General features: G+C 70.3%; 55 protein-coding genes and 1 rRNA gene (1 of these 56 running past the window's edge). 17 read left to right on the forward strand and 39 right to left on the reverse strand.

What is annotated here, in order from left to right; all coding sequences use genetic code 11:
• The 5 genes from MCHLDSM_RS18365 to MCHLDSM_RS39525 all read right to left on the reverse strand — a co-directional run.
• Nucleotides 1–94: ribosomal RNA gene (locus tag MCHLDSM_RS18365) — 16S ribosomal RNA — on the reverse strand; the annotation flags it as partial.
• A 491-nt stretch (nt 95–585) separates the two neighbouring features.
• The gene (gene tyrS, locus MCHLDSM_RS18370; RefSeq protein WP_174545956.1) at nt 586–1,881 is read right to left on the reverse strand and encodes a tyrosine--tRNA ligase; all 1,296 of its coding nucleotides are present in this window, start codon (nt 1,879–1,881) and stop codon (nt 586–588) included.
• Nucleotides 1,882–1,899: 18 nt separating this feature from the next.
• A complete protein-coding gene (locus MCHLDSM_RS18375) occupies nt 1,900–2,511 on the reverse strand; it encodes a DNA-3-methyladenine glycosylase (RefSeq protein WP_048471406.1) in 612 nt (203 codons plus the stop codon).
• Between the two features lies 1 nt (nt 2,512).
• Nucleotides 2,513–3,121: an alpha/beta hydrolase fold domain-containing protein gene (locus MCHLDSM_RS39520; protein ID WP_234714105.1), complete on the reverse strand. Its 609-nt coding sequence runs from the start codon at nt 3,119–3,121 to the stop codon at nt 2,513–2,515.
• Nucleotides 3,037–3,561, reverse strand: coding sequence for an alpha/beta hydrolase (locus MCHLDSM_RS39525; RefSeq protein ID WP_234714106.1), 525 nt, complete (start codon nt 3,559–3,561; stop codon nt 3,037–3,039). The genes MCHLDSM_RS39520 and MCHLDSM_RS39525 overlap by 85 nt, the downstream gene beginning before the upstream one ends.
• Before the next feature lie 56 nt (nt 3,562–3,617).
• Between MCHLDSM_RS39525 and MCHLDSM_RS18385 the strand changes: the two genes are divergently transcribed.
• Genes MCHLDSM_RS18385 through MCHLDSM_RS18395 form a run of 3 tightly spaced genes read left to right on the forward strand, consistent with a single transcriptional unit; the run spans nt 3,618 to nt 5,763 of the window.
• The gene (locus tag MCHLDSM_RS18385; protein ID WP_048471407.1) at nt 3,618–4,382 is read left to right on the forward strand and encodes an ABC transporter ATP-binding protein; all 765 of its coding nucleotides are present in this window, start codon (nt 3,618–3,620) and stop codon (nt 4,380–4,382) included.
• Complete coding sequence (locus MCHLDSM_RS18390; protein WP_048471408.1) at nt 4,316–5,143, forward strand: ABC transporter permease; 828 nt, start codon at nt 4,316–4,318, stop codon at nt 5,141–5,143. Before MCHLDSM_RS18385 ends, MCHLDSM_RS18390 begins: the two co-directional genes overlap by 67 nt.
• Nucleotides 5,144–5,148: 5 nt before the next feature.
• Complete coding sequence (locus MCHLDSM_RS18395) at nt 5,149–5,763, forward strand: TetR/AcrR family transcriptional regulator (RefSeq protein WP_048471409.1); 615 nt, start codon at nt 5,149–5,151, stop codon at nt 5,761–5,763.
• Here MCHLDSM_RS18395 and MCHLDSM_RS18400 read toward each other — a convergent pair.
• The 3 genes from MCHLDSM_RS18400 to MCHLDSM_RS18410 are packed head-to-tail and all read right to left on the reverse strand — an operon-like array spanning nt 5,760 to nt 9,571.
• Nucleotides 5,760–5,966 (reverse strand): Trm112 family protein, encoded by a 207-nt coding sequence (locus MCHLDSM_RS18400; RefSeq protein WP_048471410.1) that lies wholly within the window; start codon nt 5,964–5,966, stop codon nt 5,760–5,762. The two genes, MCHLDSM_RS18395 and MCHLDSM_RS18400, sit on opposite strands and share 4 nt — an antisense overlap.
• Entirely contained in the window at nt 5,963–6,490 is a 528-nt protein-coding gene (locus MCHLDSM_RS18405; protein WP_048471411.1) for a hypothetical protein, read from the reverse strand. The genes MCHLDSM_RS18400 and MCHLDSM_RS18405 overlap by 4 nt, the downstream gene beginning before the upstream one ends.
• 57 nt (nt 6,491–6,547) lie before the next feature.
• Entirely contained in the window at nt 6,548–9,571 is a 3,024-nt protein-coding gene (locus MCHLDSM_RS18410) for an acyl-CoA synthetase (RefSeq protein ID WP_234714107.1), read from the reverse strand.
• Between the two features lie 33 nt (nt 9,572–9,604).
• On the opposite strand from MCHLDSM_RS18410, the gene MCHLDSM_RS18415 reads away from it, so the two are divergent.
• Nucleotides 9,605–11,368 (forward strand): ABC-F family ATP-binding cassette domain-containing protein, encoded by a 1,764-nt coding sequence (locus MCHLDSM_RS18415; RefSeq protein ID WP_048471413.1) that lies wholly within the window; start codon nt 9,605–9,607, stop codon nt 11,366–11,368.
• Nucleotides 11,365–12,669: a hypothetical protein gene (locus MCHLDSM_RS18420; protein WP_048471414.1), complete on the forward strand. Its 1,305-nt coding sequence runs from the start codon at nt 11,365–11,367 to the stop codon at nt 12,667–12,669. Before MCHLDSM_RS18415 ends, MCHLDSM_RS18420 begins: the two co-directional genes overlap by 4 nt.
• On the opposite strand, the gene MCHLDSM_RS18425 is transcribed toward MCHLDSM_RS18420, so the two are convergent.
• From MCHLDSM_RS18425 to pheS, 14 genes are read right to left on the reverse strand one after another with little or no spacing between them, the layout of a single operon-like run.
• A complete protein-coding gene (locus MCHLDSM_RS18425) occupies nt 12,626–13,138 on the reverse strand; it encodes a hypothetical protein (protein ID WP_048471415.1) in 513 nt (170 codons plus the stop codon). The genes MCHLDSM_RS18420 and MCHLDSM_RS18425 overlap by 44 nt on opposite strands.
• Nucleotides 13,135–13,701, reverse strand: a complete 567-nt coding sequence (locus tag MCHLDSM_RS18430) for a hypothetical protein (RefSeq protein ID WP_048471416.1) — start codon at nt 13,699–13,701, stop codon at nt 13,135–13,137. Before MCHLDSM_RS18430 ends, MCHLDSM_RS18425 begins: the two co-directional genes overlap by 4 nt.
• Nucleotides 13,698–14,303, reverse strand: a complete 606-nt coding sequence (locus MCHLDSM_RS18435; RefSeq protein ID WP_048471417.1) for a hypothetical protein — start codon at nt 14,301–14,303, stop codon at nt 13,698–13,700. Before MCHLDSM_RS18435 ends, MCHLDSM_RS18430 begins: the two co-directional genes overlap by 4 nt.
• A gap of 11 nt (nt 14,304–14,314) precedes the next feature.
• Nucleotides 14,315–15,736, reverse strand: coding sequence for an argininosuccinate lyase (argH, locus tag MCHLDSM_RS18440; RefSeq protein ID WP_048471418.1), 1,422 nt, complete (start codon nt 15,734–15,736; stop codon nt 14,315–14,317).
• Nucleotides 15,733–16,935: an argininosuccinate synthase gene (locus tag MCHLDSM_RS18445; protein ID WP_048471419.1), complete on the reverse strand. Its 1,203-nt coding sequence runs from the start codon at nt 16,933–16,935 to the stop codon at nt 15,733–15,735. The genes argH and MCHLDSM_RS18445 overlap by 4 nt, the downstream gene beginning before the upstream one ends.
• A 27-nt stretch (nt 16,936–16,962) precedes the next feature.
• Entirely contained in the window at nt 16,963–17,448 is a 486-nt protein-coding gene (locus MCHLDSM_RS18450) for an arginine repressor (RefSeq protein ID WP_048416179.1), read from the reverse strand.
• Nucleotides 17,445–18,368: an ornithine carbamoyltransferase gene (gene argF / locus MCHLDSM_RS18455; protein WP_048471420.1), complete on the reverse strand. Its 924-nt coding sequence runs from the start codon at nt 18,366–18,368 to the stop codon at nt 17,445–17,447. Before argF ends, MCHLDSM_RS18450 begins: the two co-directional genes overlap by 4 nt.
• On the reverse strand, nt 18,365–19,540 hold the full coding sequence (locus MCHLDSM_RS18460; protein WP_048471421.1) for an acetylornithine transaminase: 1,176 nt from the start codon (nt 19,538–19,540) through the stop codon (nt 18,365–18,367). The genes argF and MCHLDSM_RS18460 overlap by 4 nt, the downstream gene beginning before the upstream one ends.
• Complete coding sequence (gene argB, locus MCHLDSM_RS18465; protein WP_048471422.1) at nt 19,537–20,409, reverse strand: acetylglutamate kinase; 873 nt, start codon at nt 20,407–20,409, stop codon at nt 19,537–19,539. Before argB ends, MCHLDSM_RS18460 begins: the two co-directional genes overlap by 4 nt.
• A complete protein-coding gene (gene argJ, locus MCHLDSM_RS18470; protein WP_407661954.1) occupies nt 20,406–21,662 on the reverse strand; it encodes a bifunctional glutamate N-acetyltransferase/amino-acid acetyltransferase ArgJ in 1,257 nt (418 codons plus the stop codon). The genes argB and argJ overlap by 4 nt, the downstream gene beginning before the upstream one ends.
• Entirely contained in the window at nt 21,617–22,651 is a 1,035-nt protein-coding gene (argC, locus tag MCHLDSM_RS18475) for an N-acetyl-gamma-glutamyl-phosphate reductase (protein WP_048471424.1), read from the reverse strand. Before argC ends, argJ begins: the two co-directional genes overlap by 46 nt.
• A 41-nt stretch (nt 22,652–22,692) precedes the next feature.
• Nucleotides 22,693–23,568, reverse strand: a complete 876-nt coding sequence (locus MCHLDSM_RS18480; RefSeq protein ID WP_131722655.1) for a hypothetical protein — start codon at nt 23,566–23,568, stop codon at nt 22,693–22,695.
• 28 nt (nt 23,569–23,596) lie between these two features.
• Nucleotides 23,597–26,083, reverse strand: coding sequence for a phenylalanine--tRNA ligase subunit beta (pheT, locus tag MCHLDSM_RS18485; protein WP_048471426.1), 2,487 nt, complete (start codon nt 26,081–26,083; stop codon nt 23,597–23,599).
• A complete protein-coding gene (gene pheS, locus MCHLDSM_RS18490; protein ID WP_048471427.1) occupies nt 26,083–27,126 on the reverse strand; it encodes a phenylalanine--tRNA ligase subunit alpha in 1,044 nt (347 codons plus the stop codon). The genes pheT and pheS overlap by 1 nt, the downstream gene beginning before the upstream one ends.
• A gap of 40 nt (nt 27,127–27,166) precedes the next feature.
• On the opposite strand from pheS, the gene MCHLDSM_RS18495 reads away from it, so the two are divergent.
• Entirely contained in the window at nt 27,167–28,747 is a 1,581-nt protein-coding gene (locus tag MCHLDSM_RS18495; protein ID WP_048471448.1) for an FMN-binding glutamate synthase family protein, read from the forward strand.
• A gap of 6 nt (nt 28,748–28,753) precedes the next feature.
• Here MCHLDSM_RS18495 and MCHLDSM_RS18500 read toward each other — a convergent pair whose 3' ends face one another.
• From MCHLDSM_RS18500 to MCHLDSM_RS18510, 3 genes are all read right to left on the reverse strand, one after another.
• Nucleotides 28,754–29,074, reverse strand: coding sequence for a hypothetical protein (locus MCHLDSM_RS18500; protein WP_131722656.1), 321 nt, complete (start codon nt 29,072–29,074; stop codon nt 28,754–28,756).
• A gap of 122 nt (nt 29,075–29,196) precedes the next feature.
• Nucleotides 29,197–29,973 carry a rhomboid-like protein gene (locus tag MCHLDSM_RS18505; protein WP_234714108.1) on the reverse strand — a complete coding sequence of 259 codons (777 nt, stop codon included), beginning with the start codon at nt 29,971–29,973 and terminating at the stop codon, nt 29,197–29,199.
• 8 nt (nt 29,974–29,981) lie between these two features.
• Complete coding sequence (locus tag MCHLDSM_RS18510) at nt 29,982–30,851, reverse strand: adenylate/guanylate cyclase domain-containing protein (protein ID WP_048471429.1); 870 nt, start codon at nt 30,849–30,851, stop codon at nt 29,982–29,984.
• 144 nt (nt 30,852–30,995) lie between these two features.
• On the opposite strand from MCHLDSM_RS18510, the gene MCHLDSM_RS18515 reads away from it, so the two are divergent.
• From MCHLDSM_RS18515 to MCHLDSM_RS18525, 3 genes are read left to right on the forward strand one after another with little or no spacing between them, the layout of a single operon-like run.
• A complete protein-coding gene (locus tag MCHLDSM_RS18515) occupies nt 30,996–32,033 on the forward strand; it encodes an oxygenase MpaB family protein (protein ID WP_048471430.1) in 1,038 nt (345 codons plus the stop codon).
• Between the two features lie 4 nt (nt 32,034–32,037).
• Entirely contained in the window at nt 32,038–33,276 is a 1,239-nt protein-coding gene (locus MCHLDSM_RS18520; RefSeq protein ID WP_048471431.1) for an acyl-CoA dehydrogenase family protein, read from the forward strand.
• Between the two features lie 29 nt (nt 33,277–33,305).
• Complete coding sequence (locus MCHLDSM_RS18525; protein WP_048471432.1) at nt 33,306–34,088, forward strand: SDR family NAD(P)-dependent oxidoreductase; 783 nt, start codon at nt 33,306–33,308, stop codon at nt 34,086–34,088.
• Here the strand turns inward: MCHLDSM_RS18525 and MCHLDSM_RS18530 are convergent.
• Genes MCHLDSM_RS18530 through infC form a run of 4 tightly spaced genes read right to left on the reverse strand, consistent with a single transcriptional unit; the run spans nt 34,085 to nt 36,134 of the window.
• Nucleotides 34,085–34,837: a TrmH family RNA methyltransferase gene (locus MCHLDSM_RS18530; RefSeq protein WP_048471433.1), complete on the reverse strand. Its 753-nt coding sequence runs from the start codon at nt 34,835–34,837 to the stop codon at nt 34,085–34,087. The genes MCHLDSM_RS18525 and MCHLDSM_RS18530 overlap by 4 nt on opposite strands.
• 23 nt (nt 34,838–34,860) lie before the next feature.
• Nucleotides 34,861–35,250 (reverse strand): 50S ribosomal protein L20, encoded by a 390-nt coding sequence (rplT, locus tag MCHLDSM_RS18535; protein WP_048421515.1) that lies wholly within the window; start codon nt 35,248–35,250, stop codon nt 34,861–34,863.
• A 56-nt stretch (nt 35,251–35,306) separates the two neighbouring features.
• The gene (rpmI, locus tag MCHLDSM_RS18540) at nt 35,307–35,501 is read right to left on the reverse strand and encodes a 50S ribosomal protein L35 (RefSeq protein WP_048421516.1); all 195 of its coding nucleotides are present in this window, start codon (nt 35,499–35,501) and stop codon (nt 35,307–35,309) included.
• A gap of 6 nt (nt 35,502–35,507) precedes the next feature.
• Nucleotides 35,508–36,134: a translation initiation factor IF-3 gene (gene infC / locus MCHLDSM_RS18545; RefSeq protein WP_109788878.1), complete on the reverse strand. Its 627-nt coding sequence runs from the start codon at nt 36,132–36,134 to the stop codon at nt 35,508–35,510.
• Between the two features lie 237 nt (nt 36,135–36,371).
• Here infC and MCHLDSM_RS18550 point away from each other — a divergent pair, with 237 nt between their 5' ends.
• From MCHLDSM_RS18550 to MCHLDSM_RS18565, 4 genes are all read left to right on the forward strand, one after another.
• On the forward strand, nt 36,372–36,734 hold the full coding sequence (locus tag MCHLDSM_RS18550) for a DUF1844 domain-containing protein (RefSeq protein ID WP_048471435.1): 363 nt from the start codon (nt 36,372–36,374) through the stop codon (nt 36,732–36,734).
• Nucleotides 36,735–36,772: 38 nt separating this feature from the next.
• Nucleotides 36,773–40,093: a bifunctional lysylphosphatidylglycerol synthetase/lysine--tRNA ligase LysX gene (gene lysX, locus MCHLDSM_RS18555; protein WP_048471436.1), complete on the forward strand. Its 3,321-nt coding sequence runs from the start codon at nt 36,773–36,775 to the stop codon at nt 40,091–40,093.
• Between the two features lie 110 nt (nt 40,094–40,203).
• Nucleotides 40,204–41,541 carry an alpha/beta hydrolase gene (locus MCHLDSM_RS18560; protein WP_048471450.1) on the forward strand — a complete coding sequence of 446 codons (1,338 nt, stop codon included), beginning with the start codon at nt 40,204–40,206 and terminating at the stop codon, nt 41,539–41,541.
• Between the two features lie 23 nt (nt 41,542–41,564).
• Nucleotides 41,565–41,810 (forward strand): hypothetical protein, encoded by a 246-nt coding sequence (locus MCHLDSM_RS18565; protein WP_048421520.1) that lies wholly within the window; start codon nt 41,565–41,567, stop codon nt 41,808–41,810.
• On the opposite strand, the gene MCHLDSM_RS18570 is transcribed toward MCHLDSM_RS18565, so the two are convergent.
• Both MCHLDSM_RS18570 and MCHLDSM_RS18575 read right to left on the reverse strand, forming a co-directional pair.
• Entirely contained in the window at nt 41,804–42,886 is a 1,083-nt protein-coding gene (locus MCHLDSM_RS18570) for a hypothetical protein (RefSeq protein WP_048471437.1), read from the reverse strand. The two genes, MCHLDSM_RS18565 and MCHLDSM_RS18570, sit on opposite strands and share 7 nt — an antisense overlap.
• The gene (locus MCHLDSM_RS18575) at nt 42,883–44,250 is read right to left on the reverse strand and encodes a hypothetical protein (protein WP_053083027.1); all 1,368 of its coding nucleotides are present in this window, start codon (nt 44,248–44,250) and stop codon (nt 42,883–42,885) included. The genes MCHLDSM_RS18570 and MCHLDSM_RS18575 overlap by 4 nt, the downstream gene beginning before the upstream one ends.
• A gap of 13 nt (nt 44,251–44,263) precedes the next feature.
• Here MCHLDSM_RS18575 and MCHLDSM_RS18580 point away from each other — a divergent pair, with 13 nt between their 5' ends.
• Nucleotides 44,264–44,584: a hypothetical protein gene (locus MCHLDSM_RS18580; protein ID WP_053083028.1), complete on the forward strand. Its 321-nt coding sequence runs from the start codon at nt 44,264–44,266 to the stop codon at nt 44,582–44,584.
• 3 nt (nt 44,585–44,587) lie between these two features.
• Here MCHLDSM_RS18580 and MCHLDSM_RS18585 read toward each other — a convergent pair whose 3' ends face one another.
• From MCHLDSM_RS18585 to MCHLDSM_RS18595, 3 genes are all read right to left on the reverse strand, one after another.
• Nucleotides 44,588–45,796 carry a CHAT domain-containing protein gene (locus MCHLDSM_RS18585; protein ID WP_048471438.1) on the reverse strand — a complete coding sequence of 403 codons (1,209 nt, stop codon included), beginning with the start codon at nt 45,794–45,796 and terminating at the stop codon, nt 44,588–44,590.
• On the reverse strand, nt 45,787–47,367 hold the full coding sequence (locus tag MCHLDSM_RS18590; protein WP_048471439.1) for an ATP-binding protein: 1,581 nt from the start codon (nt 47,365–47,367) through the stop codon (nt 45,787–45,789). Before MCHLDSM_RS18590 ends, MCHLDSM_RS18585 begins: the two co-directional genes overlap by 10 nt.
• Before the next feature lie 63 nt (nt 47,368–47,430).
• Nucleotides 47,431–47,925: a lipoprotein LpqH gene (locus MCHLDSM_RS18595; RefSeq protein ID WP_048471440.1), complete on the reverse strand. Its 495-nt coding sequence runs from the start codon at nt 47,923–47,925 to the stop codon at nt 47,431–47,433.
• A gap of 105 nt (nt 47,926–48,030) precedes the next feature.
• On the opposite strand from MCHLDSM_RS18595, the gene MCHLDSM_RS18600 reads away from it, so the two are divergent.
• On the forward strand, nt 48,031–49,197 hold the full coding sequence (locus MCHLDSM_RS18600; protein WP_048471441.1) for a winged helix DNA-binding domain-containing protein: 1,167 nt from the start codon (nt 48,031–48,033) through the stop codon (nt 49,195–49,197).
• A gap of 20 nt (nt 49,198–49,217) precedes the next feature.
• On the opposite strand, the gene MCHLDSM_RS18605 is transcribed toward MCHLDSM_RS18600, so the two are convergent.
• Together MCHLDSM_RS18605 and uvrA are read right to left on the reverse strand one after the other, a co-directional pair.
• On the reverse strand, nt 49,218–49,721 hold the full coding sequence (locus MCHLDSM_RS18605) for a GNAT family N-acetyltransferase (protein ID WP_109788876.1): 504 nt from the start codon (nt 49,719–49,721) through the stop codon (nt 49,218–49,220).
• 4 nt (nt 49,722–49,725) lie between these two features.
• Nucleotides 49,726–52,629 carry an excinuclease ABC subunit UvrA gene (uvrA, locus tag MCHLDSM_RS18610; protein ID WP_048471454.1) on the reverse strand — a complete coding sequence of 968 codons (2,904 nt, stop codon included), beginning with the start codon at nt 52,627–52,629 and terminating at the stop codon, nt 49,726–49,728.
• Between the two features lie 138 nt (nt 52,630–52,767).
• Here uvrA and MCHLDSM_RS18615 point away from each other — a divergent pair, with 138 nt between their 5' ends.
• Nucleotides 52,768–53,457, forward strand: coding sequence for an MBL fold metallo-hydrolase (locus tag MCHLDSM_RS18615; protein WP_048471442.1), 690 nt, complete (start codon nt 52,768–52,770; stop codon nt 53,455–53,457).
• Between the two features lie 34 nt (nt 53,458–53,491).
• Complete coding sequence (locus MCHLDSM_RS18620; protein WP_048471443.1) at nt 53,492–54,376, forward strand: fructose bisphosphate aldolase; 885 nt, start codon at nt 53,492–53,494, stop codon at nt 54,374–54,376.
• 66 nt (nt 54,377–54,442) lie between these two features.
• On the opposite strand, the gene MCHLDSM_RS18625 is transcribed toward MCHLDSM_RS18620, so the two are convergent.
• The 3 genes from MCHLDSM_RS18625 to MCHLDSM_RS18635 form a co-directional block, all read right to left on the reverse strand.
• A complete protein-coding gene (locus MCHLDSM_RS18625; protein WP_048421529.1) occupies nt 54,443–54,886 on the reverse strand; it encodes a universal stress protein in 444 nt (147 codons plus the stop codon).
• Between the two features lie 195 nt (nt 54,887–55,081).
• On the reverse strand, nt 55,082–55,984 hold the full coding sequence (locus tag MCHLDSM_RS37790; RefSeq protein ID WP_048471444.1) for a hypothetical protein: 903 nt from the start codon (nt 55,982–55,984) through the stop codon (nt 55,082–55,084).
• A 161-nt stretch (nt 55,985–56,145) separates the two neighbouring features.
• Nucleotides 56,146–56,291, reverse strand: the final stretch of a protein-coding gene (locus MCHLDSM_RS18635) for a cutinase family protein (protein WP_082168965.1). It continues 532 nt past the right edge of the window; only the last 146 of its 678 coding nucleotides appear in the window; its start codon lies beyond the right edge, outside the window; it ends in the stop codon at nt 56,146–56,148.

The following is a 56,291-nucleotide window of genomic DNA, read 5'->3' on the forward strand; positions in this document are numbered from 1 at the left end:
CACTCGAGTACCCCGAAGGGCCTTTCCGTTCGACTTGCATGTGTTAAGCACGCCGCCAGCGTTCGTCCTGAGCCAGGATCAAACTCTCCAAACAAAAACAGCCCAACCTGCAAGCAGGCAGACGGAATTCGAATCAGAAAAATCCGATCACAAACAAAAGACACCAAAACTGGCATCCAAAAAACGTTGCGCCCCCAAACGGGAAAATGCGGACACAACAAAAAACAACAAACAAAAACCACCAAACACACTATTGAGTTCTCAAACAACAGCCCCGAACTGACCGCGCACAGATCCCGCGGCGAAAAGCCGCGATCGCTGGTGCGGGCAGATGAGGACTCTCACCGAAGTGAGTGACCCTCAGGGAGTCGGCCGCGCTCTCCGGGCTGGGCCCGTGTCGCAGCGACTCCGATAAGTTACGTCAGGGATAACTCCGAGTCAAATGGCCTGCTAGGGCGTGTCTTTCGAACCATCCCAGCGCGCACCACAAGGGTGCGTTGACTCTCGAAATGCTCAACGAGCCGGCCCCCGGGTTTGTTCCCGAGCCGCGCACAACCCCGTGACCAGCGGGTTCAGCCCGACCCCTCATCCGACGCGCTGAACACCGGCGACGTTCCGCTTGCCGCGACGCAGCACCAGCCACCGGCCGTGGAGGAAGTCCGACGGCTGCGGAACCCACTCGTCTGTGGCGATCTTCACGTTGTTCACCGACACCCCGCCCTCGGCGATGGTCCGCCGGGCGGCGCCCTTACTCGCTACCAGACCGGTGGCGACCAGCAGCTCGGTGATCGAATCCGCAGCGCCCGGAGCGATTTCGGCGACTTCTCCGCTGCTCGCCTCCCGCAGCGCCGCCGCGAGAGTCGGCTCGTCGAGGTCGGCCAACTCGGCGCGGCCGAACAACGCCTGGCTCGCGTGTTCGACCGATGCGGTTGCCTCGTCACCGTGGACGAGGGTCGTCAGTTCGCGGGCCAGCCGCCGTTGAGCCGCGCGTTCGTGCGGTCGCTCGGCGGTGGCCGTCTCGAGTTCGGCGATCTCCTCGGCGGACAGGAAGGTGAACCACCGCAGATAGGGGACGACGTCCGCGTCGGCGGTGTTGATGAAGTACTGGTACCAGGCGTAGGGACTGGTCATCTCGGGGTCCAACCACAGGCTGCCGCCGCCGGTGGACTTCCCGAACTTCTTGCCCTCCGAGTCCGTGACCAGCGGTGTGGTCAGTGCATGCACGCCGGCACCGGTCTTCTGCCGCACCAACCGGACGCCGGCGATGATGTTGCCCCACTGATCGGATCCGCCGATCTGCAAGGTGCATCCGTGCCGCTGGTGCAGTTCGACGTAGTCGTTGGCCTGCAGCAGCATGTAACTGAACTCGGTGTAGGAGATGCCGTCCCCCTCGAGCCTGCGCCGTACGGTGTCGCGGTCGAGCATCACGTTGACCGAGAAGTGCTTCCCGATGTCGCGCAGGAACTCGATGGCCGACATCGGCCCGGTCCAGGACAAATTGTCGGCGATGACGGCACCGGTCTCTGAGGAGTCGAAGTCGACGAAGCGCTCCAGCTGACCGCGGATCCGGTCCGCCCATTCGGCGACCGTGTCGGCGGTGTGCAGCGTGCGTTCGCCGATGTCGCGCGGGTCCCCGATCATGCCGGTCGCGCCGCCGGCCAGGACGATCGGCCGGTGGCCGGCCTGCTGGAAGCGACGCAGCGTGAGCAGCGGGATCAGGTGCCCCGCGTGCAGGCTCGGCGCCGTGGGGTCGAATCCCGAGTACACGGTGACGGGGCCTGCCGCCAGAGCGTCGGCCAGTGCGTCGCGGTCGGTGGACTGGGCGATCAGTCCGCGCCAGTCCAGTTCGTCGAGGATGTTACCGAGGATGTCGCTGCCCACGGCATCGATCTTCCCGTACTAGTCACTGTGGCCCGGAGCGGGTGCCCGCGGGCTGCGCCGGTAGGGCGAGACCTCGGGCAGGCCCGGCACCCAGAAACGCCACGGCCGGTCGGCCGCCTTGCTCACCCCGGTCCGCGGACCGGCCGACGCGCTCCCGGGCGCCCTCGGTGAAAGCTGCACGGGGGCAACGGGATCGAACAGGTCGGTGCCGTTATCGGTCATCTCGATGCCCAGCGCCGCACACAGATTGCCCGGTCCGCGGGCCAGCGCCGACTCCTTGACGTGCTCTCCGCGCCTGGTCCACGCCACATCGGCGCCGTCGTCGATGACCGCGGCGCGCAGCAGCACAGCACCCGCGACGCCGTCGGTGGCGCACACCACGTTCGCGCACACGTGGATGCCGTGACTGCGGTAGGTGTACAGGTGGCCGGCCGGCCCGAACATCACCGTATTGCGTCCGCCCGGCCCGCGGAACGAGTGCGACGCGGCATCGGGCCACGGTCCGTCGGCCGGACCGCCGTACGCCTCCACCTCGACGATCACCGCACTCACCCCGCGGGCCGTCAGTCGCGCGCCCAGCAGCAGGCGGGCGGCGCTGACCGGGTCGACGGCCAGCTGTTCGGCGCTCACGTCAGCGTCCGAACACGTCGTGCAGTGCCTCGGCGACGACCCGGTAGGCGATGTCCTCCTCGGGGTGGACGCCGGGGAAGAAGTAGAACCCGTGTGGCATGCCCTCGGGGAAGTAGTCGACGGTGCGCCCGCCGTCCGCCCGGATCCGGTCGGCGAACGCTCGCGCGGAATCGACGATCGGATCGTGGGTGCCCGCGACGACGACGGTGAGCGGGTAGCCGGCGAGATCACCGTCGATGGGGCTGACCCACGGATGGTCCCACCGTTGCGCGCCGACGTACGCGCCGCGGATGAAGCCGGCGAAGGCCATGTCGTAGACGATGCCGCGCGGGGCCAGCGCGAGGAACGACGGCCACCGTTCGAACTGGAAGTCGGCGAAGGCGCCGAGCATCACCACGCCGTCGGGGACGCGCACCCCCTCGTCGCGGGCCCGCAGCGGGATCGCGGCCGCGAAGTTCGAGCCGGCGGAGTCGCCCGCGACGACCACCTGAGTCGGATCGCCGTCGAGCTCGGCGGCGTGTTCGCTCACCCAGCGGTAGACGTCGAAGGCGTCATCGAGCGGTACCGGGAACATGAACTCGGGCGCGGAGCGGAAGTTGGCCGAGACCACCAGCGCGTCGTGGTGTCGGCGAGCTTGCGTGCGAGGAAGTCGCAGTCCTCCGACGATCCGACGGTGAATCCGCCACCGTGGTAGTAGACGATCACCGGTAGCGGCGTCTCCCCCGACCCGATGGGCCGATAGAGCTGGCACCGCGCGACCCCGTCGCGTACCGGGAGGTAGACCTGGTCGACGGCGACGCCGGGCACGGCTTCGGCGCCGGACGCCGGGACCAGCGCGGGGTCGGGTTGCCGCCCGTCACCGATGTAGCCGGACCGCACCGGCGCGATCATCAGATCGCGCAACGCCACGGGACTGCGGTTGTTGGCGATGACCCGGTACATGGGCATTGCGGGGTCGCCGGGATCGACGTACGACAGGCCGTCGATGGTGACCGGCGCGGTGACGTCGACCGAGCCGGCAGGAACGACCCGCAGCGAATCTCGCACCACGGCGACATCCTAGGACGCTCTTGACACGCTCTCCCCCGCGGCGCACTATTCATCACATGATGAGTTCATCGCTTGATGAATTAGCGGAGATGCGCACCGACGCGGCGATCGAGATCGTCGACCTGCGTGTTCGCCGCGGCGGACGCACCGCACTGGACGGCGTGTCGCTGCGTGTGGCCCGGGGCGCCATCACCGGACTGCTCGGTCCGTCGGGGTGCGGCAAGACCACACTGATGCGCAGCATCGTCGGCACCCAGATCATCGATGCCGGCTCGGTGACGGTGCTCGGCCTGCCCGCGGGCTGCGCCGAGCTGCGGCATCGCGTCGGCTACGTCACCCAGAACCCGACGATCTATCCGGATCTGCGGGTCGTCGACAACGTCCGTTACTTCGCCGCGCTCTACGGCAGTGCGGCGCGGAACGTCGACGACGCGTTGGCGGCCGTCGGTCTCGACGACTTCCGCCGGTCCATGGCCGGCAACCTGTCCGGTGGCCAGCGGACCAGGGTGTCCCTGGCGTGCGCGCTGGTCGCGCAGCCCGAGGTGCTCGTCCTGGACGAGCCGACCGTCGGTCTCGACCCCGTGCTGCGGGCCGACCTGTGGGACCGGTTCGGCGCGCTCGCGCGACGCGGGACGACGCTGCTGATCTCCAGTCACGTGATGGACGAGGCCGACCGCTGCGAGGACCTCCTTCTCATGCGCGACGGCAGGCTCCTGGCCCACACCACACCGACCCGACTCCGAGAGGACACCGCATGTCAGTCATTGGACGAGGCGTTCCTGTCCATCATCCGGCGCGGCACCGCAGCCGCACCGGCCTGAGCGCGGCCGGCCCCCGCGCCTTCGTCGCGACGACGGTGCGCATCCTGCGCCAGCTCGCCGCCGATCACCGCAGCGTCGCGATGATCCTGTTCGTCCCCAGCCTGATCATCGCGCTGATGTACTTCATGTTCGACGACATCCCGACCCGACCGGGCATGCCGTCCCCGTTCGACAACGCCTGCCTGGTCATGCTCGGTGTCTTCCCTCTCATCGTGATGTTCCTGATCACCTCGATCACCATGCAGCGGGAACGCGTCTCCGGGACCCTCGAGCGGATCCTGACCACCCCGCTGCGCCGCCTCGATCTGCTGGCCGCCTACGGCACGGCGTTCTCCATCGCGGCGGCCGCGCAGGCGAGCCTGGCGTGTGTGGTGTCGTTCTGGCTGCTCGGCCTCGACACCGCGGGCAATCCGGCGTGGGTGTTCGTGATCGCGATCATCAACGCCGTGCTCGGCGTCGGGCTCGGCCTGCTGTGCAGCGCGTTCGCCCGCACCGAATTCCAGGCCGTGCAGTTCATGCCGCTGATCATCGCGCCCCAACTCCTGCTGTGCGGCATCATCGTGCCGCGCGAGCAGCTGCCCGACTGGCTCCAGTGGATCAGCAACGCGATGCCGGCCAGTTACGCTCTGGAGGCACTCCGGCAGGTCGGCGCCCACGCCGAGCTGACATCGCTGGCCGTGCGCGACGGGGCGATCGTCGCCGGCTTCGCGGTGGTGGCGCTCGGTCTGGCCGCGGCGACATTGAGACGAAGGACACCGTAGGCGACGTGACGACCGACCAGGACCGCAAACGCCCGGGGCGGCCACCCGGCACCTCGGACACCCGCGACCGCATCCTGGTCGCTGCGCGGGACCTGTTCGCGCGCAACGGCTTCGACAACACTTCGATTCGGGCCATCGGAGCCGCTGCCGACGTGGATCCCGCTCTGGTGCACCACTACTTCGGCACCAAGACGCAGTTGTTCGCCGACGCCATCCACATTCCCATCGATCCGATGACGGTCATCGGGCCGCTGCGCGAGGTCCCGGTCGACCAGATCGGGCACGTGCTGCCGTCGCTGCTGCTGCCGATCTGGGATTCCGAACTCGGCAAGGGCTTCATCGCCACGATGCGCTCGATGCTGGCCGGCAGCGACGTGTCGATGGTGAGATCGTTCCTGCAGGACGTCATCACCGCCGAAGTCGGTGCGCGCGTGGACGATCCGCCGGGCAGCGGCCCCGTCCGGGTGCAGTTCGTCGCGTCTCAGCTGGTCGGGATCGTGATGGCCCGCTACATCCTCGAACTGGAGCCGTTCAAGTCCCTGCCCGTCGACCAGATCGTCGAGACGATCGCGCCGAACCTGCAGCGGTACCTGACCGGTGACCTGCCCGGGCTTGTCTAGGCCTGGCCCGCCGCGCTCACCAGGCGCCGGTGCTCGTCGTCGTCGACGGTGACCGCCTCGTCGACCAGCAGCACCGGGATGTCGTCCTCGATGCGGTACTTGCGGTGCAGCCGCGGGTTGTACAGGCAGTCGTCGACGTAGAGCAGCGGTCCCCGATCCTCGGGACACACCAGCAGCGAGAGCAGGGCTCCGTCGAGCGTCATCCCGTCCGGCCGGGCATCGGGAAGATGTTGTCGTCGGGGTCCTTGATCATCGGGTTCCCCGGACCCCAGCCCGGACCCATCGGCGCCTGCACGATGCCGGGCGTGGCCGGCGGAGCGACCGCGGGCTGCTGGACCTGGTTGGCCGCCTGCATCTTCATCTTCTGCTGGGTGGCGAGCGTCGCCTGCAGTGCCGCGACAAGGGGTCCCTGGTTCGGGCGCTTGTCGAGCGCGTCCGCCAGCGCCATGGTGTTGGCGCGCGAGGGTCGGACGCCCTGCATGCGCAGTGTCATGACCTGGTCGATCAGTTTGGAGACCTGACCGCCACCCGAGCCGGTGTTGTACTGCTCGTTGATCATCATCAGGATCTGGTCGGGCGAGACCGGAGGCTTCTGATCGTCGGTGGACGGTGCGGCGACCGGATCAGCCAGCGCCGCCGGTGCCGACAGCCCCGCCGCGAGACCTCCGACCAGCGCGGCACCTGCCACGGCAGTCGCGGTGGCGCGGCGCCAGTTGCGTGGTGACATCAATCCTCCTAGGAGTCGCCAGCGCGAGCCTAACAGTGCGGCTCACGCCGGGCATCACTACCGATTTCCTGCGATCTCGCTGCGCACGGCAGTGGTCAACCGCTTGTACCGATGGGTATCGGCGTCCAGGTACCAGGCGTTACGGGACGCCTTCGGGATGCCCTCGGCCTGCAACGGGCCTGCCAGCGGACGGTAGGTGGCGGTCAGGGTCATCTCGTTGACCACGTGCACGATGTCGGGGGCGACGCCGACGGGAAGGTCGGCCAGCGCCTCCGACAGATCGGCCGACGGGACGCTGCCGCCCGGCCGCAGGGCCAGCGCGGTGACCGCGAGGGTCTCGGAGCCGGCGGGCACGGCGTAGGTGAGGGCCATGTCCACCGCGCCCAGCTGGCCGACCGCGTCGTTGACCGTGGCCGCGAACACCGGACCGCGGGCGGTGTGGATCACCGCGGCGCGGTTGTCGACGAGCCAGTAGTCGCCGTCCTCGTCCCGTCGGAACAGATACTCGGTGGACACCCAGGTGTCGGCGGGTGCGAACACTCCGCGTTTGACCGATGCCAGGGGGTCGACCGGCCCGCGCGGGTGGGCGAGCAGCACCCCGACCTCGTTGGTCTCGGCGCGGCGGACGAATCCGCGGTCGTCCTCGAGGATCAGGTTGTCCTCGGGATCGTAGGCGGCCAACGCGATCTCGCCGCCGCCCGGCAGCGGTCGGCCCTTGCTGCCCCTCTTCGCGCCGGCGACGTTGGCCAGCACCGCCTGCCCGTCGGTGGTGGCGAAGAACTCCACCACAGTGGCCGGCTCGAAGATCTCGACGACCCTCTTCCACAGCCCCACCGGCATGCCCGAACCGATGAACACGCGCACCGGGTGGCTGCCCGTCAGCGAGAAGGCGGGGTCGTCGATGACCTCCCGCAGCATCGCCCATGTGTAGGACACCACCGTCACGCCGTACTGCCGGATCTCCTGCAGGAAGCGGTCGGGCCGCAGCTCGCGGGACAGCGCGATGCGGGCACCGGCCACCACGGCCCCGCCCAGGCTGACGAGCAGACCCGACTGATGGTGCAGCGGGGTCAGGCAGTACACGGTGTCGTTGCGGCTCAGGTTCGCCGCCGACGCGGTGCCGAACGCCGACAGCGCCCATCGGTAGTTGGTGATCTGGCGCGCGACGAGTTCGCCGCTGATGGTGCTGAACGCGACGAACGCGACGTCCCGCGCCAGGCCGGGGTTCGGCCGGTACCAGCCGGGCAGGTCGACGCGGTCGGGGTCGATCTTCTCCATGTCGACCACGTCGGCGTCTTCGGGCAGATGCAGGTCGCGCGATTCGCCGCCGCCCAGCACCAGCACGCGCATGCTGAGCGTGCGCGCGGCCTCCAGACTGCCGGGGTCGGTGATGATCTCGGTGACCGCGCCCAGCCGCGCCGCCTCGGCGAGGTCGGAGTCCGGGGGCATCAGCACCGCGACGGCGCCCAGCCGCGACAGCGCCGCGATCGCGACGAGCGCGCTGGGCCGGGTCTCCATCAGCAGGCCCACCCGGGCCCCCTGCCGCACGCCGACGTCGATCAGCCCGCGCACGACGTTGTTGATCCGGCGGTCGACCGCCTCGTACGTGTGCACTCGGCCGTCGAACAGCAGCGCCTCACCCTGGGGGGCGTCGCGCGCCTGCTCACTCATGATGCGGCCCAACGAGATCCGGGTGTGATCGTTGACCTGGCCCAGACGCGCGAGCCGAGGTAGCGTGCGGGCGGTCTCGACGGCCAGGGTGCGCGCGGACCTGTTGGCCGACACCAGCGCGCCTGCCGCGGACCTGGCGAAACTGAACGCCATCTCGGTGGCCGCGGTCGCGCCGTGCGCCAGCCGCGATGTCAGGGACACGCCGCTCTCGCTCGGCTCGGCGGGCCGCAGCGGCATCGGCGTGACGCCCTCGGGCATCTGCCCGCCACCGTCGAGCCAGCGCACCCACTGCGCGACGGTCGGCCAGGTCTGGCTGGAGGCCTTCGAACCCACTACCAGACCGAAATGCCCTGCACGGATGAGGAATTCGTAGACATCCGCCTTCGGAGCGGCCCGCTTGATGCCGCGCACCGATGCCGGCTGTCCGATGTCGTCGACCTCGCCGATGACCGCGAGCACCGGGCAGTCGATGTCGGAGAGCGTCACCAGATCGCCGTGGACGGAGAAGCCACCGGTCATCATCCGGTTGTGGGCGACGAACTGTTTGAGCAGTTCGGAGATCGCCGGGCCCGACCACGCGATCCAGCCCTCGGACGCCAGGAACCGGCGCTGCTGCTCGCGTGGCAGCAACGCCTCCCGGTCGTGCAGCTGGCGCAGGAACTCCAGCCGCGACTGGGCGGTCTTGATCGGGTCGAGCATCTGGAAACCGGTGCGCGCCATCCAGCCCGGGATGTCGATCCGGTTGAAGACGTGGTCGGCCATGAAGTCGGCCGCGACCGGGGCCAGGCTCGCGGGCAGGTTCATCGGCAGCGCGGCGAGCGTGTCCACCGGCGACCCGAACGCGATGATGCTGGCGAGATCCTTCGACCGCCGGTACGCCGCGGACTGGTAGGCGAACATGCCGCCCTGCGAGTACCCGGCCAGGTGCACGTCCCGTCCCGTCACCGCCTTGACGGTGTCGACCGCCTCGCTGAGCGCGACGACGTGGTCGGCGAGGTTGCGCTGCATGCCGCCCTCGACCTTGTCGGGCGAGCCGAAGTCGATGACCCACGGGTCGACGCCGGCGCGGTGCAGGATGCCGACCGCGCCGTCCTGACGGGTGACGTCCCACATGTCGGCCGACATCATCATCGGGTGCACCATCAGCACGGGCGGACCCGCCGGCTTGGCGCCGGGCCGGGTGTCGGGCGGGAAGTAGCGACGCAGCCGGTACATCGGAACGCTCTCGATGATCTGGAACGGCGACGGCACCGAGCCGGTTTCCAGCCCGCCGTAGCGCAGCACCTCGAGACCGTTCTGAGCCGTGGCGACCAGCCGGCCCACCGGTCTGGTTATCGCCGACAGATCCACCAACGCGCGCTCCCCTATCGCTGACCCCGCATCGCCTCGTCCCCCGACTGCAGAGGTCATCATGGCACAGGACCCGCCTATCATCGGCGGCTGATGGCAAACCTGATCAACCTGGAAAAGGCGACCGTGGGCTACGGCACCCGCACGTTGCTCGACGGCGTCAGCCTCGGCGTCGCCGACGGCGACGCGATCGGCGTGGTGGGCCGCAACGGCGACGGCAAGACCACCCTGCTGAAGGTGCTGACCGGTACGCAGGCGCCGGATTCCGGACGTGCCACCCACACGTCCGGCCTCTCGGTGGGATATCTGCGGCAGTCCGACGACTTCACGCCCAGCGAAACGGTGCGGGACGTGATCGTCGGCGGCCGGCCCGACCACATCTGGGCCGCCGAGCCCGACACCCGCGCGGTGGTCGAGCATCTGCTCGCCGGGGTTCACCTCGATGCCGCAGCGGCGGCGCTGTCCGGTGGCGAGCGGCGCCGTGTCGCGCTGGCCGAGGTGCTGCTGGGCGGCCACGACGTGCTCGTGCTCGACGAACCCACCAACCACCTCGACGTGGAGGTGATCGGCTGGCTGGCCGGGCATCTGAGCGCACGTCCGGCGCGGGCGCTGGTGGTGGTCAGCCATGACCGGTGGTTCCTCGACGCCGTGTGCACCAGCACCTGGGAGGTGCACGACGGTGTCATCGACGCGTACGAGGGCGGCTACGCGGCGTTCGTGCTGGCGCGTGCAGAGAGGATGCGGACGGCCGCGGGCACCGAGGCGCGGCGGAGAAACCTGATGCGCAAAGAACTCGCATGGCTGCGGCGCGGCCCGCCGGCCAGGACGTCGAAGCCGAAGTTCCGCATCCAGGCGGCCAACGAGCTGATCGCCAACGAGCCGCCGCCGCGCGATTCGTTGATGCTGCAGCGGTTTGCCACGTCCCGGCTCGGCAAGGACGTCTTCGATCTGCACCGCGTCACGCTCACCGTGGGTGATCCGCCGCGCACCCTGCTCGACCGGATCGACTGGTCGATCGGTCCGGGCGCGCGCATAGGACTGGTCGGCGTCAACGGCACCGGGAAGACGTCGGTGCTGCGGCTGCTGGCCGGTGAGATGTCACCGACCTCGGGCAGGGTCAAGCGGGGCGTGACGCTGCGGATCGGTTACCTGAGTCAGGCGCTGGCCGAACTCGACGGATCCGCCCGCGTGCTGGATGCCGTCGAGAACCGGCGTCGGGTCACCGAACTGGCCGAGGGTCGGGAAGTCACCGCCGACACGCTGCTGAAGGACTTCGGATTCACCGGGGACAAACTGACCACCCGGCTCAGTGAGCTCTCCGGGGGGGAACGCCGGCGGCTGCAGTTCCTGCGGCTGCTGCTCGACGAACCGAACGTGCTGCTGCTCGACGAGCCGACCAACGATCTCGACATCGAGACCCTGACGGTCATCGAGGACTATCTCGACGGCTGGCCCGGCACGCTGATCGTCGTGACGCACGACCGCTACTTCCTCGAACGCGTCAGCGACGTCACGTACGCGCTGACCGGCGGCGGGCGTTGCGAGCTGTTGCCCGGCGGTATCGAGCAGTATCTGGCGGGCCGCGCCGCAGCAGCGCCGCCGGAACCGGCCCGGGCTGAAGCCAAGAGCGCTGAGTCCTCGGCGGCCAGGGATCGCCGCACGGGCAAGGAGATGGCGCGCATCGAGAACCAGCTCGCCAAACTCGACGACCGCATCGCCGCTCTGCACGAGTCGATGGCCGACGCCGCCGCCGACCATGTGCGCGCCGGCGAGCTCAACGCCGAGCTCGGAGAACTGCTGTCCCGCAAGCAGTCCCTGGAGGAGGACTGGCTGACGCTGGCCGAGGATGCCGGATGACCTACCTCCGGCAGCTCGGCGGGCTGTACCTGCGGTACTGGCCGCAGCTGGCCGCCTGCTATCTGCTGGGACTGCTCGGGCGTCGCGGCGCGATCGAACTGGCGGCCTGGGCCGGTCACGACAACGACCTGTGGGCGTCGCTGATCATGCCGCTGGCCGGTCTGGCCCGGCTCGGATCGTACGTCGCGATGTTCCTGGTGCTGCGGCACGGCGTGCCCACCCTGGCCGCGCTGCCGCGTCGCCCGCTGCGCCGGATCGACCTGTTCGCGACGGTGATCGTGCCGTTCTTCGCGATCTATCTGGCCTGGCAGATGTTCCGCGAGGACTGGCTGGCATTCGAGTCGCGGGCCCTGGACTATCGCATCGGCGAGGCCATGGCGACGCCGGGGGTGACCGAGTTGCATCCCGACTCGCTGCCGGTGGCCCCGAGCACCTGGGTGGTGATCGGGGCGGCGCTGGCGGCGCGGTATGCGCTGAGCTGGTTGGGCGACAAGCTGCCCCGCTGGTTCCTGGCCGTGCGCGTCTACGTCGACGCGCTGTGGGTCTTCCTGGTGCTCACCCTGTCGGTCAACCACGGTGTGACGATCCTCCTCAACCCCGCGGGCTGGCTGGCGCAACGGCGGATCGTCGTGTGGTTCAACGACTCCCGCGAAGCGCTGTTCGCCCATGCGCGGCCTCTGGAAGCCGCGTGGGACGCCGTGATGTGGGCGCTGGGCACGGTGTTCGGCGGTGCGGCGGTGCCCTTGATCTGGCTGGCCGTGGCGGGCATCGTCTACGGCGTGACCGCGGGCGCGGACTGGCGTGCCAGCGCCCGCCAGCTCGCCCGGGAGCGGGCCGCCGCGCTGCCGGCGCGGCACGCCGAGCGCAGCAGGCGGGTGCAGGCCGGGTGGAAGCGTCTGCCGGGCAAGGTCCGTCGGGAACTCGGCGACTACGCCGGGTCCCAACTCGGCAAGTTCACGCCGATCGCCGACTCGGCGCGACTGCTCCTGCACGGTGGCGTGCTCGCGCTGTCGCTGTACGTGCTCGGCTACCTCGTGCTGGCATGGCTCGACATGTCGGGCAGTTTCTACCGCGCACAGCTCGGGTCCGGCGCCTTGTTCCGCGGGATGGCCTGGGTATTGGGACCGCACCCGCAGACGTTCTGGGACGGCGTGTACGACGCGCTCACGCTGGCGTCCCACCTGATCGTCGAGCCGATGAGGATCTGTCTGATCGCCGTCACGCTCGGCTACTGCCTGCAGCGGCTGCCCGCCGCGGCTACAACTCCAGCCGAACCAGGATCGCCGACGCCGACCCGGTGATGTCGAGCGCCGTCGGAACGGCGTCACCGGGGATCAGGAAGATCCATTGCTGGGGGCCGGGCGTCGCGCAGTCGGATCCGGCGCCGTCGGCGGCGCGGACGCCGTACGTGGGCGGCGATTCGCCCCGCCAGCGTCGCTGCCCGTCGGTCAGGACCCCCATGCACCACTGCCCCGGCTGCCCGGGTCCGGTCCGCTCGACGGTCACCGTCATCATCACCGCGCCGCCCGGCAACGGCCGCGTCCCGGGACCGACGGCACTGCCCAGGTGCCGGACGGCCGAGATCGACCAGGTCTGCCCGGCGACCGTCGCCTCGCCGCCCACGGGGACGACATGCCGCGGGTGCACGGTGTCACGGTAGGACAGCCATGCCGGCCCCAGGTCGGTGACGGTGGCCACCGTCAGCGCCGCGGCGACGATGCCGCCGGCGATGGCATTGCGCTGCCAGAGGCGCAGCGGACGGCGGATCACACCGCCGCCTCGACCGGTGCGACGGTCAGCGGGCCGTCGGCCGCAGGCCCGTCGGGCTCGGGGATGGACACCACCAGCCGGGAATCGAGCCTGCCGTCGCCCGCCCAGACCCGCAGTGTCAGCGGAGCGCGGCGCTCGAGCAGGTCGGGCGCGACGTCGAAGATCCAGGACCCGCGCTGGCCGATGCCTGGCACGAGTTCACGGCCGAGCCCTGTCAGGATGAACCGGTCGGAGGGTGCGTAGGTGTTGGGGCCGACCAGGAGTTCGGCCCGCGGTTGGGCGAAGCTGGTCCTGGCCGCGATGCGGGCGTCGACGACGACCCACGTGCCGACCGCCGGGACAACGGGCCGGCGAGGCACGCGCACCGAGGAAGCGGTCCGTGCGCCCGTCACCGTCAGGTCCAGGTCGCGACCGCTGACCTGCTCGCCCGCGTCACCCGTGACGTCGAACGGCCCCTCGACCTCCATCAGGTCGGGCAGTTGGTGCCACATCCACGAGCCGGCCGCGACGACGACGATCGTGAGCAGGACAGAGAGCACCCCGCGACGTCGGCCGGCGGTCATGCCGGACCTCGCACGGGGACGACGACCTGCCCGTACTCGGTGCGGCTGTCGACCCACTTTTCGCCGTAGGTGACCATGCCTTGCGTGAACTGCTTGCGCCACACCCGCAGTGTCACCGAATCCCCCTCGGACACAGCACCTTCGGGGATCTGCCAGATGAACCCGAGCTGCTGCTGGAGGCCGGGACCCAACGTGATCACCCAGGTGCCGTCGGCCAGGTCCACCGCGGCGACGAACTCGCTGCCGGGTTGATCGCGCAGGTCCAGTTCGCGGGCGAGCGACCACGGGATGGTCCCGTCGTTGCGAATCGTGGCGACGACACCGAGATAGCGGCGCCCCGGCACCGACGGAGCCACCAGCCGGGCGCCGGCCCGTAGCTCGGGGACCACCCGCGCGCGGTCGACGGTCACCGTGAAGCCGCCGTCGTCGAACTCCTCACCGGGTGCGAACGCCGTCACGGCGGGGTCCACCGTGTCCAGGCCGCCGAAGAGTCCGGTGACCGCCAGGATCACGACCAGGCCGGCCTGCCACCAGTGCCGCACCCGCCGCTCCGCGAGCCAGTGCCGCACGCGGGCGCGCAGACCCCCCTGCCGGCCGTCCATATCGCTGGATGTTAGCGGGGCCCCTCGCGGAGTCGCGCCCTGAGCGAGTCCGCGGTCTCCCGCACCGCGCCGAGCTGCCGGGCCACCTGGACCGGTGCGGTGCCCCCGCGCGCGTCCCGGGAGTTCACCGAGCCCTCCACGGTGAGCACCTCGCGGACCTGAGGGCCGAGCTCGGGGTGGATGGCAGCCAGTTCGGCGTCCTCCAAATCCTCGAGACCCACTCCCCGAGCCTCGGCGGCCCGTACCGCCGCACCCGCGGCCTCGTGGGCGATCCGGAACGGAACACCACGGCGCACCAGCCATTCGGCGACGTCGGTGGCCAGGGTGTAGCCCAGCGGGGCCAGCGCGGCCATCCGATCCTCGTCGAAACTCAGCGTGCCGACCAGACCCGCCATCGCCGGCAGCAGCAGCTCGAGTTGCGCGACCGAGTCGAAGACGGGCTCCTTGTCCTCCTGCAGGTCGCGGTTGTACGCCAGCGGCTGGGCCTTCAGCGTGGCCAACAGACCGGTGAGGTTGCCGATCAACCGGCCCGCCTTGCCGCGGGCGAGCTCGGCGATGTCGGGATTCTTCTTCTGCGGCATGATCGAGCTTCCGGTCGACCACGCGTCGTGCAGCCGCACGTAACCGAATTCGGTGGTGCTCCACAGGATGATGTCCTCGGCCAGCCGGGACAGGTCGACCCCGATCAGCCCGAAGACGAACGCCGCCTCGGCGGCGAAGTCGCGCGCGGCGGTCGCGTCGATCGAATTGTCCGCCGCGGCCGTGAAACCCAGCTCCTCGGCGATCGCGTCCGGGTCCAGGCCCAGCGACGACCCGGCCAGTGCGCCCGAGCCGTAGGGCGACACCGCGGCGCGCCTGTCGACGTCGGTGAGCCGGTCCACGTCGCGCAGCAGCGGATGCGCATGGGCCAGCAGGTGGTGCGCCAGCAGGACCGGCTGGGCCGACTGCAGATGCGTCTTGCCGGGCATGATCGCGGTGGGGTGGGCGGCGGCCTGCGTCGCCAGCGCCGCCACCACCTCGAGGACGCCGTCGGCGACCCGGCGGATCGCGTCGCGCAGCCACAGCCGAAACAGGGTGGCCACCTGATCGTTTCGCGATCGGCCGGCCCGCAACCGGCCCCCGAGGTCGGCACCGACCCGGTCGATCAGCCCACGCTCGAGCGCCCCGTGCACGTCCTCGTCGGTGACGATCGGACCGAAGCTGCCGTCGGCGACGTCGGCGCCGAGACTGTCCAGACCCGCCAGCAGCCCGTCACGTTGCTCCTCGGTGAGCAGTCCGGCGCGGTGCAGCACCCGCACGTGCGCCTTCGAGGCGACGACGTCATACGGCGCGAGCACCCAGTCGAAGTGCGTCGACTTGCTCAGTGCGGCCAGCGCATCCGAGGGGCCGTCGGCGAACCGGCCGCCCCACAGCGAACCCTCGTTGGTGCTCACTTGATGCCGAGGTCCCGGCGGGCCGACAGGCTCGACGACAACCCGTGCACGTGCACGAAGCCCTTGGCGGAGGACTGGTCGAACGTGTCGCCCTCGTCGTAGGTGGCGAGGTTGAAGTCGTAGAGAGATTCCTGGCTGCGCCTGCCGTTGACCGCGATGTGACCGCCGTGCAGCACGAGCCTGATCTCGCCGGTCACGTGCTGCTGGGTCTGGGCGACGAACGCTTCCAGCGCCGTCTTCAGCGGCGAGTACCAGAGGCCGTCGTAGACCAGTTCGCCCCACTTCTGGTCGGTGCCGCGCTTGAACCGACCGAGTTCGCGCTCCAGCGTGACGTGCTCGAGTTCGGTGTGGGCGGTGATGAGCACCATCGCGCCGGGTGCCTCGTAGATCTCGCGGCTCTTGATGCCGACGAGGCGGTCCTCGACGACGTCGAGCCGGCCGACGCCCTGTGCGCCCGCGCGGGCGTTGAGCTGCTCGATGGCCTGCAGGACGGTCACCGGTTGGCCGTCGATGCTCACCGGCACGCCCTTGTCGAAGCCGACGATCACCTCGTCGGGGCTGCTCCAGTTGACCGTGGGGTCCTCGGTGTAGTCGTACACGTCCTTGGTGGGGGCGTTCCAGAGGTGTTCCAGGAAGCCGGTTTCCACCGCGCGTCCCCACACGTTCTGGTCGATGGAGAACGGTGAGCGCTTGGTGACGTTGATCGGGATGGCGTTCTCCTCGGCGAACGCGATCGCCTTCTCGCGGGTCCAGGCGTAGTCGCGCACCGGGGCGAGCACCTCGAGATCGGGTGCCAGCGAGGCGAATCCGACCTCGAAGCGAACCTGGTCGTTGCCCTTGCCGGTGCAGCCGTGCGCGACGATGCCGCCACCGTGCTCGCGGGCCGCGTCGACGAGGTGTTTGACGATCAGCGGCCGGCTCAGCGCGGACACCAGCGGGTAGCGGTCCATGTAGAGGGCGTTGGACTGGATCGCGGGCAGGCAGTACTGCTCGGCGAACTCGTCGCGCGCGTCGACGACGACGGCCTCGACGGCGCCGCAGTCCAGTGCGCGCTGGCGCACCACCTCCATGTCCTCGCCACCCTGCCCGAGGTCGATCGCCACGGCGACCACTTCGCGACCGGTCTCCTTGCCGATCCAGCTGATCGCCACCGAGGTGTCCAGACCGCCGGAGTACGCGAGGATGACGCGCTCGGACATAGATAACTCCTTACTCGTGGGGGTGTTTCAGGCTTTGGCGAGGTTCTCGACGGCGGCGGCGAGCTCGGCGCCGGTCATCGGTTCGCGGGCGATGACGAAGATCGTGTCGTCGCCGGCGATGGTGCCGACGACGTACGGCAGCGCCGCCCTGTCGATGGCACTCGCCAGGTAGTGGGCGGCGCCGGGGGGCGTGCGCAGCACCGCGAGGTTGGCGCTGGCGTCGGTCGACACCAGGAGGTCGCCGAGCAGACGCGACACGCGTTCGGTGCCGCCGGTGACGCCGCGCACCGGGCTGCCGTCCTCGGGGACGACGTAGACGCCGACACCTCCGTCGGCGCCGCGCAGTTTGACCGCGCCGAGCTCCTCGAGATCGCGCGACAGCGTGGCCTGCGTGACGTCGATGCCCTCACCGGCCAGGAGCGCGGCGAGCTCGGTCTGGCTGTGCACCGACTGCGCGGACAGCAGCGCGACGATCCGCGCCTGCCGGCCCGCGCGCGTCGTCGCGGCAGTCATGAGTGCTCCAGCAGCCACACCAGCAGCGCCTTCTGTGCGTGCAGCCGGTTCTCGGCCTCGTCCCACACCGCGCTGCGCGGACCGTCGATCACCTCGTCGGTGATCTCGTGCCCGCGGTGGGCCGGAAGGCAGTGCAGCACAACGGCTTCGGAGTCCGCCCGGGCCAACAGTGCCGAGTTCAGCTGGAACGGCCGGAACGGCCGCACCCGATCCAGGCCGTCGTTCTCCTGCCCCATCGAGGTCCAGGTGTCGGTGACCAGGACATCGGCACCGTCGGCGGCCGCATCCGGGTCGTCGGTCAGTCGCACCGTCGCCCCGGTCTGGTGACCCCGCGTCTCGGCAGCCGCGACGAACATCGGATGCGGTTCGAACCCGCGGGGCGCGGCGATGGTGACGTGCACCCCGGCGGTGACCCCGCCCAGCATCAGCGAGTGCGCCATGTTGTTGGCACCGTCGCCGAAGTAGCTCAGCCGCAACCCTGTCAGGTCGCCTTTCCACTCGGCGAGGGTCTGCAGGTCAGCGAGCACCTGGCACGGGTGGAACTCGTCGGAGAGCGCGTTGACGATCGGGACGGAGGCGCCGCTCGCCATCGCGGTGAGCCGCTCCTGAGCGAAGGTGCGCCACACGATCGCGTCGACGTAGCGGGACAGCACCGCGCCGGTGTCCTCGAGCGTCTCCTCGCGGCCGAGCTGCGTGCTGCGCCCGTCGACGACCACCGCGTGGCCGCCCAGCTGGGCGATGCCCATCTCGAACGAGAACCGGGTTCTGGTGGAGTTCTTCTCGAAGATCACCGCGACGCCGCGCGGGCCCTCCAGCGGTCGCCGGGCGAAGGGGGTGCGCTTCAGTTCGGCGGCGAGCGCCAGCACCTCGGCCTGCTCCTCGGGGCTGAGGTCGTCGTCGCGCAGGAAGTGCCGCGTCATGAGCGGGCCGCCGTGTCGAGGATGGCCGGCAGCGCGCCGACGAAGGCCTGCACCTGCTCGTCGGTGATCACCAGCGGCGGAGCCAACCGGACGATGTCCGGGGCGGCGGCGTTGACGAGGAAGCCGGCGTCGCGCGCGGCGACCTCGACCGGCTTCGCGGCCTCGGCGGTGAGCACGATGCCGCGCAGCAGGCCGCGGCCGCGGACGTGGTCGACGAGGGGGTGGCCCAGCGCCTCGATCCCGTGGCTGAGCGTCTTGCCCAGCACGTCGGCGCGTTCGATCAGGCCGTCGTCGGCGAGCACCTGCAGCACCGCCAGCGCCGCCGCGGTGCACACCGGGTTCCCGCCGAAGGTGCTGCCGTGCAGGCCCGGAGTGAGCAGATCGGCCGCCTCCCCGATCGCCAGACACGCGCCGATGGGCAACCCGCCGCCGAGGCCCTTGGCGAGGGTGACGATGTCGGGGGTGATGCCGTCGTGCTGATGGGCGTAGAAGGCTCCGGTGCGGCCGACACCCGTCTGCACCTCGTCGAGGACGAGCAGGGCGCCGTGCTGTGCGGTGATCTCCCGCGCGGCGACCAGGTAGCCGGCGGGCGGGACGACGACGCCACCCTCCCCCATGATCGGTTCGAGGAACACCGCGGCGGTCTCGTCGTCGACGGCGGCGCGCAGCGCCTCGGTGTCCCCGTAGGGCACGTGGGTGACGTGGCCGGGCAACGGTTCGAAGGGGGCCTGTTTGGCGGGTTGGCCGGTCAGCGCCAGCGATCCCATCGTGCGGCCGTGGAAAGCGTTCTGCGCGGCAACGAGTTTCGTGCGGCCGGTCAACCGGGTGATCTTGAACGCGACCTCGTTGGCCTCGGTGCCGGAGTTGCAGAAGAACACCCGGGCCGGCGCACCGAGGTGGCCGACGAGGGCTTCGGCCAGCGCGACGCCGGGTTCGGTGGCGTACAGGTTCGAGGTGTGCCCGAGCGTGCTCATCTGACGGTGCACCGCCTCGATCACCGCGGGGTGGCGATGGCCCAGCACGTTGACCGCGATGCCGCCCAGCAGGTCGACGTAGGACTTCCCGTCGACGTCGGTGACCACCGCACCGTCACCGCCGGCCAGCGCCAGTGGCGGGGTGCCGTAGTTGTTCATCATGACCGCCGACCAGCGGTCCAGCAGCGTGCCGCTCATGAGGGCACCACCTTGGTCCCGGCGCCCTCGTCGGTGAACAGCTCGGCCAGCACGCAGTGCTCGACGCGGCCGTCGATCACGTGCGCGCTCGGCACTCCGCCGTTGATCGCCCGCAGGCAGGCCTCGATCTTGGGCACCATGCCCTCCTCCAGCGTGGGAAGCAGTTGTGTCAAAGCGCCCGAGTCGATCTCGCTGACCAGGGAGCCTCGGTCGGGCCAGTTGGTGTACAGGCCCTCGACATCGGTGAGCATCAGCAGCTTCTCGGCACCGAGCGCTTCGGCCAACGCGGCCGCGGCGGTGTCGGCGTTGATGTTGTACACCAGGCCCTCGATGTCCGGCGCGATCGTGGAGACCACGGGGATGCGGCCCGCGCCGATCAGGTCGCGCACGGCGTCGGTGTTGACCCGTTCCACGTCGCCGACCAGACCGATGTCGGTGGCCACCCCGTCGACCAGCACGGTGCGGCGTACGGCCGTGAACAGGTGCGCGTCCTCGCCGGTGATGCCCACCGCGTACGGACCGTGGGCGTTGATCAGGTTCACCAGTTCGCGACCCACCTGACCGAACAGCACCATCCGGGCGATGTCGAGCACCTCGGGGGTCGTCACGCGGAAACCGCCCTTGAAGTCACCGGCGATGCCGAGTTTGGCGAGCATCGCGCTGATCTGGGGACCGCCGCCGTGCACCACGACCGGATGGATGCCGCAGTTGCGCAGGAACACCATGTCGGCCGCGAACGCCGCCTTGAGGGTGTCGTCGGTCATCGCGTTGCCGCCGTACTTGACCACGACGATCTTGCCGTGCAACCTCTTCAGCCAGGGCAGCGCACCGGCGAGCACCTGCGCCTTCAGCGGCGTCGCGACACTCATGAGCTGTAGGCCGAGTTCTCTTCGACGTACGCGTGCGACAGGTCGGTGGTGCGGATCGACGCCGACGCCGAGCCGACGCCGAGGTCGACGGTGACCGCGATGTCGTCACCGGACAGGTCCACCTCCCGGGCTCCCGGTGCGCCGACGCTGTCGACGCACACCGGGAAACCGTTGAACGAGACGGTGATCCGCCCGGCGTCCAGCGGCACCGGCGCCATCCCGACGGCGGCGAGCACGCGACCCCAATTGGCGTCCGAACCGAACAGCGCGGTCTTGACCAGACTGTCGCGGGCGATCACCCGGGCGGCGGTGACCGCGTCGTCCTCGCTCGCGGCGCCGGTCACGGTCACGGTGATCCGCTTGGTGACACCCTCGGCGTCGGCCTGCAACTGGGCACACAGGTCGTCGCACACCGCGAGCACCGCCGCGTCGAGATCGTCCTGGCTGGGCGTGATCTCGCTCGCGCCCGACGACAACAGCAGCACGGTGTCGTTGGTGGAGCAGCTGCCGTCGACGTCGAGCCGGTCGAACGTCGTCGACGCCGCGCGGCGCAGCGCGCGCTCCAATGCCGCCGAGTCCGCGACGGCATCGGTGGTGATCACACACAGCATGGTGGCCAGCGATGGCGCCAGCATGCCCGCGCCCTTGGCCATCCCGCCGAGCGTCCAGCGGTTGAGATGATGCAGCGCAACCTGTTTGGGCACGGTGTCGGTGGTCATGATGGCGCGCGCCGCCTCCTCGCCCCCGGTCAGCCCACCGGCCATCTCCCGCACGATGTCACCGACACCGGCGAGCACCTTGTCCATCGGGAGCCGGTCGCCGATCAGCCCGGTCGAGCACACCGCGACCTCGATCGCGCCGGTCTCGGTGCCCCAGTCCGACAGGGCGGTGGCGACGGCCTCGGCGGTGGCGTGGGTGTCCTGGAATCCGAGCGGTCCGGTGCAGGCGTTGGCGCCGCCGGAGTTGAGGATGACCGCGCGCAGCCTGCCGGTGGTCAGCACCTGCTGCGACCACAGCACCGGAGCGGCCTTGACCTTGTTGCGGGTGAACACGCCGGCGGCGGCGTGGTCGGGACCCTCGTTGAACACCAGCGCCAGGTCGAGCGCCCCGGAGGCCTTGATACCGGCCGGGATTCCCGTCGCGCGGAAGCCCGCGGGCGCGGTCACCCCCTGGGTGCGCAGCAGCCGGATCTGGTCGGACAGCTCGGTCACGGCGCCACCCCCACGGTCGTCAATCCTTCGGTCTCCGCCCATCCCAGCGCGAGGTTCATCGACTGCACCGCCGCGCCCGCGGTGCCCTTCACCAGGTTGTCGATCGCGGCGACCGCGACGAAGGTCTGCGCGTCCTCGTCCACGGCGATCGCCAACTGGGCGGCGTTGCTCCCGATCACGGCACCGGTCTTCGGCAGCTGCCCCTCGGGCAGCAGATAGACGAACGGTTCTGCGTCATAAGCCTTTTCGTAGGCCGCGCGCAGCTCGGACACCGACGCCCCGGTGCGCGCCGTGCAGGTGGCGAGGATCCCACGCGACGTCGGGATCAGCACCGGGGTGAACGACACGGTGACATCGCCCTCGGCCACCGCTGCCAGGCCCTGCGCGATCTCCGGGGTGTGCCGGTGCTTTCCGCCGATGTTGTAGGCGCGGGCCGAGCCGATGACCTCGGCGCCCAGCAGGTCGACCTTGGCCGCCCGGCCCGCCCCGGATGTCCCGCTGACCGCGACGACGGTGACGGCCGGCTCGATCAGGCCGGACGCCACCGCGGGCCACAGCGCCAGCAGCGCGGCGGTCGGATAGCAGCCCGGCACGGCGATCCGCGTGGCGCCGCGGAGCCGGTCGCGGGCGCCGGGCAGCTCGGGCAGCCCGTACGGCCAGCTGCCGGCGTGCTCGGAGCCGTAGAACCGCTCCCACGCGGCGGCGTCGGTGAGCCGGAAATCGGCGCCGCAGTCCACGATCACGGTGTCGGGGCCGAGCTGATCGGCCAGCGCCGCGGAATGGCCGTGCGGCAGGGCGAGGAACACGACGTCATGGCCGGCCAGGACGTCGAGCTCGGTCGGTTCGAGCACCCGGTCGGCCAGCGGCAACAGGTGGGGATGATGCTCAGCGAGGGCGGTGCCCGCGCTCGCGGCCGCGGTCAGCGCACCGATGCTCAGCCTGCCCTCGGCCACGGCGGGGTGACCGAGCAGCAATCGCAGGATCTCCCCGCCGGCATACCCACTGGCTCCGGCCACCGCGACGGACGTCATGATCAGATCCTTGCATCATTATGCAGCGACATGCAAATCCATTATGGATGGTCGGCGGTCGCCGGGGGCGGCACCAGCAGCAGCCACACCATGGTGGCCAACGCGATGGACGTCGCCTGCACGCAGACCGCGAACGCGACGTATTCGTGCCACACCGCCGCCACACCGCACCCGATCCGGTTCGCGGCGACCAGCATGGAGAAGGCCAGCAGTTCGGCCAGGCACAGCATCAGCACGGTCAGCACCGGAGCCGCGTACTGCCCGGGCGTGTGCAGCGCCCGGTTGCGACGCAGCACGTTCATCTCCAGGCCCAGGGTGATGAGCAGCAGCGGTATCACCTGGACCATCTGCGCGAAGAAGTCGGTGGCGATCTCGTCGGCGCAGTCCCCGGCGATACTGATCACGTCGAACCACAGCGCGGTCGCGGTCTGCACGACGAGCGTCCCCGTCACCAACGGCACAATCCATCCGTTGGCCGCCGCGCCGGCCCGCGTGCCGGTGGTGTCCAGCGCTCCGACCAGCACCAGCCCCATGGCCACCGCGAAGAACGCCGAGCCGACGAGCTTGACCCCCAGCGACAGCCCCAGGACCGCGGTCACCACGTGCACGGCCACCAGCAGCGCCGCGCCCACCGCCCACCAACTGCGCAGCAGCACCGGCAGGAACTCCCGCCGCCCGAGCGCCGCCGCCGGATCGACGCGGCGCATGATCCGCCATTTCAGGACCGCGGCGGCCAGGACCAGCAGGCAGTCGACCAGAAATACGATGCCGTGGTGGAAGCCCGGTCCGTGCCCGGTCAGCACCGAGACGAACTCGACGACGTCGTCGCTGTAGGTCAGCCCGAGCACCATCAGGAACACAGCCGCCACCGCACTGCGGTTGACGACCGTTTCCGACGTCGTGACCTGCTCGGTCATGGGCGTCATCCTCGCACCGAGGCGACGGTCAGCGACGTTGTTCGGCGCCGACCCGCTCGGCGGCCGCGCGCACGGCGGCATCGCGGGCACCGCTGGCCTCGTCCTCGGTGAGGGTCCGGTCGGGAGCGCGGAAGCGCAGGGCCAGCGCCAGCGATTTGCGGCCGTCGCCGATCTGCGGGCCGGTGTAGACATCGAAGAGCCGGACGTCTTCGAGCAGTGCGCCGGCGCCGTGCCGAACCGCGTCCACCACGCTCTGGGCGGAGACGCCGTCGTCGACGACCAGCGCGACGTCCTGGAAGACGGCCGGGAAGGGCGAGACCGCAGGCGCCGGCAGCAACTCGACCAGAGGCACGGCGTCCAGATCCAGCTCGACCGCACAGGTGCCCTTCGGCAGGCCGGAGCGCTCGATGACCGCCGGGTGGAGTTGGCCGGCGTGGCCCACGACGGTGTCGCCGATACGCACCTCGGCGCAGCGGCCGGGGTGCCACGGCAGCCGCTCGGCGGCGTGCAGCGTGAACTCGACACCGGCGGCCCGGCCGATGACGCGCACCGCCTCGAAGGCGTCGGCGGGCTCGACCGGCCGGCCCGGGCCCCACGGACCGGCGGGTTCGCGCAGACCGGTGAGCACCGCGGCCACATGCTGAGGCTGCCGGGGCAGGGAGGCGTCCAGGACGGCGATCTCGTCGTCGGTCGGGCGCCGGTCGTTCGGGATCCGCTCGATCGCGCGGGTCTGGCTCGTCGGTTCGACCACCTGCGCGATCGCGAACAGCGCCGTGTCGGTGGCACCGCGGGAGACGTTGCGCAGCAACGCTTCCAGCAGTCCGGGCAGCAGCGTGGTGGCCAGTGCGGGCCGGTCGGATTCGAGGGGGTTGAGCACATGGGCGGTGCGGCGACGCGGATCGTCGGCCGGCAGACCCCACTGGTCGAAGATCCCCGCGGGCAGGAACGGGGTGGGCAGGATCTCGACGTATCCGCTGAGCGCCAGCGACTTCCCGATGGCCCGGCGCCGCTTCTGGACCGCGGTCAGTCCACGGCCGGCCGGCGCGGCGGGCAGCACCGAGGGGATCAGGTCCAGCCCCTCGAGGCGCATGACCTCCTCCACCAGATCCGCAGGCTGCCGCAGGTCCGGCCGCCAACTGGGCGGCACGGCCGTGAGGCGGTCGCCCTCCACGCTCACGCGCGCGCCGATCTGGGTCAGCCGCTTCTGCGCCGCCCCCTGCGGGTACGCCACCCCGGCCGTGCGGTCGGGCAGATCGACGGGCATGCTCACCGGCGCCGGTGACCAGTCCTGCCGCGGCGGATCGCCGCGCCAGTCGGTGAGGGTGGGTTGCACTGTGCCGCCTGCGATCTCGGCCAGCAATGCGGCACAGCGGTCGAGCGCGGCGACGGAGATCGCCGGATCGCACGTGCGTTCGTAGCGACGGCCCGCCTCGCTGTACAGACGCAGGCGGCGCTGCGTGCGTGACACCGCCGCCGGATCCCAGACCGCGGCCTCGAGCAGGACGTCGGTGGTGCTGGCGCGCACCTCGGTGGTGCCCGCGCCCATCACGCCGCCGATGGCGGCCGTGGCGACGTCGTCGACGATCAGCACGTCGGCCGGGTCGAGGCGGCGCTCGACATCGTCGAGCGTGACCACGGTCTCCCCCGGTTCGGCGAACCGGACCCGGAAGCCGCCGGTGATCAGGCTGCTGTCGTGGGCATGCATGGGGTGGCCCAGTTCGAGCATCACGTAGTTGGTGACGTCGACCGCCGGCGAGATCGCCCGGATCCCGCTGAGCAGCAGCCGGCGCTGTAACCACCACGGCGACACCGCGTCCGGGTCGATACCGGTCACCGGGCGCAGGCCGAAGCGCTGCACACCCGCCGCGGGATCGATCGATACCGGCCACGCCTCCCCCTCGACGGGCAGCGGCTCGATGTTGGCGGGGTCGACGTAGTCGAGGTCGTAGGCGTTGGCGATCTCGCGCGCCATGCCCCGCACCGACAGGCAGTAACCGCGGTCCGGGGTGATCGCCAGATGGAACACCACGTCGTCGAGACCGAGCACCTCCTGCGCGGCGGCGCCCGGCTCCGCGGTGCCCGGTGCGAGCACCAGGATGCCCGCATGGTCGCTGCCGAGGTTGAGCTCCGAGGACGAGCAGATCATGCCGTCGGAGGTGCGGCCGTAGGTCTTGCGCTGGGCGATGGCGAAATCGCCGGGCAGCACGGTGCCGGGCAGCGCGACCACGACGAGGTCGCCGACGGCGAAGTTGGTTGCCCCGCAGACGATGTCACGAGGCTCGGCCTCGCCGACATCGACCTTGACGGCGCGGATCGGTTTCTTGAATTCGGTGAGCTCCTCGATGGCGGCCACCCGGCCGACGGTCAGCGGTCCGCTGACCGGGCCCACCGGGATGATCTCCTCGACCTCGTGGCCGATGCGGATCAGTGTCTGCTCGAGCTCGTCGGGCGACACGTCCCAGCCCGGAGCGCCGGCCTGCACCACGTCACGCAGCCAGCTGTAGGGAAGGCGCATCAGGCTCCCACCCCGAACGGCAGCGAGAAACGCACGTCGCCTTCGACCATGTCACGCATGTCGGGAATGCCGTTGCGGAACTGCAGGGTGCGTTCCAGACCCATACCGAACGCGAAACCCGAGTACTCCTGCGGATCGATGCCGCACGCGCGCAACACATTCGGGTTCACCATCCCGCAGCCGCCCCACTCGACCCAGCCGGGGCCGCCCTTCTTGTTCGGGAACCAGATGTCGACCTCCGCCGAGGGCTCGGTGAACGGGAAGAAGTGCGGCCGGAACCGGGTTCGCCCCTGCGGTCCGAACTCGGCGCGGGCGAACGCGTCGAGGGTGCCCCGCAGGTTGGCCATGGTCAGGCCCTTGTCCACGGCGAGGCCCTCGACCTGGTGGAAGACCGGGGTGTGGGTGGCGTCGAGTTCGTCGGTGCGGAACGTGCGCCCGATCGAGACGATGTACACCGGCAGCTCCCGCTCCAGCAGGGCGCGGATCTGCACCGGCGAGGTGTGCGTGCGCAGCACCTGCCGCGACCCCTCGGGGGCGACGTGGAAGGTGTCCTGCTCGCTGCGGGCCGGATGGTCGGGCGGGAAGTTCAGCGCGTCGAAGTTGAACTGTTCGGTCTCGACCTCGGGTCCCTCGGCCAGTTCCCAGCCCATCGCCACGAACGTGTCGGCGACGTGCTCGGCCAGGATCGTGATCGGGTGCCGGGCGCCGACGGGCTGCCGCGTCGACGGCAGGGTGACGTCGATGCGCTCGGCGACGAGGACCGCGGCGTCGCGTTCGGCGCGCAGCGCGGCCAGCCGCTCGTCGTAGGCGCTCTGCGCGGCGGTGCGCGCGACGTTGACCCGCTTGCCGGCCTCGGCGCGGTCGGACTTGGGCAGCGACCCGAGCGCCTGGCGCGCCAGCGCGATCGGCGACCGGTCACCGAGGTGGTCGGTCTTGGCGCGCGCCAGCTCGTCGAGGGTCGACGCCTGCGCGAAGGCACGACCGGCTGCGCTGACCGCGTCGGCCAACGCTTCGTCGGAAAGATTCACCGGCTGATCAGCCACCCGGCGATCATAGGCGATGGCGCGCTACCCTCACGCCGTGGTGATCCGGCCCCTTCTGATCGTCGGGATCTGGCTGCTGGGGGCGGCTGCGGCGGCGCTGGCCGTGCTCCGCCACGCCGGATGGGGCGTGGCGGCGGTGGTGCTGCTGGGACTGGCGGCGCTCGGCACCTGGGACCTGGTGCAGCGGCGGCACACGATCCTGCGGCTCTATCCGATCCTCGGGCACATCCGGTTCCTGATGGAGATGATCCGTCCCGAGGTCCGGCAGTACTTCGTCGAATCGAACATCGAGGCGACACCGTTCGACCGGGAGACCCGCGACCTGGTCTACGAACGCGCCAAGGGCACCAAGGGCGACGAGCCGTTCGGCACCGAGCGCGACGTCACCGCCGTCGGCTACGAGTTCCTGCGGCACTCACTGCGGGCGCGGTTCGCCGAGGACCTCGATCCGCGTGTCCGGCTGGGCGGTGCGGACTGCACGCAGCCGTACGAGATCGCGATGCTGAACGTCTCGGCGATGAGTTTCGGGGCACTGTCGGCCAACGCGATCTCGGCGTTGAATGCCGGCGCCGCGCGCGGCGGGTTCGCCCACGACACCGGTGAGGGCGGCATCAGCCCCTATCACCTTTCCGGCGGCGGCGACCTGATCTGGGAGATCGGGTCGGGGTACTTCGGCTGCCGCGACGCCGATGGCAGGTTCGACGCCGCGCTGTTCGCCGAGAAGGCGGCGCTTCCCGCCGTGAAGGCCATCTCGATCAAGTTGTCCCAGGGCGCCAAGCCGGGCCTGGGCGGCGTGCTGCCCGGCGCGAAGGTCAGCCCGGAGATCGCCGAGACCCGCGGGGTGCCGGTGGGCCGCACGGTGGTGTCACCGCCCGCGCACAGCGCCTTCGGCACGCCCACCGAGTTCGCCGATTTTCTCGCGACCCTGCGCAGGCTCTCCGGCGGCAAACCCGTGGGCTTCAAACTCTGCGTCGGGGCCCGCACCGAGTTCCTCTCGCTGTGCAAGGGATTCCTGGCCACCGGCATCACGCCCGACTTCGTGATCGTCGACGGCGCCGAGGGCGGTACCGGGGCGGCCCCGCAGGAATTCGAGGATCACGTCGGGATGCCGCTGACCGAGGGCCTGATGATGGTGCACAACTGCCTGGTGGGCACCGGGTTGCGGGATCGGGTCAAGATCGGGGCCTCGGGAAAGGTGGCCAGCGGCGTGGACATCGTCAGCCGGGTCTGCCAGGGCGCGGACTTCACGCTGGCCGCCCGGGCGATGATGTTCGCCGTCGGCTGCATCCAGGCGCTGAAGTGCAATACCAATCACTGCCCGACGGGCGTCGCGACGCAGGATCCGGCCCGCAGTCGCGCGCTGGACGTCGCGGACAAGACGATGCGGGTGTTCAACTTCCAGCGCGCCACCGTCGCCAGTGCGGCGCAGATCGTGGCATCGATGGGGCTCAACGGTTTTCACGAGTTGTCCCCCGCCATGCTCAACCGCCGCATCGAGGGTCAGCGCACCCGCACCTACGCCGAGATCTACGACTGGCTGGTGCCGGGTGAACTGCTCGACGACCCGCCGCTGTCGTGGCGCTCCGATTGGATCGAGGCGTCGGCCGACGAGTTCGTCTGAGCCGGACTACGACGTCGCGTCCTCCTCGGGCGCGGGATCGGTCGGGCAGACCTGAGCGGCGCGGCAATTCGCCTTGGCGAGGCCGGGCTGGGCCTGCGCCGGAGCTTTCGCGGCGACCGCGGCCAGCACCGGACCCGGTCCGCTGCCCGCCGCCGAGGCGACACCCCGACCGCCGCCGGCCGCCGACGCGGTCGCGATGCCCTTTGCGGCGTGCTCGTTGGCGTGGCTCACACCGTTCGCGTTCGGCGCGGCGCCGGCCAGCGGCGCCGTCAGAACAGCAGCCGCCGCCGCGGCCGCCATCGCTGCCGTCGTCAGTCCACGGATCATGAGAAATCCCCCTCCGTTCGCGGTATCCCGGCCCGCTGCTGCGCACCGGCGACACCACCATAAGCACGGTTACGGGCGCCGTACAGCAGTTTGCTGAGACCCGTCGCTGACCGACCGTACAGTCAGCGGCACGGCTGCTCCTCGGCACGCCCGACCGACCGCAGACGATCGAATCCGGCAGCGGTCAACGCACCGAGCGCACCCCAGGCGAGGCCGTAGATCAGCGACACCAACCCGTCGGCGAGCACGAGGAAGCCGAACGACGCCCCGAGCGTCAGCAGAGCCACTCGCAGTACCGACCATTGCGGTTGCACGCCGAAGCGGGTCGACACGAGCACGCCGAGGGTCAGTGCCACCACGTGTCCCACATCGGTGAAGCCCGCCCCGCCCGCGATGACCACGGCGGCGGCGGCGAACCAGAATCCGAGCCAGGCCGGCCGCCAGCGCGGCGGGAGCGCGGCGGTGAGTGCTCCCACCACCGCCATGGCGCCGTAGCTCATTCCCACATCGGGTGCCCGGGCGATCGACGCCGAGAGCCAGTCGAGTTTGACCGCCGTGGCCAGCCCGGCGGCCACCAGCAGCGTCGCGCCCACATGCCCGGTGACGAAGGTCAGCACCAGACGCCAACCCCCGTAGGTCAATTCGGCGGCGAGCAGCAGGCAGATCAACCCGGGCAGCCAGAGATAGATCGACCCGGCGTCGACGACGAACGCGCTGCCGACGAGGGTTCCGACGCGCCCGTGGCTCAGGTTGTGCAGATTGGTACTGGCGTGCCGGATCAGCGCATCGTGCATCGCCGGATCCATTCGCACCATCAGCGCGGTGACCGTCGTCACGATCACCGCATAGCTCAACGTGACCCGCGCGCGCCGCACGCCGACGAGCAATCCGGACAGCACCGGATCCACTATGCGCCGGCTGCCGTGTCGTCTTCCTCCTCGTCGCCTGAGAACTGCCTGCGAATTCTCAACCGGTACATGGTGAAATCGTCGGGCACGCCGTCCTGCTTCCCGGCGAACACCGGTCTGCGGAGTCGCTTGACGGTGACGCCGAGGCGCTCCAGCTCGTCCGGCGCGATCCGCTCGAGGGTGGTCTGGGAGACGACGAGCTCACCCCGGGTGGCCCGCTCCATCACCCGCGCAGCGAGATTCACGTCGACACCCAGCCAGTCGGAACCCAGCCGCTGCGGCCGGCCGGTGTGCACGCCGACCCGCATACGCGGCGTATACCCGTCAATCTCAACAGTTTTCACGCCAGCACGGGCAGCAATGACGGCGCGGACCGCAGTCGCCGGGTCGGTGAACACGGCCATCAACCCGTCGCCCATGCGCTTGACGATGTGGCCGCCGGACTCCAGCAGAGGCGGCTCCACCACCTGCGCGACGCGGCGCAGCAGGCGCAGCGTCGCGTCGTCGCCGGCGCGCAGTGACCACGTCGAGAACCCGACGAGATCGGTGAAGACCAGCGTGACCTCCGCGTTGGCCGGCCGGCCCGAGACGCGCTCGGTGAGGGCCTGCCAGACCTGCAGGGCGCCGAGGCTGACCTCGCGGGTGACCGCCTCGCGCTGCAGCAACCGGTCCGCGGCACGGGCGGCCGCGCGGGGACCGCCCACGCCCGCAACCGACAGCGGGTCACCGAACTCGGGATCGCCCGGGAGCGCCCGGCGCGCGCGCCGCAGGAAGGCGACCGCTCCGGTGTGGTGATTGACGCTGCGCAGCCACCGCAGCGGTGTCGGCGCCTGACCGCCTGCTGGCTCACCCGGCGGGTCGTCGTCCACGTCAGCCAGCCTAATCGAGCCCGTAGGCGGGGCTAAACCGCCAGGTCACGGCGATGCGGCGGCCGGATGGAGGCTGCGTAACACCGGCTCGCCCGCCGGCCCGATTCATAGACAACGGCCGTTGTCAGGCCATATCGTGAGGCGATGCGATCAACGGCGATGGCAGGATCCGACCCAGCCGCGACACCGCTGGGTCCGGATTCGCTGACCTGGAAGTACTTCGGCGATGTGCGCACCGGCATGCTCGGCGTCTGGATCGGGGCGATCCAGAACATGTACCCGCACCTGGGGGCGGCCGTCGAGGACCACTCCATCCTGTTGCGCGAACCGCTGCAGCGGGTCGCGCGCTCCGTGTACCCGATCATGGGGGTGGTCTACGACGGCGACCGGGCCGCCCGGACCGGCGAACAGATCAAGGGCTATCACGCGACGATCAAGGGTATCGACGCCGACGGCCGCCGCTACCACGCGCTGGACCCGGAGACCTTCTACTGGGCACACGCCACGTTCTTCATGTTGATCATCAAGACCGCCGAGTACTTCTGCGGAGGCCTGACCGAGGCGGAGAAGCGACAACTGTTCGACGAGCACGTCCAGTGGTACCGGATGTACGGCATGAGCATGCGGCCGGTGCCGGGCTCCTGGGAGGAGTTCTGCGAGTACTGGGACCGCACGTGCCGCGAGGATCTGGAGATCACCCGAGCCACCCGGGACATCTTCTCGATCCGGATTCCCAAGCCGCGCTTCGTGATGATGCCCACGCCGCTGTGGGACCAGCTGTTCCGGCCGATGGTCGGCGCGCAGCGGTGGATCGCGGCGGGCGTGTTCGATCCGGCGGTGCGCGAGAAGGCCGGCATGCGGTGGACACCGGGTGACGAGGTCCTGCTGCGGTTGTTCGGCAAGCTGGTCGAATTGGCGTTCGTCGCCGTGCCCGACGAGATCAGACTGCATCCGCGTGCGGTGGCCGCCTATCGGCGCGTCGAGGGCAAGGTGGCCCCCGACGCGCCTCTGGTCGAGGCGCCGGCGTTCACGGCGCCCCCGGCGGACCGACGGGACATGCCGATGCACTACTCGCCACCGCACAAGACCTTGCTGTCCACCGTGGGTTCGCTCGTCCACACCACGTTCTCCCTGGCCGGCGTCCGCCCCGCGCGGAGCCGCACCCGAGCCAGGGCGGCCTGAGCCGATGCTCGACTGGTCAGACGTCGACATCGCCGTGCGCGACGCGGTGCGGGCCTTCGTGGACAAGGAGATCCGCCCGCACGTCGACGCACTGGAGAACGGCGACATGGAGCCCTATCCGGTGATCCGCAGACTGTTCGCGACGTTCGGCATCGCCGACATGGCTCGCGACGCGTTGACCAGGCGCCTCGATCGGCTCCGCAGCGGTGAGCATGCGGAGCCGTCGCCGGGGGGCATGTTCGGCGGTGACGCGAACTCGGCCGGGATGGGGTTCGTGGTCGTCAGCGAGCTCTGCCGGGTCTGCATGGGTGTGGTCACCGGGATGGGCGTCAGCCTCGGCCTCACCGTGCCGACCATCATGAGTCGCGGCACGCTCGCCCAGCAGGAGCGCTGGCTGCCCGATCTGGTGACCTACGACAAGGTCGGGGCGTGGGCGATCACCGAACCCGATTCGGGCTCCGACGCTTTCGGCGGAATGAAGTCCTACGTCGTGCGCGACGGAGACGACTACGTTCTCAACGGCCAGAAGACGTTCATCACCAACGGCCCCGACGCCGACGTCGTCGTGGTGTACGCGAAGCTCGACGAATCCGACCCCGGTGTCGAGAAACGGGACCGCAAGGTCCTCACGTTCGTCCTCGATCGCGGCATGGAGGGATTCGTCCAGTCGAAACCGTTCCGCAAGATGGGCATCCACTCCTCCCGCACCGGGGAACTGTTCTTCCACGACGTGCGGCTCGGTCGGGACCGGTTGCTCGGCGAGACCGAGCACAGCCCCGCGGGCGACGGCCGCGACAGCGCGCGCTCCAATTTCTCCGCCGAACGCATCGGGGTGGCCGCGATGGCGCTCGGCGTCATCGAGGAATGCCTGCGGCTGTGCACCGACTACGCGAAGACACGCACGCTGTGGGGCAGCGAGATCGGACGGTTCCAGCTGATCCAGCTGAAATTGGCGCAGATGGAAGTGGCCCGGCTCAACGTGCGCAACATGGTCTTCCGGGTCATCGAGGCCGCCCAGTCCGGAGCGTCGATCTCGCTCGCCGAGGCCTCGGCGATCAAGTGGTACTGCTCGCAGGCCGCCACCGACGTGGCGATGGAGGCGGTGCAACTGTTCGGGGGCAACGGCTACATGACCGAGTACCGGGTGGAACAATTGGCGCGCGACGCCAAGTCGTTGATGATCTACGCAGGCAGCAACGAGGTGCAGATCACGCACGTGGCCCGAGACCTGCTCGGCGGCTAGGTTTGGCGGCGCCGACAAAGGAGCGCCGAGTGGAATTCAGCAACAGCACCGCACTGGTCACCGGGGCCAGCGGCGGCATCGGCGAGGAGTTCGCCGTCCAATTCGCGGCACGGGGCGCGAATCTGATCCTCGTCGCCCGGCGTGCCGAACGGCTCGAGACGTTGCGGGAGACGTTGTCGGCCCGCCATCCGGGCATCGTCGTCGACGTCGTGACCGCAGACCTGGCCGCGCCCGGGTCGGGGGCCGATCTGCACGCGCGGGTGCGCGACCTCGGGCGCACGGTCGACGTCCTGGTCAACAACGCCGGGATCGGACTGCACGGGCCGTTCTTCGCGCAGGAGCCCGACGCGAATGCCGCTCAGGTGCAACTGAACTGCGGCACCCTGGTCGATCTGACCGCACGCTACCTGCCGCCGATGATCGAGCGGCGCCACGGCGTGGTGATCAACGTGGCCTCCACCGCGGCGTTCCAGCCCACCCCGGGCATGGCCGTCTACGGAGCGACCAAGGCGTTCGTGCTGTCCTTCAGCGAGGCCCTGTGGCAGGAGTGCAGGAAGACCGGGGTCACGGTGCTGGCCCTGTGTCCCGGCGCCACCCAGACGGAGTTCTTCGACCGCACCGGTGAGACGTTCATGACGCAGGGGCGACAGAACGTCACCGAGGTCGTCGACACCGCGTTGGCCGCCCTGGACAAGTCCTCACCCACCGTGGTCTCCGGTCTGCGCAACGCCGTCCTGGCGGCGGGGTACCGCGTGGCGCCGAGAAAGGTCCTGCTGGCCGTGTCGGAGCGAATGCTCAAGGCGCACAACTAGTCCCGCACGGCGCGACGGGCGCGTGCGGACGCGTACAGACAGATCGCGGCCGCCGAGGCGACATTGAGGCTCTCGGCCTGTCCCGTCATCGGGATGTGCACGCGGGCGGACGCCAAGGCGGCGACGTCGGCAGGAAGGCCGTGCGCCTCCGGGCCGAACAGCCACGCCGTCGGGACGGACAGGTCCGCGTCGTCGACGCTCACATCGCCGTCGAGCACGGTGGCCAGGATCTGCACACCGGCGTCCTTCAGCCGGGTGACGGCCCGCACCGCGTCGGGTTCGCTGATCACCGGCACCGAGAAGATGCTGCCGGCCGACGCCCGCAGGCACTTGCCGTTGTAGGGGTCGACGCTGGGTCCGGCGAGCACCACGGCGTCGGCGCCCATCGCGTCGGCCACCCGGATCAGCGTGCCGGCGTTGCCGGGCTCGGAGATTTCCACCGGCATCGCGACCAGCGTCGGCCCGCCCGCCAGCACCGCATCGAGATCGTTGTCCGGCATCGCGCACACCGCGACCAGCCCGACCGGAGTCACCGTGTCGGACAACGCTTTCGCGGCCCGCTCGGTGACCAACTCGACCGGCACTCCGGCCAACAGATCGGCGAACCGATCGGCGGCGGCCTCGGTGGCGAACAGCTCCGAAACGAGTCCGCGCCGCAACGCTGCCTCGACGAGGTTGGGTCCCTCGGCGAGAAAGCGTGCGGCGCGGCGGCGCCCGACGTGGCGGTGCAGCTTGGCTGCGGCCGCCACCCGGGCAGATCGCTCGGTGAGGGTCAGGCAGCCTCGCCCGACGGAGCGTTGACATCCTCCGGCAGCGCGGCCTTGGCGGCCTCCACCAGAGCCGTGAACGCGGCGGGATCGCTGACCGCGATCTCGGCGAGGTTCTTACGGTCCACCTCGATGCCGGCGGCCTTGAGGCCCTGGATCAGCCGGTTGTAGGTGATGTCGTTGGCCCGTGCGGCGGCGTTGATACGCGAGATCCACAGCTTGCGGAACTCGCCCTTGCGGGCACGCCGGTCACGGTAGGCGTAGGTCAGCGAGTGCAGCTGCTGCTCTTTGGCCTTGCGGTAGAGGCGTGACCGCTGTCCGCGGTAGCCCTTCGACGCCTTGAGGATGGTGCGCCGCTTCTTCTGCGCGTTGACTGCGCGCTTCACGCGTGCCATGGGGGTGTTTCCTTATCTGGTTCGGGTCAGGGATGGCGCACGAGGCGCCGACAGTGTCAGCCGTTGAGCATCTTCGCGACACGCTTGGTGTCGTTGGCGGCCACCGCGGTCCGGCCGGCGAGCCGACGGGTGCGGGACGACGGCTTGTGCTCGAGCAGGTGCCTGCGGTTGGCCTTCTGACGGACGATCTTGCCGGTTCCGGTGCGACGGAACCGCTTCGAAGCGCCGCTGTGGGTCTTCGCCTTGGGCATTTTTCCTCAGTTCTGTGGTGTGTCGGTCGGTGCTTCGGCGGGCTGCGCACTGGCGCGCTGCCGTGCCGGGGCGTCTGCATCGTGCGCCGCCTTGGCACGAGTCTTCGCGCCGCGGTGCGGGGCCAGCACCATCGTCATGTTGCGGCCGTCCTGCTTCGCGGACGTCTCGACGAAGCCGTAGTCGGCGACGTCGGCGCCCAGGCGCTGCAGGAGCCGGAAACCCAGTTCGGGCCGCGACTGCTCGCGGCCGCGGAACATGATCGTCACCTTGACCTTGGACCCGGCCTCGAGGAAGCGGATCACGTGACCCTTCTTGGTCTCGTAGTCGTGCGGGTCGATCTTGGGACGGAGCTTCTGTTCCTTGACGACGGTCTGCTGCTGGTTCTTGCGAGACTCGCGTGCCTTCTGGGCCGTCTCGTACTTGAACTTGCCGTAGTCCATGATCTTGCACACGGGCGGCTTGGCGTCCGGTGCTACTTCGACGAGGTCGAGATCGGCGTCCTGGGCGACGCGGAGTGCATCTTCGATGCGCACGATGCCTACCTGTTCACCGCCCGGTCCGATCAGACGAACTTCAGGTACGCGGATGCGCTCGTTGACGCGGGTCTCAGTGCTGATGGGGCCTCCCTGGATAGTTCCTGCTGTCCGTGCAGAACCCCATCCCGGCGGCGCATTGTTCCCCCAAGGAACAAATAAGCCCTGCTCACAGCAGGGCCCAAAGCCGACCAGGCCAGACATCGGTGACGGCGTCGCCGAGATCCGGACCGGACCGCGCTACCTTCGAGTGATCGTCGGCGAGCGGTGGGAGTGGGACTCCACTTGCTGTCCCTGGCGTCAGCCGGGACGGTCGCGCATGCCAGTCTAGCAGGCATGACCGAGAGCTCCGCACATCCCGGATCCGCCGACCAGCCGCCCACCCGGGAGTTGGCCGACGTGCCCGCGGTCGAGGTGATCACCCGGGCCGCGGTGATGCTGATGAGCGCCGCCGCCGAAAAGCTCGGCCTGTCGGCCGACGACCCCGAGGACAGCCCCTACCGCGACCTCGACGAGGCACGACGCCTGATCACCGCGCTGGCGGGCCTGGTCACGTCGTCGGCCGAGTATCTCGGCCCGCACGCCGGCCCGGTGCGCGACGGTCTCAAGACCCTACAGCTCGCCTTCCGCGAGGCCAGCGCCGCGCCCGACGAACCGGGCAAGGGCCCGGGCGAGAAATACACCGGACCGGTCTGGTAACACCACATTTGCAGGCCAAGCGCCTATCCTCGCGGCCTATGACCTCTACGGGCCTCGCGAGGACACGTCCGGCTTCGCGCTACCGATGGGTGCCCGCGGCGGCGGGCTGGATCGTCGGCATCATCGCGACCCTGTCGCTGCTGGCCAGCATCTCGCCGTTGATCCGGTACGTCATCAAGGTCCCGCGCGAGTTCGTCAACGACTACATCTTCAACTTCCCCGACACGAGCTTCGCCTGGGCGTTCGTGCTGGCGTTGCTGGCGGCGGCGCTGGCGGCGCGCAAGCGCATCGCCTGGTGGATCCTGATCGGCTACATGGTGGCCGCGGTGGCCTGGAACGTCGCCGGCGCCGCCGAGCGGGGCGAGCGGTGGTTCCAGGAAGTCGGCGAGATGGCGGGCCTGGCGTTCCACCTCGCCGCGATCGTGTGCCTGCTGCTGGCGCGCGGACAATTCTGGGCGAAGGTGCGCCGCGGCGCCCTGCTCAAAGCGGCGCTCGTGCTGGCGGCGGGGATGGCGGTCGGCACCCTGGTCGGGTGGGTGCTGCTGGAGGTCTTCCCCGGCTCGCTCGCCCGCCCCGACCGGTTCTTCTACGCGCTGAACCGGGTCAGCGCGTTCGCCGGCGCGGACGCCGACTCCTTCTCCGGCCATCCGCACGTCTTCGTCAACGCGTTGCTCGGCTTGTTCGGCGCGCTGGCCCTGATGGTCGCCGCCGTCGTGCTGTTCCAGTCGCAACGGGCGGACAACGCGCTCACCGGAGAGGACGAGTCCGCCATCCGCGGCCTGCTCGAGTTGTACGGCAAGAACGACTCGCTGGGCTACTTCGCCACCCGTCGGGACAAGGCGGTGGTCTTCGCCCCCAACGGTCGGGCGGCCATCACCTACCGCGTCGAGGTCGGGGTCTGCCTGGCCAGTGGGGATCCCGTCGGCGATCCGAAGGCGTGGCCGCAGGCGATCGCGGCCTGGCTGGAACTGTGCCAGACGTACGGCTGGGCGCCGGGGGTGATGGGCGCCAGTTCCACCGGCGCTCAGGCGTTCCGCGAGGCCGGGCTCAATGCGCTGCAACTGGGCGACGAGGCGATCTTGCATACCGACTCGTTCCGGCTGTCCGGCTCCGACATGCGTGCCGTGCGGCAGGCCGTCACGCGGGCCCGGCGCGCGGGTGTCACCGTCCGGATGCGGCGCCACCGCGACCTGTCGGCCGACGAGATGGCCGCCGCGATCGAGCGCGCCGACGCGTGGCGTGACACCGCGGACGAGCGCGGATTCTCGATGGCGCTGGGCCGGCTGGGCGACCCGGCCGACGGCGACTGTCTGTTGGTCGAGGCCGTGCAGGGCGGCGACGACACGGTCGTCGCGATGCTCTCCCTCGTCCCGTGGGGATCCACCGGGGTGTCCCTGGACCTGATGCGGCGCTCGCCCCAATCCCCCAACGGCACCATCGAATTGATGGTCAGCGAGCTGTGCCTGCAGGCCGAGGGCATCGGCGTCACCCGGATCTCGCTGAATTTCGCCATGTTCCGGTCGGCTTTCGAGCAGGGGGCCCAGCTCGGTGCGGGCCCGGTCGCCCGGCTGTGGCGCGGGCTGCTGGTGTTCTTCTCGCGGTGGTGGCAGCTCGAGACGCTCTACCGGTCGAACATGAAATACCAGCCGCAGTGGGTGCCGCGGTACGCCTGCTACGAGGACGCGCGGCTGGTGCCGCGGGTCGGGGTGGCCTCGGTGATCGCCGAAGGCTTTCTGGTGCTGCCGTTTTCGCGGCGCCACGAACAACCGCACACCGGTCACCACATCGCCGCCCCCGGCACGCTCGTCGCGACCGGGCTGCTGCACAGCGACGGCACCGCGCCGGACCTCGACACGCTGCAGGCCGATCTGCCGGCCGACGACACCCGGTCGCGGTTGCCCGAACAGGTCCGGGTCCGGATGGCCAAACTCAAGGCCCTGCAGGACGACGGTGTCGACGCCTACCCGGTGGGCAGCCCGCCGAGCCACACCGTCGCGCAGGCGCTGGACTGCGCGGACGGCGCCGCGGTGACGGTCGCGGGCCGGGTCCTGCGGCTGCGCGACTACGGCGGCGTGCTGTTCGTGGCGCTGCGCGACTGGTCCGGCGAAGCCCAACTGCTGCTGGACAATTCGCTCCTGGAGGTGGGCAGCACCGCCGACTTCACCCGCGCCATCGACCTCGGCGATCTGATCGAGGTGACCGGTGCGATGGGCCGTAGCCGCTCCGGCGCCTGGTCGATCCTGGTGCGGCAGTGGCGTCTGATCGGCAAGTGCCTGCGGCCCCTGCCCGACAAGTGGAAGGGCATGACCGATCAGGAGGCCCGGGTCCGCGCACGCTACATCGACCTGGCCGTGAACACCGAGGCGCGCGACCTGATCCGGGCGCGCAGCGCGGTGCTGCACTCGATTCGCGAAACCCTGGTCGGGAAAGGCTTTCTCGAGGTCGAGACGCCGATCCTGCAGCAGATCCACGGCGGCGCCAACGCCCGCCCGTTCCTGACCCACATCAATGCCTACGACCTCGATCTGTATCTGCGCATCGCCCCCGAGCTCTACCTCAAGCGGCTCTGCGTCGGCGGCGTCGAGCGCGTGTTCGAGCTGGGGCGGGCCTTCCGCAACGAGGGGGTCGATTTCAGCCACAACCCCGAGTTCACGCTGCTGGAGGCCTATCAGGCCCACGCCGACTACCGAGTCTGGATCGACGGGGCGCGCGAACTGATCCAGAACGCTGCGCAGGCGGCCAACGGCGCGCAGGTGTTCCTACGGCCGAACAGGGACGATCCTGCCGGACCCCTCGAGCCCGTGGACATCTCGGGGCCGTGGACCGTCTGCACCGTGCACGACGCCGTGTCAGGGGCCCTCGGGGAGCACATCGATCCCACCACGGAGCTTCCCGCCCTGCGCCGGCTGTGCGACAAGGCCGCGATCCCCTACCTCACCCACTGGGATGCGGGCGCGGTGGTGCTGGAGATGTACGAGCACCTGGTCGAGGACCGCACCGAGGAGCCGACGTTCTACACGGACTTCCCCACCTCGGTGTCGCCGTTGACCCGGCCGCACCGCAGCATCCCGGGCGTGGCCGAGCGCTGGGACCTGGTCGCCTGGGGCGTCGAACTCGGCACGGCCTACAGCGAACTCACCGACCCGGTGGAGCAGCGCCGCCGCCTGCAGGAGCAGTCCCTGCTGGCCGCCGGCGGCGATCCGGAGGCGATGGAGCTCGACGAGGACTTCCTGCAGGCGATGGAGTACGCGATGCCGCCGACCGGCGGCCTCGGCATGGGTGTGGACCGCGTCGTCATGATGATCACCGGCCGCAGCATCCGCGAAACGCTGCCCTTCCCGCTGGCCAAACCTCGTTAGCAGCGACATCACAGCGTGCTCCAAGATTGGGCGGTCAGTCTGGAGTCGTGACGACGTCGGGCACCTTCATCGGGAACTTCACGGACTCCCTGCACCACCACCTGTCGCTCATGCACGGTTGGCTGCCCGTCGTCGTGCAGGTCCTGGCGCTGGTCGCCCTGGTGACCGCGATCGGCTGGCGCACCCGGCGCTGGAGGCTGATCTGGCTGCCCTGGTCAGCGGTCATCGGGGTGATGCTGGCGGTGGCCGCGTACTGGTACACGCAGACGGCCGGGGTCGCCGACGACACCAACCCGGCCCCCCACACCCTGTGGGTGTGGATCGCCCTGTCGGGCATCTCCGTCGCGGTGCTGGTGTCGGGGTGGCGCAATGCGCAGTGGTGGCGCCGGGCGGTGGCGCTCACCGCGGTCCCGCTGTGCGCGCTGTCGGCGGCACTGGCGCTGAACCTCTGGACCGGCTACTTCCCCACCGTGCAGACCGCGTGGAGCCAACTCACCGCGGGCCCGCTGCCCGACCAGACCGACCAGGTGACCGTCGCGGCGATGCAGCGCAACCACACGATCCCGATCAAGGGCAGCGTCGTCGCCGTCACGATCCCCGGTACCGCATCGGGATTCAGGCACCGCGGCGAATTCGTCTACCTGCCGCCGGCCTGGTATGCCAGCGATCCGCCGCCGGCGCTGCCGACCGTGATGATGATCGGCGGCGAGTTCAACACGCCCGCGGACTGGATGCGCGCCGGCAACGCGATCAAGACCCTCGACGACTTCGCGACCGCACACCACGGGTTCGCACCCGTCGTCGTGTTCGTCGATCCGGGCGGGGCGTTCAACAACGACACCGAGTGCGTCAACGGGTCGCGCGGACGCTCGGCCGACCACCTCACCCGTGATGTGGTGCCGTTCATGCAGGCGAACTTCGGGGTGAGCGCCGCCGCGGCGAACTGGGGTGTGGTGGGCTGGTCGATGGGCGGTACGTGCGCGGTGGACCTGGCGGTCATGCATCCGGACATGTTCAGCGCGTTCGAGGACATCGCCGGCGATCTGGCGCCGAATTCCGGTGACCGGGCGCAGACGGTCGAGCGACTCTTCGGCGGTAACGCGGCGGCCTACGCGTCCTTCGATCCGACGACGGTGATCACCCGGCACGGTCCCTACCGCGGTGTCCAAGGGTGGTTCGACGTGAACGGCGCGGTACCCGGGTCGGGCGCGGCGAAGCCGAACGCGCAGGCGGTGGCGGCCGACTCGTTGTGTTCACTCGGCAGCCGTTCGGGCATCGACTGCGCCGTGGTGAGCCAACCGGGCAACCACGACTGGCCGTTCGCGTCAGCGGCGTTCGCCGCCGCGCTGCCCTGGCTGGCGAGCACGATCGGGACCCCCGGTGTCGCACCGGTGTCGCTGCCGTCCGCGCCGCATGCCACGCCGGTGGAAACGGCGGCCGCGCGGTAGCGCGCGGCGGTAGCGTGGACGCCATGCCGGAGGATCCCAGCCCCACACCCGACACCGGCTACAGCGCCGACGGGGTACCGACGTTCGACGCGGTGCGCGAGAAGATCGAGAACCGTTACGCGACGTCGCTCGGCTCCGCCGAACTGGCGGCGGACACCCCCGAGGGGCGCACGGCGGCCGAGCAGTACGACGCCCGCCAGCGCGCGGCCGCGGAACGGCTGGCGCAGATCCGGCAGTCCATGCGCGACGACGAGGGCGACGCTCAGTAGTCGGCGTCGGCGGCGAGGGCCTCGGCCAGGAACGCGTCGTCGCCGAGGGTGCGCAGCCGCGCCCGTGCGAACGCCCTGGCCCGCTCGCGTGCCTGCCGGGACTCCGCCACCTCCGCACCCACCGTCACCGAAGCCCCGCTCCAGTCGTGGTCCCACGCCGCGTCGACCGAGAGCGAACCATCGCCGTCGAACAGCGGGACCGTCGCCGCTCCGCCGCTGTCGAGCGTGCCGGTTCCGTGCACCGCACCCGAGCGCAGCCGCACCGCGATCCCCGCGGGTGATCGGGCGCCCCACACCTCGGCGCGGACGGCGACGCTGACCACGTCGCCATCGGCCGCCGCCCACCACCGGACGGTGTCCTCGGCGGCGTCGAACACTCCCGGCGGTACCGCCGACCACGGCACCGAGGACCGGCCGTCGGCGATCGCGGTGCCCGCGCCGGCTGCGTCACCGGGCCCGGCAGCCAGCGCGTAGTCGTCGCGCCGCCCCGCCGCCTCGACGTCTCCCCCGATCCGCACGCCGGAGTCCTCGGCCAGCTCGACGCAGGACCGCGCGAGCGCGGCGATACGCGAATCATCGTGGTGCATCAGCGCATTCAGTCGCGGACCGTGGGGGCGCAGCAGCCCCGCCACGTCGGCGTCGAAGGAGTCGTCGTCGAAGAACTCGTGCGCCGCGGTGGTCAGCAGGGCCAGCTCGCCGTCCAGCAGCGCGGCATCGAGATCGACGATGCCGTCGCGCCGGCTGGCCGGCCACCACCGCCGGAGCCAGTGCCCGAGCGCCAACCGCCGCAGCACGCTTGCTGTCGCGGGATCCGCTGCACCAGAATCGATCTCGACATCATCCCCGGCCGGCGCGTCGCCCAGTGCGGCCACGAGGGCGCCGTGGCCGGCCGCACCGACGAGCCGCCACAGCCAGTCCGCACGGTCCAGATCGGTCAGCGTGAGCTGCGCCTGCCCGGACGGGTCGTCCACGGTGCTCGCCAGCACAGCCCCGGCGACCTCGAGCACCGCCGTCAACGGCGGCGGCTCCGGATCGGGCCCCGTGGTCCACAGACCCGACCGGTACGCGAACCTCATGACGTCGGCCCGTCGGCTCCGAGCATCGCCTTGATGCGCTGACGATGGTCCAGGCTCACCGACCGGGCGACACCGTCGAGCAGTCTGCGCACGTCGTCGACGTCGGTGCACGGCTCCTGCCAGACGTCACGGCCGTGCAGGCGGGCCCACAACCGGCTCAGGTACGGCCTGCGGAACATCGCGAGCTCGTCGATGACCTGCTGCTGCCGAGCATGCACCGCGGCGCCGTCAGCGAGGTAGCGCCGGGCACGCAGCACGTACGCCTCTTTGCGCAAGCGGGCCTGGATGCGGCCGGACAGCGCATGCCGTGGTCGCGCTGCCGGGTCCAGCGGCGCCAGATCCGTCGCGACCTCGATACCCGCGACGAGCGTCGCCTGCCGGTCCTCCCCCAGCAGACCCCACGGCGCGCAGGACCGATCGACCTCCTCGGCACACAGCAGCGCGATGTCGGGCAGCTCGTCGCGATCCATCCCGCGGCGCAGCGTCGCACGCACCCGGTCCGCGACGGTGCGGTCCAGCGGGCGCTCCCGCTCGGCCGGACGCGTCTCCCGCGACACCTCGGGGCACCGTTGCGGCTGGACCGACGACAGCCCGAGGTCCATCAAAGACCAGGGCAGAACCGAGCCGCCGGAGTGCGCGGCGGCGCCGAAGTTGTACGGCGTCGCATCGGCGACCAGCGCCGACCACACCCGTTGCCGCGCAACGGATGCGGTGTGCCCGGCGGCGTCGCCGAGCACCGTGCCCAGGCCCGCGAGGAACGGTCCGGAGATCTCGCCACCGGCGCGCACGTCCGCCCAGGCCCGCGCGAGTTGGGCGTGCAGATCCGCGACGACGTCCGGATCCGCGAGGTGCAGGGTGAGTACGTCGGCGGCGGTGCGGTCCCGCTCGGCATGGATCTCCCGCAGCGCCCGTTCCGCGTCGCCGGCGTTGGCCGCCGCACCGAGGGTCACCGCGAGCTCGTAACACACCGGGAAGTAGAGCTCCTGGGCGTTGCCGTGGGTGATCTTCAGCCGTCGGCGCTCGCGCTTGAGCACCTCGAACCAGGACGCCGTCGCCCGCAGCGTCCCGGCCTGCTCGATGATCGCCCGGTGGATCCCGGCGGCGACGTCGTCGGCCACGACGGGTGCGGAGTAGTGGCTGTTCACCCGCAACCGCAGCACGAGCGGATCGATGATCCGCTCCACGGTGCGGGTGAGCGGCGCGCCGTCGTCGGCGCTGAGCGGCTCCACCCCGGCGCCGATCGCGCGCCAGGCGGCGTCGATCACCGCACGGCGCGGCTGCCGGACGGCCACAGTCTCGGTGGCCTCGGTGCCCGCGCTCACCGGAACAGGATAGAAGTTGGGCTCGGTAGCCGCGGCGCGCATCGACCCTGTTCGCATGCCGACTGTGCTCCCGCTCCTGTTCTTCTGCTTCCTGATCGCCGGCACCGCGGCCGTTCTGCTCGTGCCGAGCAGCGCCATGGTCAAGTCGCGCGGCGTCGTGGTCGCCCTGCGGTGCACCGGCGAGGTCAGCGACGGCTGCCGTGAGGTCGAGCTCGACGTCATCGTCAGCCGGACCGACGGCGGCCAGTTCGCGGCCCGCGAGATCGCCCTGATCCCCGAGTCCGCGCTGGCCGACTTCACCCCCGGCACCATCATCGACGCCTTCTACCGCCCGGGCGACGAGACGTCGATCGCCGTGCGGGTGCCGCACCGCTAACGGTCACCGGGCACCGTCCACGGCGAAGGTGGCCAGCGCGGCCCAGTACAGCGGGCTCGCCCCGACGTCGCCGGCACGCCAGCGGGTCAGCTGCGCGCGCTGCCACGCGTTGACCGCGCGGCCGGCCTCGTTCGCCTCGTGCGCGGTGTCGACCGCGACGACCACCTCGGCCATCGGGTCCGCGGATTCGCCTGCGGCGCCGCAGAATCGGCGGTAGCCCGCCGTCGTGGGCAGCGACCACAGCGTCGCCGTCACGAGCACGGCCCCGCCCAGGATCGCCGCGGCGACCAGGCCGGTGGCCTCGTCGAACCGGTAGTCCCCGCCCGAGGCGCAGGCCAGCAGCGCCACCCGGGCGGGTATCGGCAGCGTCGACGCCATCAGTTCCGCGGCGGTCAGCGCGTCGGGCTCGGCCAGATGGATGGCGGCGCGGTCGGCGTGGCCGACGTCGCCGTCGGCGGCGGACGCGTGGCCGACGAACAACAGCCGGCTCGGCTGCTGCCGCAACTGGGCTGCCAGCCAGCCCCGGTCGGCCTGCGGCCGGCGGAACAGCTCCACCGCGGACCCCACCTCGGGCAGGACGCGACGATGCGACAGCACGTCGGCGAAGTGGCGGGCCACCGGCGTGGCCGGATCGGGCCGGCCGAGCACCGAACCCAGCGCGGAGTCGGGCCGCTGTCCCGGCACGCGTGGATCGAGGACGAGCAGCGCAGCCCCGTCGCGCCGCCACGGCGCGGGCCGGCGCGGGGCGTTGGCGATGCTGGGCGGCGCGGCGAACAGGATGTCGATCACGTCGATGAGACGTCGGCCGTCGGCGGGCATGGCGAGAACCGACCAGGGCACCTGCGCCAGGCGCGCGGTGGGCGCCACGAACGCCACCGCGTCCGGCGTGGCGGCCAGCTCGGTCAGCAGCCGCCACCCCGGTTCGGGGATCAGCGTCTCACCGAGCACCTCTGCGAGATGGCGCTCGGCGGCCGGTGTCGCGAATGAGCCTGCGGCGACGGCACGTTCGACGGCGTCGAGGATGTTCTCGCCCGCGCGTGGATCCGGCAGCGCATCGGCCAGCAGATCGTGCACGGTGGTCATCGCCAACTCGTCGATCACCCACGTGACCGTGGTGTCGCGGCGCCCGACGACGCGCAGGCTGCCGTAGGTCGCGACGCCGACGTCGGCGTAGCGGAGCACCAGGATGGGGCCTGCGCCCGTCACGGCCATGTGGACCACTCGTCGTCCCCGGCGGTCACCTGTCGGCCGTAGCGGGCGAACGCGAGTTCGCGGTACCGGCTCAGCACCGGCGCGCCGTCGGGTTCCATCCGCAGCGGCGGCAGGGCGCCCAGCCGGGTGAGCGGGCCCGCGCCGAGTGCGCCGTGACCGGAGGCGACGAGCGCGTACTCGTCGGCCTCGTCGACGGGCACCGCTGCGGTCGCGGTATCGGCCCAGGCGGCCGTCTCACTCTCGGGTGCGATGAACGTGCCTCGCGCGCAGTGGTATTCGATCAGCTCGCTGAGCAGTTCGGTGTCACCCGACTCCCAGGCCACGGCGAAGGCGCCGGCGAGCATCCGCGCGGAGACGTGCGTGGCCCACCTCATCCGGGCATCGGCGTCGGCGAGCGTGTACCGCACGGAATCGACCGCCAGCGCCGCGGGGATCTTCAGGTCTGCGGCGCGGGCGAACGCGTCGCCCGCGCGGGCGGGGTCGGCGAGCGCCTCGGCGCGCAGCAGTGAGCCGAGATGGTCGTCGAGCCGGGCGTACTGCAGCCAGCTGTGCCGCGGCCAGCCCTCGAGCAGTTCCCGGGCCTCGTTCACGCGCTCGGTGGCGGCGGCGAAGTCACCCCGGAAGATGTCGACCCAGCTGCGCTGCAGCAGGATTCGATGGATGTGCAGGGGCCGACCGAGTTCCCGCCAATGCCGTTCGGCGTGGCTGAGCCGTTCGTCGGCGTCGTCGTAGGCGCCCACCGACATGCTGAGCAGGCCGAAATACAGCCAGCAGCGCGACACGTCGTGGGCACGGACGTGCTCGGCGATGGCCGGGTACGCCTCGTGCACGAGATCCTGTGCCAGCGGCCGGTTTCCCGCGGCCCACGCCGCCGTGGCGCGCTCCAGCTGCGTACGGGCGGTCGCGAGCCGCCAGCTGCGCGCCCGCGCCCGCGCACCCGCCCGCCGCAGCCACGGCTCGGCCTCGGTCAGGCGCCCCGTCTCCACGCAGAATCGCCCGTATCCGGTGCCCCCGAGCACCAGCAGCGCGTCGGAGAACAGCGTGCCGTCACCGGGTCCGGAGATCACGTCGAGCACCTCCTGCCACAGCGGCAACGACTGCACGTGCAGGTCGTCGTCGCACAGCGCGACGGCGCACAGGATCCGGGCGTGGGTGATCAGATAGTCGTGCTCGTCGCGCAGGTCGTCGGCCGTCTTCGCATCGCCGGTGAGCGCCTGCAGTGAGAGCGCGGCGGATTCGTGATCGCCGTGGGCGGCGGCCAGCCCGGTCTGCAGGAACAGCACCCGCCGGCGGTATCGCCGGATCATGTGGCCGACCGGCGCGTCTGCGGGCGGCGTCGCGGTGTAGTGGCGCAGGCAGTCGCGCATCCGGGTCAGGCATTCGGTCACCCCGTCGTACGCCGTTCGGATCAGGTAGATCTCGCCCAGCTGGGCGTACACCTCGAGCATCAGGTCGTCGCGGTCCACCTGCTCGATGCGCGGCATCAGAGACAGCAGCAGGTCCTTCGCCGCGCCCTCATCGGCGGCGAATGCCAGGTGACGAGCCCGGTCGAGGTCCTGCTCGATCGTCACCGCGTCATCATAGGGAGCGACGGACGCGTCGGGGGCGCCCGCCGCTCCCCTGCCCGGCATCTCTCAGCTGCAGGTCACGGTCACGGTGAACGGCTTGGTGATCATGCCGGCCATCGGGTTGCTCATATCGGCGCCCACCGCCTCGCCGGTGATCGTGTATCGGTCGCCGTCGACCTTGACCTCCGCCGAACCGCTCTTGGCGCCCATCGCGTTGGCGACCGCGAGCGCATTGCCGTCGACCACCATGCCGAGCGATTCGACGACCGGAGGCGCCGCGTCGGTCATCACGATGCCCAGCCCCTGCTGGCCGCCGATCGCGCCGCTGGCGACGTTGATCTTGCCGCCCTGCTTGACGCAGGTGACCGAGTTCAGGTCCAGCCCGGCGAGATCCGCGCCGTCGACCTTCACCTCGGTGGTGCCGCCCTGGGCGACCTGCGCGGTGGTGGCTTGCGAGCTCTGGGTGCCCGAGCTGGGGGCGGCGTCCTTGTCGCCGGAGCAGCCCACCAGCATGGCGGCGCCCGCGGCCAGACCGATCACACTTGCGGCAACTCGCTTCATCGTTTGCTTCCCTTCGTCGTACTCCGCCTCGGTGGCGTCGTCTGGGAAGAAGTCAAGGCGTGGGCAGCCGCTACCGATCCCAACTTTGGCTACGGTCGAGAGACGATGCGCACCTTCACCGTCGAGCAGCGCCGCGCACGTCTGGCGCGCCGCCATCTTCTGAGCCCGGTCGCCGCGTCGGCGTCGGCGGCCGATGTGACCGGACGCCTCGTCGCACTGCATGCCACCGATCCGGTGACGCCGTACCTGTCGCTGTGGGCGCGGCTGCACGACTTCACCTCTGCGGATCTGGACGCTGCGCTGTATCAGGACCGCAGCCTGGTCAAACACCTGGCGATGCGCAGGACGCTGTGGGTGGTGCGGCCGGCGGACATGCCCGCCGTGCAGGCCGCCGCCAGCGACCGGGTGGCGGCCAACGAGACCCGGCGGCTCGCCGCCGATGTGGAACGTGCCGGCGTGGCCCCCGACGGGCTGGCCTGGCTGGCCAGGGCCGGGGACGCGGCGCTGCGCCACCTGCGCGCCTCGGGCCCGTCCAGTGCCCGTGAGCTCCGGGAGGCGTTGCCGGAGCTGCACGGCACCTACGATCCGGCCCCGGGGAAGACATGGGGCGGTGAGAGCCACCTCGCCCCGCGGGTGCTGACGGTGCTCTCGGCGCGCGGCGACATCGTGCGCGGTCCCAACGACGGCGGCTGGATCACGTCGCGTCCGCGATGGGTGCCGGCCGTGGACTGGCTGCCGCCCAACGACGGCGCCGACGCCGACACCGCCAGTGCCGCGCTCGTAGCGCGCTGGCTGACGACGTTCGGGCCGGCGACCCTCACCGATGTCAAGTGGTGGTTCGGGAGCACCCTGACGTGGGCCCGAAAAGCGTTGTCCGCCATCGATGCCGAAGAAGTGCAGCTGGACGGAGCGCTCGGGTATGTGCTCCCCGACGACGAGGACGATCCAGATCCCGGACCGTGGTGCGCCCTGCTGCCGTCGCTGGACCCCACGACGATGGGCTGGTTCGACCGGGACTGGTACGTGGGCCCGCACCGGGCCGAGGTGTTCGACCGCAACGGCAACGCCGGCCCGACGGTGTGGGTCGACGGCCGGATCGTCGGCGCCTGGCGTCAGGACGCTGCCGGCCGGGTGGAGCTGGCTCTGCTCGAGAAGGTGGGCCGCCGGGCGGCCTCGGCGCTCGAGGCGCGCGCCGACGAGCTGACGGCATGGCTCGACGGCGTCCGGATCAACCCGAGGTTTCCCTCACCGCTGAGCAGAGGTAGGTCGTGAACTCTACGACGGCAGCAGAGCTACAGCGTTCGCTGGAGAAGGATGGTGTCCAGCCAGCGACCGTGTTTGAACCCGACCGCTGACAGCCGTCCGGCGTCGACGAAGCCCCGCTGACGGTGCAGAGTGAGCGATCCCGTGGCGTCGGCATCCACGATGACCGCGATCACCTGACGGATCCCCGCCGCGGCGCAGTGGTCGAGAAGCGCGTCGAGGAGCGCGCCGCCGATGCCCCGGCCGGTCGCGTGCGGCGCGACGTACACCGAGTCCTCGACGGTGAACCGGTACGCGGGTCTGGTCTTCCACGGCGCGCAGTAGGCGTAACCGGCCACCTGCCCGTCGATCTCGGCCACCAGATACGGCAACCCGACCGCCGTGACGCCGCCGAGTCGGCTCGACAATTCGTCGCGCGTCGGCGGGTCCACCTCGAACGTCGCGACACCTGACCGGACATAGTGCGCATAGATGTCGGCGACGGTCCCGAGGTCAGCAGTCGTGGCCGGCCGCACCGTCACCGGTGTGCCCACCGAATCAGGCGCTGACCTTGCGGCGGCTGCGGGTCTTCGGCCTGGCCCGTTGCACGCCGAGCGTCTCGGCGAGGAAGTGGCCCGTGTAGCTGGCCGGGTCCGCGGCCACGTCCTCGGGGGTGCCGGTGGCCACCACGGTGCCGCCACCCGAACCGCCCTCGGGGCCCATGTCGACGATCCAGTCGGAGGTCTTGATGACGTCGAGGTTGTGCTCGATCACGATGACCGTATTGCCTTTGTCGACAAGGCCGTTGATCACGGTCAGCAGTTTGCGGATGTCCTCGAAGTGCAGTCCCGTGGTGGGCTCGTCGAGGATGTAGATGGTCCGGCCGGTGGATCGCTTCTGGAGTTCCGAGGCCAGCTTGACGCGCTGCGCCTCACCGCCCGACAGCGTCGGCGCCGGCTGACCCAGCCGGACGTACCCGAGACCGACGTCCACCAGCGTCTTGAGGTAGCGGTGGATCGAGCTGATCGGCGCGAAGAACTCGGCGGCCTCCTCGATCGACATGTCGAGCACCTCGGCGATGGTCTTGCCCTTGTAGTGCACCTCGAGCGTCTCGCGGTTGTACCGCGCGCCCTGGCACACCTCGCACGGCACGTACACGTCGGGCAGGAAGTTCATCTCGATCTTGATCGTGCCGTCGCCCGAGCACGCCTCGCAGCGACCGCCCTTGACGTTGAACGAGAATCGGCCCGGTTGGTAGCCGCGGACCTTGGCTTCCGTCGTGGCGGCGAACAGCGTCCGGATCTTGTCGAACACCCCGGTGTAGGTCGCCGGATTGGACCGCGGGGTCCGCCCGATCGGCGACTGGTCCACCCGCACCAGCTTGTCGAGGTGGTCCAGGCCGTTGACGCGGGTGTGCCGACCGGGCACCAGGCGCGCGCCGTTGAGCTTGTTGGCCAGCACCGAGGCCAGGATGTCGTTGACCAGAGTGGACTTGCCCGAACCGGACACGCCCGTCACCGAGGTCAGCACGCCGAGCGGGAACGCCACGTCGATCTCGCGCAGATTGTGTTCGCGCGCACCGACGACGGTGAGTTGACGCTTCTTGTCGGGGACCCGCCGCATCGCCGGGACCTCGATCTCCTCCTTGCCCGACAGGTAGGCCCCGGTGATCGACTCCGGGTTCTTCAGCAGGTCCTGGTAGGTGCCGCTGTGCACGATCTGGCCGCCGTGCTCCCCCGCGGCGGGGCCGATGTCGACCACCCAGTCGGCGTGGGCGATGGTGTCGAGGTCGTGTTCGACGACGATCAGCGTGTTGCCCAGATCTCGTAAGCGCACGAGCGTGTCGATCAGCCGGCGGTTGTCGCGCTGATGCAGCCCGATCGACGGTTCGTCGAGCACGTAGAGCACGCCGACCAGACCCGACCCGATCTGGGTGGCGAGCCGAATACGTTGCGCCTCGCCACCACTGAGCGTGCCCGCCGCCCGCGACAACGACAGGTAGTCGAGGCCGACGTCGAGCAGGAACCCCAGCCGGGACTGGATCTCCTTGAGCACCTGGCCCGCGATCGCGGCCTCGCGGGTGCCCAGCGTGAGCGCGTTGAGGAAGTCGGCGCAGTCGGCGATCGACAGTTCGGCCACCTCGGCGATCGACTTCGCGCCGAAGCTGCCCGCGGTCATCGTCACCGCGAGGATCTCGGGCTTGAGACGGGTGCCGTTGCATTCGGGGCACGGCACGTCGCGCATGAAGCCCTCGAGGCGCTCCTTCATCTGCTCGGAGTCGGTCTGCTCCATGCGGCGCTGCAGGAACGCCATCACGCCCTCGAAGTCGGCGTAGTAGGACCGGGTACGGCCGTAGCGGTTCTTGTACCGCACGTGCACCTGCTCGTCGCAGCCTTCGAGAATCGCCTTGCGCGCCTTGGCCGGAAGCTTCTTCCACGGGGTGTTCACGTCGAACCCGAGCTGGTCACCGAGGCCGGCCAGCATCCGGGTGAAGTACTCGGCAGTGTGCCCCATCGACCACGGGGCGATGGCGCCCTCGGCCAGCGTCAGGTCCGGATCCGGCACCACGAGGTCGGGGTCGACCTCCTTGCGGATGCCCAGCCCGGTGCACTCCGGGCAGGCGCCGTACGGGGAGTTGAACGAGAACGACCGCGGCTCCAGGTCGTCCACGGCCAGCGGATGACCGTTGGGGCAGGCCAGCTTCTCGGAGAACCGCTGCTCACGGTGCGGGTGGTCGTCCTCGCGGTCGACGAACTCGAGCACCACGATGCCGTCGGCGAGGTTCAGCGCGGTCTCGACCGAGTCGGTGAGCCGCTGCTTGGCCGACGCCTTCACCGTCAGGCGGTCGACCACGACCTCGATGTCGTGCTTCTCCTGCTTCTTCAGCTTCGGCGGGTCGGTCAGCGAGTGCACCACACCGTCGACGCGAACACGGCTGTAGCCCTGGGTGTTCAGCTTGTCGAACAGGTCGACGAACTCACCCTTGCGGGTACGGACCACGGGCGCGAGAACCTGGAATCGGAGACCCTCGTCCATCGCGAGCACCTGGTCGACGATCTGCTGCGGCGTCTGACGGGCGATGCGCTCCCCGCAGACCGGGCAGTGCGGGGTGCCGGCGCGGGCATACAGCAGACGGAGGTAGTCGTAGACCTCGGTGATGGTGCCCACAGTCGACCGCGGGTTGCGGTTGGTCGACTTCTGGTCGATCGACACCGCGGGCGACAAGCCCTCGATGAAGTCGACGTCCGGCTTGTCCATCTGACCGAGGAACTGGCGCGCGTAGGCCGACAGCGATTCCACGTAGCGGCGCTGCCCCTCGGCGAAGATCGTGTCGAAGGCCAGCGACGATTTGCCGGAGCCCGACAGCCCGGTGAACACGATCATCGCGTCGCGCGGCAGGTCCAGATCGACGCCACGCAGATTGTGCTCCCGGGCACCTTTGACAACTAGGCGGTCAGCCACGGTGTCCTTTCCCTCCGACAAGAAGAAGTGCCCGATGCGCCCCACGGACGCAGTACAGACCATGCTAGGTCGACCCACCGACAGCTTTCATCCGCGGTGGCGGCGGAGGCCCCATGACGTTCAGTAACGTGAGTCACCATGACCGTCGTCGACGACAACTACACGGGTCACGTGGAACCGCGCGCGGCCGCGCGGCGCACGCTTCCCGGCGCCTCGATCGTCAAGGTGTCGGTGGGCCCCATGGACAACAACGCCTATCTGGTGACCTGTTCCCGCACTGGTGAGACGGTCCTCATCGACGCGGCCAACGACGCCCCGATCCTGCTCGAACTGCTGGACCGGTACGCCCCCACACTGTCGCTGATCGTGACCAGCCATCAACATCAGGACCACTGGCTGGCGCTCGAGCAGGTGGTCGACGTCACCGGGGCCACCACCGCAGCGCACCGCCTGGACGCCGATCCGCTGCCGGTCACACCGGACCGACTGCTGGCCGACGGCGACAGCGTCGACATCGGCGATCTGCACTTCGACGTCATCCATCTGCGCGGCCACACCCCCGGATCGGTGGCGCTCGCCCTGCGCGGCGCGGACCGCGATGCCGACGGCGGCGAGCGCGTGCACCTGTTCACCGGCGACTGCCTGTTTCCCGGCGGCGTCGGCAAGACCTGGAAGGAAGGCGACTTCGAGCAGCTGCTGGGCGATGTGTCCAGCCGGGTGTTCGACGTCTTCGCGGATCAGACCGTCGTGTATCCAGGACACGGCGACGACACCACCCTCGGAGCCGAACGTCCACACCTGGACGAGTGGCGTGAGCGCGGTTGGTGACCGCGCTCCTGCCGAGGACCATCAGGAAGGGAACATGAACACCGAACAGTTCAGCAAGGTGCAACGTGGCACCGGCTTCATCGCAGCGCTCGACCAGAGCGGCGGCAGCACGCCCAAGGCCTTGAAGCTCTACGGCATCGCCGAGGACTCCTACTCCGGCGACGACCAAATGTTCGACCTGGTGCACGAGATGCGGACCCGCATCATCACGAGCCCGAGTTTCGACGGCGAGCGCGTGCTGGGCGCGATCCTGTTCGAGGACACGATGGACCGCGACGTCGACGGACGTCCGACCGCGGACTACCTCTGGAACGTCAAGCACATCGTGCCTTTCCTGAAGGTCGACAAGGGTCTCGCCGACGAGAAGGACGGCGCCCAGGTCATGAAGCCGATCCCCGGCCTCGACGAACTGCTGACCCGCGCCCGGGACAAGGGCGTCTTCGGCACCAAGATGCGGTCGGTCATCAAGACGCCCGGCGCCGGGCTGCAGGCCGTGGTCGATCAGCAGTTCGAGATCGGCCGGCAGATCCTGGCCGCGGGCCTGGTGCCGATCATCGAGCCCGAGGTCGACATCCACAGCCCGCAGAAGGCGGAGGCCGAGGACCAGCTCAAGGCCGCGCTGCTGGAGGCTCTGGACCGCCTCGACGACGGTCAGTCCGTGATGCTGAAGCTGACGCTGCCCAGCGTGGACAACCTGTACCGCGACCTGGTCGAGCACCCGAAGGTGGTGCGGGTGGTGGCGTTGTCCGGCGGGTACGACCGCGACGAGGCCTGCGAGAAACTGGCGGCGAACCACGGTGTGATCGCGAGCTTCTCCCGCGCGCTCACCGAGGGGCTGACGGCTCAGCAGAGTGACGAGCAGTTCAACGCGACGCTGGACGCCGCGATCACCGCGATCGCGAAGGCGTCCGCCACCTGATCGCACGCAGACGAGAAAAACCCTGGGTCGGCGTGCCGGCCCAGGGTTTTCTCGTTCTGCGGTCTGTCAGGACGTGTGCACGATCAGCACATCGGACTTCGACCGACGCGCCACGTTCGCGGGAACCGATCCCAGCAGACGTCCGGCGATGGTGCTCAGCCCGACGTTGCCGACCACCAGCAGATCAGCACCCAGTTCCTCGACGAGATCGACGAGCGCATCGACCGGGGCGCCGACCACCGCCTTCTCCTCGATGCTCTCGGCGCCGGCTGCCTTCGCGCGATCGCGGGCCTCCCGCAGGATCGCGTAGATCGGGGCGTTGCCCGACATCTTGTAGCCCTCGTCCTTCAGTACGTCCGCGGCGCGCTGGTCCTCGCTCTGCGGGAAGTAGGCGGTCGCGACGACGAGCTTCGCGCCCGACCCGGCGGCGATCTGACCGGCACGGTCCACCGCACGCAACGACGAATCCGAGCCGTCCGTGCCGACCACCACGGTTTGATAGGCGCTCATCCATATCCTCCCAGTGTCAGTTCCTACGCCACCCGAGACAGTAACCCGGTATCCGGCGAACATGGGGGTAATTCACCACACCGAGGGGCCATTTGCCCAGGATCTGGCACCGAATGCTCCGGCAACGTCACGATGCCGACGCTGACGTGACGCTGCCGACAACGGCGATCGATCAGTGCGGCAACCAGACGCCGGTCACCATGCCGTGCCTTCACAGACCAGGTCCTGCGGAACCGGCAGGCTCGCGGGAAGCAGAGGCAGACCGGACACCGCATCGGGCAGGGGGACGACGGGAACCGGGACCGCGGGCGCCGCAAGAGGGGCCGGTACCGGCACCACCGGCACCGCGGGTCCGGGCAACGGGGCCGGGACGGCCGCGGCGTGCACGATGGGCGCCGCGTCGACCGGCGGGACAGCGACCTCGGCCGGGACCTCTGCGGCAGCCGCGGCCGGCACCTCGGCGACGGGCGGCACCGCCGGTGCCGAAAATGCCTCGGGGACAACGACGTCGGACGCGGGAACGGCGGGGGCGACTTCGGGTACGACGGCATCGCCGACCACCGGCGGGGGCGGGGCCGCCGGCACGGGCGCAGGAACGGCAGGGGCGGCTTCGGCCACCGGCACCTCCGGTACCGCTGCGGCGGACTGCGTCAGCGGCGCGGCCGGCGGCGCGGGTGCGGCGACAACCGGAACCGGCGGTAGAGCGGCCGGAATCGACGGCGCCACAACGGGAACCGCCGCAGCGGCGGGCTCCTGAATCGCGGCCGCCTCCTCGATAGGCGCCGCGGCGATCGGCGCCGCCTCGACCGGCGCCGGCACCGGGCCCGGGGGTGCCAGCGCTGTCAGACCGTGCACGACCTCAGGCGCCGGCGCGGGCGCCGCCGCCGGCGCCTCGTCGGGCACAATGCCGTTGAGCGCGTTGGCGGCCGTCTCGAGCACCTCGGGAACCGACGGCGGCGACGCGGCCAGCTGCTGCACCATGTCCAGGCAGGGCACTCCCGGACTGGGTTCGGCGGCAGCCGTCACGCTTCCCGCGCCGAGGAGGTACAGCACCGTCACCGCGAACCCGGCACCGACGCGAGTGATGTTGGCTGGCATCGTCTTTCCCTGAACTCTCATCGGCGCCCCCCGCCGACGAGAAACCTAGCGCGTCCGCGCCCGGGCCGATGATCCGGTTACCGAATAGATATCGCCGCGAGGTGGTTTGGTGATGGGGGCGAAGCAGGCCGGAGAAGTGCGCCGGGACACCGACGTCGAGCTCAGGTCGCGGTACCCAGCACCCGTCGCGCGGCGAACACGGCGGCCTGATCGATCATTCCGTTCCACAGATAGGAGAAATGGGCAAACAGGTCGGCGCCCTTGGTGCAGTACGGATCGTTGGCGGCGCACAGGTCGATGGCCCTGC

The sequence above is a fragment of the Mycolicibacterium chlorophenolicum genome (assembly GCF_001044235.1).
Lineage (GTDB): Bacteria > Actinomycetota > Actinomycetes > Mycobacteriales > Mycobacteriaceae > Mycobacterium > Mycobacterium chlorophenolicum.

Bases quoted from the DNA above. Each gene is read 5' to 3' on its own strand.
- MCHLDSM_RS18385 (WP_048471407.1), top strand. From the start codon at position 3,618: ATGATGAGTTCATCGCTTGATGAATTAGCGGAGATGCGCACCGACGCG.
- MCHLDSM_RS18390 (WP_048471408.1), top strand. From the start codon at position 4,316: ATGTCAGTCATTGGACGAGGCGTTCCTGTCCATCATCCGGCGCGGCAC.
- MCHLDSM_RS18400 (WP_048471410.1), bottom strand. From the start codon at position 5,966: ATGACGCTCGACGGAGCCCTGCTCTCGCTGCTGGTGTGTCCCGAGGAT.
- MCHLDSM_RS18405 (WP_048471411.1), bottom strand. From the start codon at position 6,490: ATGTCACCACGCAACTGGCGCCGCGCCACCGCGACTGCCGTGGCAGGT.
- MCHLDSM_RS18410 (WP_234714107.1), bottom strand. From the start codon at position 9,571: ATGACCTCTGCAGTCGGGGGACGAGGCGATGCGGGGTCAGCGATAGGG.
- MCHLDSM_RS18415 (WP_048471413.1), top strand. From the start codon at position 9,605: ATGGCAAACCTGATCAACCTGGAAAAGGCGACCGTGGGCTACGGCACC.
- MCHLDSM_RS18420 (WP_048471414.1), top strand. From the start codon at position 11,365: ATGACCTACCTCCGGCAGCTCGGCGGGCTGTACCTGCGGTACTGGCCG.
- MCHLDSM_RS18430 (WP_048471416.1), bottom strand. From the start codon at position 13,701: ATGACCGCCGGCCGACGTCGCGGGGTGCTCTCTGTCCTGCTCACGATC.
- MCHLDSM_RS18435 (WP_048471417.1), bottom strand. From the start codon at position 14,303: ATGGACGGCCGGCAGGGGGGTCTGCGCGCCCGCGTGCGGCACTGGCTC.
- MCHLDSM_RS18445 (WP_048471419.1), bottom strand. From the start codon at position 16,935: ATGTCCGAGCGCGTCATCCTCGCGTACTCCGGCGGTCTGGACACCTCG.
- MCHLDSM_RS18450 (WP_048416179.1), bottom strand. From the start codon at position 17,448: ATGACTGCCGCGACGACGCGCGCGGGCCGGCAGGCGCGGATCGTCGCG.
- argF (WP_048471420.1), bottom strand. From the start codon at position 18,368: ATGACGCGGCACTTCCTGCGCGACGACGACCTCAGCCCCGAGGAGCAG.
- MCHLDSM_RS18460 (WP_048471421.1), bottom strand. From the start codon at position 19,540: ATGAGCGGCACGCTGCTGGACCGCTGGTCGGCGGTCATGATGAACAAC.
- argB (WP_048471422.1), bottom strand. From the start codon at position 20,409: ATGAGTGTCGCGACGCCGCTGAAGGCGCAGGTGCTCGCCGGTGCGCTG.
- argJ (WP_407661954.1), bottom strand. From the start codon at position 21,662: ATGGGCGGAGACCGAAGGATTGACGACCGTGGGGGTGGCGCCGTGACC.
- argC (WP_048471424.1), bottom strand. From the start codon at position 22,651: ATGACGTCCGTCGCGGTGGCCGGAGCCAGTGGGTATGCCGGCGGGGAG.
- MCHLDSM_RS18480 (WP_131722655.1), bottom strand. From the start codon at position 23,568: ATGACCGAGCAGGTCACGACGTCGGAAACGGTCGTCAACCGCAGTGCG.
- pheT (WP_048471426.1), bottom strand. From the start codon at position 26,083: ATGCGCCTTCCCTACAGCTGGCTGCGTGACGTGGTGCAGGCCGGCGCT.
- MCHLDSM_RS18500 (WP_131722656.1), bottom strand. From the start codon at position 29,074: ATGATCCGTGGACTGACGACGGCAGCGATGGCGGCCGCGGCGGCGGCT.
- MCHLDSM_RS18515 (WP_048471430.1), top strand. From the start codon at position 30,996: ATGCGATCAACGGCGATGGCAGGATCCGACCCAGCCGCGACACCGCTG.
- MCHLDSM_RS18520 (WP_048471431.1), top strand. From the start codon at position 32,038: ATGCTCGACTGGTCAGACGTCGACATCGCCGTGCGCGACGCGGTGCGG.
- rplT (WP_048421515.1), bottom strand. From the start codon at position 35,250: ATGGCACGCGTGAAGCGCGCAGTCAACGCGCAGAAGAAGCGGCGCACC.
- rpmI (WP_048421516.1), bottom strand. From the start codon at position 35,501: ATGCCCAAGGCGAAGACCCACAGCGGCGCTTCGAAGCGGTTCCGTCGC.
- MCHLDSM_RS18550 (WP_048471435.1), top strand. From the start codon at position 36,372: ATGACCGAGAGCTCCGCACATCCCGGATCCGCCGACCAGCCGCCCACC.
- lysX (WP_048471436.1), top strand. From the start codon at position 36,773: ATGACCTCTACGGGCCTCGCGAGGACACGTCCGGCTTCGCGCTACCGA.
- MCHLDSM_RS18560 (WP_048471450.1), top strand. From the start codon at position 40,204: ATGCACGGTTGGCTGCCCGTCGTCGTGCAGGTCCTGGCGCTGGTCGCC.
- MCHLDSM_RS18565 (WP_048421520.1), top strand. From the start codon at position 41,565: ATGCCGGAGGATCCCAGCCCCACACCCGACACCGGCTACAGCGCCGAC.
- MCHLDSM_RS18570 (WP_048471437.1), bottom strand. From the start codon at position 42,886: ATGAGGTTCGCGTACCGGTCGGGTCTGTGGACCACGGGGCCCGATCCG.
- MCHLDSM_RS18575 (WP_053083027.1), bottom strand. From the start codon at position 44,250: ATGCGCGCCGCGGCTACCGAGCCCAACTTCTATCCTGTTCCGGTGAGC.
- MCHLDSM_RS18580 (WP_053083028.1), top strand. From the start codon at position 44,264: ATGCCGACTGTGCTCCCGCTCCTGTTCTTCTGCTTCCTGATCGCCGGC.
- MCHLDSM_RS18585 (WP_048471438.1), bottom strand. From the start codon at position 45,796: ATGGCCGTGACGGGCGCAGGCCCCATCCTGGTGCTCCGCTACGCCGAC.
- MCHLDSM_RS18595 (WP_048471440.1), bottom strand. From the start codon at position 47,925: ATGAAGCGAGTTGCCGCAAGTGTGATCGGTCTGGCCGCGGGCGCCGCC.
- MCHLDSM_RS18600 (WP_048471441.1), top strand. From the start codon at position 48,031: ATGCGCACCTTCACCGTCGAGCAGCGCCGCGCACGTCTGGCGCGCCGC.
- MCHLDSM_RS18615 (WP_048471442.1), top strand. From the start codon at position 52,768: ATGACCGTCGTCGACGACAACTACACGGGTCACGTGGAACCGCGCGCG.
- MCHLDSM_RS18620 (WP_048471443.1), top strand. From the start codon at position 53,492: ATGAACACCGAACAGTTCAGCAAGGTGCAACGTGGCACCGGCTTCATC.
- MCHLDSM_RS18625 (WP_048421529.1), bottom strand. From the start codon at position 54,886: ATGAGCGCCTATCAAACCGTGGTGGTCGGCACGGACGGCTCGGATTCG.
- MCHLDSM_RS37790 (WP_048471444.1), bottom strand. From the start codon at position 55,984: ATGCCAGCCAACATCACTCGCGTCGGTGCCGGGTTCGCGGTGACGGTG.